Here is a 56,275-nt window from a genome sequence, read left to right as displayed (position 1 = left end):
TCATCACCAGTGACGGCCTCCTCGGCGAGGCCTTCGATCTCTTCGCCGCCGATCCCGACGCGATGCGCGCCGTCACCGATGCTATGGTCGAACTCGGCATCGGTGAGGCAACCGAACTCTCCGCCCAGCCCGCCTCCGAAGCGGAGTACATGACGCTCGCGAGACGAAAGACCGGCGCGCTCTTCCGAGCCGCGGCTGAACTCGGGGCGATCGCCGCCGACTCGGACTCGGAGACGGTTGAGGCGCTTGGCGAGTACGCCGAACGAGTCGGCGTCGCCTTCCAGATCAGAGACGACGTGCTGGACGCAGTTGCCGATGCCGAGGAATTAGGAAAGCCGACCGGCCACGATGCCGCCATGGAGCGCCCGTCGGTCATCCAGGTAACCGACCTCTCGCCCGAGGAGGCGAACGCCCGTGCGCAATCGGAAGCCGACCGAGCGTTAGCGGCCCTGGATCGAGTCGAGGCTGCCGATCCAGAGGCCAGCACGTATCTGCGACAGTTGGCAGAGTTCGTCGTCGAACGGGAGCGGTAGCGGTCGATATGGACCGCGGTGGGGGTGCAACTGTAACGTGTGCCAGGTGTGACGACGGTAGATTATCGAGGGTGTTGTGACGATGGTGGATTATCGAGGGTGTTGTGACGATGGTGGATTATCGAGGGATATCGGGACTATCGAGGGTTGTCTGTCGCATGTCGCTCCTCCGATTCCGCCTCAGTTTCCGACTCCGTATTCGTCACCGATCTTGCGTTCAGGTGTGAGTTTGCGTTTGAACTCGGCTCCGGTCCCGGGCCCGGGCCCGGCCCAAGATCCGAGTCCGACGGGGAGCCCGCACCAGTTTCGGTTCCCCTCTCCGATCCCGCGTTCGAGTCGGAGAATTTCGACTCGGCGACTGCAAAGAGGAGGGTGCTTCCGATACCGAGGAGCGTGCCGGCTGTCAGCGCCGTTGCGAGATACGTAATCGTAACGACACCGAGGAAAAAGGCGCTCACGGCGTGGAGGACGATCGCAATTGAGAGCACGTAGAACGGTGCGTTAAGGTAGCGCCACTCGAAGGTCCCCGCGATGTACTCGTCAGTGATTTGGCCGAGACTCGTCGTAATCCCGGCCGCTGCGAGCCACTGAATCGTCCCGTAGACGAGAGCGGCGACCATGACAGGCGCGCTCACGCGGCCACCGGCCTCACGCTGCACTCGTTCCAAGGTGTTCAGTCCGTTCATCCCGCCGAGAGTGAACAGCGCGGCGGCGACGACGTAAGCGAGCAGCGTCGTCCGACCGGCATACAACGACCGGCGGGCGCGCTCGACTGCCGCGTCGAGTCGTTCACCGAGACCCAACCCGCGCGAGATGAGATAGAGACCGAGGAGTGCCGAGGTCGTTCCAAGCACCAAGCCGGGCATCTCGAGAGCGCTCCCGACCAGTGCGAGCGGGTAGATGAGCAGGAGGATTCCGAGCGGGATCAACACCGTCCCCCGCGTTTCGGGGTCGTCGAGCACCTGCTTGATGGTGTAGTACATCGACTCCAGATTCTGGGCTTGCCTGACCACGACCCGACGGACGCCGTCGATCGGAACTCGCGAGCGGATGATCGGAATCACGGATTCGTCCTGTGCACCGTCGGTGACGACGAGCGTGGTGACATCTTCCGCGGTCGAGAGGCTCGCAAGCACGGTATCGACCTCGTCGCCGACCTCCCGGTTGGCCTTGACATCGCCCTCGTCGTTCCCGGTGACAACGGCGACCTCGACGCTCTCGTCGCGCTCGTCTAAGTCGTCGTAGATGTGCAACCCCTGGAAGATGACGTTGACATCCGAGTCCTCCGGGTCTGCGGTCGCGAGCGCGACGGCCGCCTCTTCGACGGGCTCACGGCCGATAACCGGCGTCGAAAAACCCGTCTTGCGACCGAGGTCATCGTCGAGGTCGACACACAGGACCAGCAGCATCGATCGGATGTTTGTCGGCGCGGTATATGCCTTTTCTGGGCTGACCGAGCGGAACAGAAACCGCCACGCTGTCCCAAACAGGTCACCCGGTCCGATCCGTGCAGTTTTTGAACGCGGCCCGACAAGCCGATATACTGAATGATATCGAAGGGCTGTGAGCAGTGCGCGAAGGGTGGCAAGATGGTGCTGTTCGTCTACGGCTACTGCGACCAGCGCGACTGCTTTTACTGCCCGCTCGGCGAGAACCGCAAGAACGTCACCGACGTCTACGCGAACGAGCGACTCGTCGAGAACGATGAAGACGTCCTCGAGCAAGCCCACCGAATGGACGCGCTCGGAACCTCGATTACGGGCGGAGAACCCCAGGAGGCTCTCGACCGCACCTGTCACTACCTCGAGTTGCTCACGGACGAGTTCGGCGAGGATCATCACACCCACCTCTATACGGGCATTCCCGGCGGCCGCGAGAACATGCGCCGCCTCTCCGAGGCCGGACTCGACGAGATCCGGTTCCATCCGCCGTACGAACAGTGGGGCGACCTCCACGGCACCGAGTGGGAGGACATCCTCTATATCGCCCGTGAAGAAGGACTCACTCCGGCCTTCGAGATCCCCGGTATCCGCGCCGAAACGGAGTTTCTCGACTTTCTCGACGAGGGCGCTGCCGACTTTTGCAACGTCAACGAGTTCGAGATGTCCCAGGGGAACTACCGCCGGATGCAAGAGCAAGGCTTCGAACTCAAGGAGGGCCACATGAGCGCCGTCGACGGCTCCCGGGACGACATCCTCGACGTGATGGGAGACCACGAGCGGGTCTACTTCTGTACCTCGGTGTTCAAAGACGCCGCCCAACACCGCCGCCGACTCAAGCGCATGGCCCGAAACGTCCGCCGCGAGTTCGACGACGTGACCGACGACGGGACGCTGGTCTACGGCAAGACCTACGCCGCACCGGAGCGCTTCGCTGAACTCGGGGTGCCGGAGGAGTTCTACACCGTCAAATCGGAGCACGTCGAGGTCGCCTGGTGGCTGTTAGAGGAGATGATCGAGGAGGGCGACTTAGAAGAGGGTGAAATCGTCGAGCAGTATCCGAGTTACGACGGACAGGTCGTCGAGCGGACGCCGCTGGCCTGACCGCGACCGAGACGACAGCAAGGCGTTGTGCCCTTTTGCGCGCTGTGGGTGATGAAACAGGGAACGGCGACCCAATCGAGCGCCGTCCACTGCAACGCTATGAGCGTATGCGAACAGGAACGGGACCCGGCGAGTAAACGACCACGGGTCGGGTGACCCGTTGCACTCTCGGTATTCTCTTTACTCTGTAGACCCAACAGACTGACCGTTCCACAACGACCAACACTGCAGACCGGTCGGTTCAAGCCGAAACAAGCCCGTCAGCCGACAACCGAGCCAGTCTCGCTTATCCACGTCGTAATAATGGCCCGTCGGCGTGATCGAACGGTTACGATGCAGTTCAGGAAACTCGCTGTCGTCGCGGTTGCACTACTCGTGGTCCTCTCCGGGTGTAGTGCCTTCGGTGGATCACAGCCGGACGCGTCGAACGAGTCGACGGCAGACGACACTGATACAGGCCCAAATGTAGATGGCGGTACAGGTGACAACGGAACCGAGAATCGCGACGACACGACTCACTCGAACGGGACGACGGGTTCGAACGAGACGACGAATACGGAGCCCGACAACAGTAGTGACGACACAACCAGTGATGGGGATGGAACCGCAGATGGCGGAGATGAAACGGCCAACGCGGACTGGTCGCCCCCTCAGGAACCGAACCGGCCACTGGAGGACAAAAGCGAGGATCGGATCGAGAGCGTCGAGTTCGTCGACACGGAGCCCGCAGCGAACGGCGAGGGTTACTCGAACTTCAACCTCGAAGTCGTCGCCAATACCAGCATGGAGAACGTGGACCCACCGGAACACGGCGACGTGATCGGTGAGCCGTACTTCTTCGTCAAGATCAACGAGGGGCCGGGTGAGCGAAAACTCATCGAACGAACCGGCCAGGTCCAGATGACGGACAACGGCACGTACCACATCGACGTTCGACCGGCCGGAATCGAGGAGTTCGCCGACAGGGACCTTTCCCTTGAGGTCTTCTTGATGGACGAGGACAAGGACTGGGACGATATCTACGACGCCGTCGGCACGAGCATTCAGTTCAGTCCGGAGACGGAGGCCGAAACCGGGACTGAGAACGAAACCGAAACCGAGACTGAGACGACAACTGACTCGACGTCGAACGACCAGTAATCCGCCGTAATTGGAGATCGATTCCCGTCCCGATCAGTCGATTTCGGTCGGGTCCACTTCCGGCAACGTAATCAGGTTCTCGCGCCCGATCCGCAACTTCTCGATCTGATCGTCCTCATCCATCTGTGAGAGCAACTGCGAAACCTTGGCGTTCGACCACCCCGTCTCCGAAACGATCGCAGCCTGTTTCATCCGCCCACCGTTCCTGGTGAGCATCCGTTGCACCCGCTCTTCGTCGCTCAACAGCTCCGGATCAATATCCTCGTTTACCCGCTCGCTGAACTCGAACTGCGCCCCCTGGCCTTCCAGCGGCGCATCTGCAGCCAGTTCCCGTTGGGGCTCGGTGTCGCCCCGAACAGCGTTTGAATCGGCTGCGACACCCGGTTCGCCATCAGGATCCTCACCCCGTTCAAACGAAAGTACCGCTTCGAGCGATGAACGAACCTCGTCCCACGTCTCCACGTTCCGGGATGCCACCCAACCCAGGACGGCAATTGCGAGAATACCCAACAACGCAATGACCGCCAGTACCGGTCCATCGGCAATCAGACCCCAAATACCGGTACCTGGCTGGGCACCACGGAGGAAGACAATTTCGAGTTCGTTCTCACTGAACTCGTGGGGACCGTTCCAGGTGAGCTGCGTTGGCGTGTCGAGGCCGTAGTTGTCCGGCGATTCGATGACGAGCCGCTGGCCGTTAGAGAGCGTCGAGATTACGTAATCGTTCGACTCAGTTTCTAGGGCCTCGCCGAAGTGTACTCGGTCACCGTCGACCGTCGCGAAGTTTGTCCACGTGAAGGTATAAGTAATAACACCGACTTCGTCAACGTCGCCGCTAGTACTCGCCGTGGATTCGACGACTTCATCGTATGGTTTCACATCGTGTCCGCCCCACCCGGTATCGGTAATCGACATCTCCCGGTTGGCATTTTCGCCGGCCGCAGATGCCTGTTGGCGTAATTGCTGGATCAGAATCCCGAGGTCGGAATCGGAGTCGGGTTCGGTCGCGGTAATAGACTGTGCGTACTCGGTGAACGCTTCGGTGGTGACCCCGTCGTCGTTTTCCAGCGCGAGTCGGTATTCGATAGTCCAGTGTGCATCACCGTCGTCCGTGACGTTGATGCGGATCACCTGATTCGTCCCCAACTGATCGTCAGCGAATTGCAGTTGCGTCGGCGATTGACGCGCGTATACTGCTTCTCCGCTACTATCGGCCGGCCTAGTAGAGTCGACCGCGGTGGGAGATGACGACTGGTCAAGTATCGGCGTCTGGCTAGTTTCGTGACCGGCTGAACCAGCGCGCGCCGATGGCACCACAACCACCGAACCGAGCGTGGCTGTAGTAAGGAGGGCGATGAGGGCAAGTGTACCGGCGGTGGACAACCGCATATCTATCACCTGGTGGTTTCCCGGGGGAAAAAACGCTTTCCATCGACAAATACACCGTTCTCACGACGTAAAACTGATCTCTTCGTCTGACAGCGGTTCGTAATCTGATGATTTCACGTTGCGAAACGCTTGTCTGAAACGTCTCACCCCGGACTATTGTCCGGCTAAACTGACGTAAAACGTTACGGTCACTGCACGTCCTTCGACTGTTCGGTATGCACTGATACTGCCGTCTGTGCCGGGTGAGGGCCCCTGCCGAACGAATCAGTCGGATTGTTGTGTTGTGTTGAAAACCGGTGATTTCTCGAGTGCGACTCGTTTTTATATCAGGAATTCATAGGGCCACACAATGAACAACGCGGCTCCCGCCCTCCTCGCGTTGCTTCTCGTCTGCTCGTTGCCTGCAATGACGGTCGTCGCAGCATCGCCCGAACGAGATGTGAGTACCGACACCGATAGCAGTGCAACCGACAACTATCTGCTGCAAGAGCAAACGCAAACGACGCCGGTAGAGATCGAGAACACGACGAACCAACTGCCACTCACGGGGGATATCCGAGGATCGTACGCTGAAACCGGAGCAGACCTCGGTGCTGCGCTCGCGAGCAGTAGTATCCAAATGCAGGTCGACTACGAACGATACGCGCTCTTCGAACGCGAGTTCGATCAGGCAACTCCCGAAGAGCGAGCAACGATAATCGAGGACACACACAGTCGGCTTAAAGAACGGATCGATGCGCTCGAACCGCGCGAGCAAGAGATGGTAAAACGTTACGCGGCGGGTGAGATGACCAAAACGGTGTTTTTGCAGCAGCTATCCCGAAACCACCACGAAGCCGTCGCTCTGCAGAACGCGTTAGACGAACTCGAAAATCACCTCGTTCGATACTCGGTGCCCGGTGAACCGCTGTCCCGCCAGCAGTTGCGTGCTGACCGATCAATTCTCGATGCCTATACGACCCCGATCCGTACGGAGATCGACGCGATAAACAAAATGCAGAGTCCGAATGAGCGATACGAGTACCGGATTCAGGCTTCTCAGGACGGCTATCGCCTCTCGGCAATCGACGGGGATTCGTACGTTACCGAGACGATCAGATTTGACAACCGGGATATAGATGGAGTAAACCAATACCAGGCTCTTAATGGAACCAACGGAGTAATTACTGATGTATCCTCTCTGTATCCATGGCCGAACGTTCCCGGCGCTGCGGACTATCACGATCGTAGTCGTGAGAACCTCTACGTGATGGATGCTGCACACGATGGCGTCAGTATCGATGTCTATTTCGATGGCGCAACCGGTGCGGTATACCGTGAGATACAAAGTGTGCCGATTAATTACCTTCCCGCAGTAGAGGTGGAAACCAAATCGTATCCCAACCTCAAGGTTGTCATCAATAAGACTCCCGCAAATGGGCCGATCGAACTGACTGCTATCGATACCGAAACTGGCGACCCGGCGCAAGAGACGATTCTCGTAAACGGTGTTGAGATCGGCACTACCGACGAGAGTGGCACCTTGCAGTATCTCCCTCCGACGGAACAACATTCGATTACGATCAACCGGACCACACGCCAGATTTCATCCGAGTAGCGGTATTTTCAACCGCGGTTACTAGTCGATCGGTGTCACACTTTATATCAGAAACCGAACCCACTACGGGTCGTGTTCACCGCGTTACCGACCGGAGAACGAGCTACCAGAACGCGTCTCAAGAGACACGACATTCGCGCTGTTAGTCCAGTCGTCGGTATCGTCGCACTTCTCGCTGTCACGGTCTGTCTCGTTGCGGTCCTCACTGCCGGCATCGCAACGTGGTCGATCGACTCGCCGGTTCCGACCGCAGCATTCGAGTTACAGGCCGATAGTGATGAGGGAACGATCGCACTCGAACACGAAGCCGGCGAAGATATCGACATCGAGCAACTCTCGCTGACCGTCGCGATCGAGGGCACCGAACTCGCGAACCAGCCGCCGGTTCCGTTCGTCGGAGCCGACGGATTTCGCGGGACGCCGGACGGCCCGTTCAATGCACGATCCGATCCGGTTTGGCAAGTAGGTGAGCAGGCCGGTCTCACCGTCGCTGGAACGAACGCGCCGGCGCTGGACAGCGGTGACACCGTGACCGTAACGCTCGCGTTCGACGGAAAACTTCTAGCAGAACTGGAAACAACGGCGACCTAGGGTCGGTTCGGGTGCGGCGAACACTTCGTCGACATCGAAGTCGAGGTGCGGCTACTTCGGCGCGCGTCCAATCGTCGTAATCGCAGCGTCCGTGTTGTACGACGGTCCGAGGAACGCGTGTTTCACCTCTTCGAAACCGGCTCGTTTGAACATCCGGTCGGCCTCGTACTCGTCGTAAAACAGCATGATCGAATCGGCCAGTCGCTGTGCCAGTACGTTATCAGGATAGTTTGGCCCGACAACCAGCACCTGGCCGCCGGGTTTGAGCACGCGGCGGATTTCTCTGAGCGCGAGGATCGGATTCGGCCAGTACTCGATCGATCCGGAGGACCAGACGACGTCGAACGTGTCGCTCGCGAACGGGAGGCGTTCGGCGTCGCCACGGTGGAAGTGGATCGGGGGTGCGCGTTTCCCAAACTTCGCGTAGGCCTGTTCGAGCTGATGGCTGCTTTGATCGAGCGCATACACTTCCTCGACGTGGTCGAGGAGGCCTTCGGTCGCGAAACCGGTTCCACAGCCGAGGTCGAGTACCGTCATCTCCGAGTCGAACTCGAGTAAGGAAAGCGCGTCCTCACGCATCTCCTCGTTCCAGATGAACGGGTTCACCCGATCGTAGACCGTCGAGAGGTACTTATAGAACAGCCGTGCCCTGGCTTTGTTCTCGAGGATTCCCATTGAGAGTTCGGTTTTCGTCCGACCGGGATATGTCTGCTGTTCCGTCTCGCGGTGTCTGACCAGTGGACCGGCTGGCGTTCGACTAAAGATGATCGTACGTGACACAGAGATCGAATTTCGAGGCCAGTAATCCGAGACGCTTTCGCAACTACCATATACGCGCTGTCGCAAACGTTCCCTTGCTTAGAGTATGCCGAGGCCACAGGTTCTCGAACGAATTACGTCGGCGGAGGAAGAGGCCGACGAGATCGTCGCATTGGCAGAAAACGACCGCGACGAGCGAATCGCCGAGGCCCGGGAACGTGCCGAGGAGATTCGCACGGAAGCGGAACAAGAGGCGCAAGATCTCAAAGAACGCCGCCTGGAGGAGGCGCGCGCCGAGATCGACGCGGAGTGCGAACGCGTCCTCGAAGAGGGCGAACAGGAGCGCGAGGCGCTCGCCGAGCGTGCCCAAGACCGGGTCGACGAAGTAACAGACCACGTCGTCTCCCTGTTCCAGGAGGACGTCCATGCTCAGACCTGAGCGGATGAGCAAGGTCTCGGTGACCGGTGCAAAGGGCATCATGCCCACGGTCATCGAGACGATTCACGAACTGAATCTGGTCCATCTCTCGGACTACGACGGGTCCTGGGAAGGCTTCGACAACGGCAACCCGATCGAGGGTGCCGAGGGAGCCTCCGAGAAACTCGTTACCGTCCGAGCACTCGAGAGCACGCTGGATCTTGCGGACGCAGATACCCCCGCTCCCCAGGGCGCACTCGAGGAAAACTGGGAACAGCGACTCGAGGAAGTGCGCACCCGAGTCAACGAACTCGACGACCAGCGCACTGACGTTCGGGAGGAACTACGCCAGGTCGACGACCGAATCGACCGCGTGGCTCCCTTCGCCGAACTCGGAATCGATCTCGACTTGCTCTCGGGATACGAAGCGGTCGACGTACTCGTCGGCGAGGGTTCCCACGGCGAAATCGAAGCCGAACTCGATGCCGCCGAGGACATCCGCGCCTACGAAACGTTCACCAGCGGCGATGTCATCGCGATCGTCGCTGCACCGACCGACGCTGTCGAGGCAGCCGTCGATGAAGCCAAAACCGAAACTGAAAGCGAAGACGACGGCAACGTTATCGACGATGCCCTCGTCGGTATCGAGTTCACCCGCTACGGCGTTCCAGACACCGACCAGAGTCCGTCGGGCTACGTCGCCGACCTCGAAGAGCGAAAAACCGACCTCGAGTCGCGTCTCACCGAAATCGACGATGAACTCGAGCGTATCGAACACGAGGACGGTCGGTTCCTGCTTCGACTCGAGGAGGAACTCACGATCGAGGTCCAGCGCGCGGAAGCGCCGCTGCAGTTTGCGACCAGCGATCGGGCGTTCATCGCGGAAGGATGGGTGCCATCGGACGAGTTCGATCGGCTCACCACGGCGCTGCGAAACGCCGTCGGCGATAGTCTCGAGATCGAAGAACTTGAGCGTGCGAGCTACGACCGTCACGGTGCACACTCGCACACGGAGGAGATCCAGAAGGGAACGCCGGAGAGCGCCTCGGAGGCGGACGCGCAGGCTGGCGCAGACGCCACCGCCGACGACGAGGCCGCCGACGGCGAGAAACAGACGGCCGTCACGGACGGCGGGTCGGCGGTTACGATGGGCGATGAGCCCCCGACGATCCAGGAGAATCCCTCCGCGGCCAAACCGTTCGAGGTGCTGGTTCAGGCGGTCAACCGCCCGAAGTACAGTGAACTCGATCCGACGATATTCCTGTTCCTGACGTTTCCGGCGTTCTTCGGGTTCATGATCGGGGACGTGGGATACGGGCTCCTGTACGTGGCCATCGGTGCGTACATGGCCACCCAGTTCGACAGCAAGGGAATTACGAGTCTCGGCGGTGTTGCCATCTGGGCGGGGCTGTTCACGATCCTGTTCGGGTTCATCTACGGCGAGATATTCGGATTACACGTGCTCGGCGAGGTAGTCTGGCACGACACGCTGCACGTCGACTTGCTCCCGCTGAACAAGGGACTCGAGCCGGCGGCCGCCGACTTCGCGCTCGGCTGGATGGTCGTGAGCGTGATCGCCGGCATCGTACACCTGAACATCGGGTACATCCTCGACTTCTACGAGAACCTGAACCACGGCTTCAAAGACGCCGTCATGCACAGCGGCTCGTGGATCCTGATGCTTAACGGCATCTGGATCTGGATCTTCTCGGCACAGGGCAGGGGATCGAAACCGGACTTCCTGTTCAACACGTTCGCCAGTGATGGCCCGTTCCCGATCGGGTTCACCGGGTTCCCGGAGTGGGGGCTCGTGACGATTCCGCTGGGAATCATCGACTTCCTGCTTACGGCGCCGCTGCTCGTCTTCCTGATCGGCTTCGTTATGCTCCTCGTCACTGACACCGTCGAGGCGGTCGAGGCGCTCGACGTCATCGTCAACGTGTTCTCGTACACCCGGATGGGCGCAGTGTTGCTCGCGAAGGCCGGTATGGCGTTCGTGGTCAACCTGCTGTTCTTCGGTGCGTACCGGGACCCGGATGGCGCGTTCCACTTCCTGCGGACCCACGAACCAAGTTACGTCGCCGAACACTACGGCGACGGTGCCGAGGTCATCTTCAACGGCCTCATGCACTCGGGGACCGCAGCGCTTGTGGGCGGACTCGTCATTCTCGTCGTCGGGCACCTCGTCGTGCTAGCGCTTGGCGTGACAAGCGCCGGCTTACAGGCTGTACGCCTCGAGTACGTCGAGTTCTTTAACAAGTTTTATGAAGGCGGTGGAGCGAACTACGAACCGTTCGGACACGATCGAAACGACACTGAGGACCACTACTAATAATGATTGAAAACGCAGCAGACTTCGCAAATATCGTCCTGCAGAATGGTACCGTCGAAGAAAGTCCGTTCCTGACCGACGCCGGGGCCGCAGCGCTTGCCGTCGGTCTCGCCGCGCTCGCATCGGGATACGCAGAGCGCGGGATCGGTGCAGCTGCAGTTGGCGCACTCGCGGAAGACGATGACCTGTTCGTGCCGGGACTGATTATGACAGTCCTGCCGGAGACGCTCGTGATCCTTGCGCTGGTCGTCGTCTTCATCGTCGGCGCGTAACCACACCCCTTCTCTCACCAATGAGTTTGGACACAGTTGTCGAAGACATTCGAGAAGAGGCTCACGCGCGTGCGGAGGACATCCGTGAAACTGGCGAGACACGCGCTGAGGAGATCGAATCGGCAGCCGAGGCCGACGCCGAGGAGATCGTTGCCGAGGCCGACGCCGAGGCCGATCGAGAGATCGAGCAGTTGCGCGAACAGCGACTCTCCAGTGCGAAGCTGGAGGCGAAACAAAAGCGCCTGGAGGCCCGCCGTGACGTTCTTGGCAACGTCCGCGAGGATGTCGAAGCTGAACTCGCGTCCCTCGAGGGCGACACCCGCGAAGAACTCACCCGCGATCTCCTCGACGCCGCAAGTTCGGAGTTCGACGAGAACGACGATGTCAGCGTCTACGGTCGGAGCGACGACCGGGAACTGATCGAGTCGATCCTCGCGGACTACGACGGCTACGAGTTCGCCGGCGAGTACGACTGTCTCGGTGGCGTCGTCGTCGAGAGCGAGCAGTCCCGCGTTCGAGTCAACAACACGTTCGACTCGGTGCTCGAAGACGTCTGGGAAGACAACCTCCGGGAGATCAGCACCCAACTCTTCGATCAATGAGTGTAGGTGCCTCGAATCCGGAATACGTGAACGCTCGCGTTCGGTCCCGCCGAGCCTCGCTGTTCGCAGACGAAGACTATCGGAAGCTGATCCGGATGGGGCCGAGCGAAATCGCGCGGTTCATGGAGGAAACGGAGTACGAACGCGAGATCAACGCACTCGGAACGCGTTTTTCGGGGGTCGATCTGATCGAATACGCCCTCAACCAAAATCTCGCCAAGCACTTCGACGATCTGCTGGAGTGGTCGGACGGACGACTGTACGACCTCATCTCCCGGTACCTCCGAAAATTCGACGTCTGGAACATCAAGACGATTATCCGCGGTATCTACACCGACACCGATTCCGAGGAGATCGAGACGGACCTCATCCGTGCCGGTGAACTCGACGATCGAACGCTCGACCGCCTTCTCGAAGTCGATACGATCGAGGACGCGATCGAAATTCTGTCGGGAACGCTCTTCTACGAGCCGCTTTCGGGAGCGTACGCGGAGTTCGAGGAGACCGAAGCCCTCGTCGCACTCGAGAACGCGCTGGATCGCGAGTTCTACGAGCACTTGCTCGAGGACGTTGGACGATCGCCGGGACAGCTCCAACCCCAGACGCTGCCCCAGGAGGGGCCGATGGCACGCTACGTCGAGTTCTTGCAGGCCGAAATCGACTTCCGAAACGCGCGGAACGCGTTGCGACTCGCCCGCAGCGGTGCGGATCTCGATCCGGCGGCCTACTACATCGACGGCGGCGTCCTGTTCGACGAGTCCGATTTGAACCGGCTCGTCGCAGACTACGATGAACTCGTCGACCATCTCGCGGAGAACAAGCGGTATGGCGACCGGTTGTCGGGCGCGCTGGGTCGATTGCGCGATGCTGACAGCCTTATCCAGTTCGAGCACGCACTAGACGCTGCGTTGCTCGAGTACGCCGATACGCTCTCGAGCATCTACCCGGTCTCGATTTCGGCCGTGCTGTCGTACATCCTCGCGAAAGAACGCGAGGTCGAGAATATCCGTGCGATTGCGCGGGGTCGGGAGGTCGGGCTGACGGAGAGCGAGATCGAAGAGGAACTGGTGATTCTATGAGTCAGGAAATCGCAGTCGTCGGCAGTCCGGAGTTTACGACCGGATTCCGACTCGCAGGCGTCCGTCGATTCGAGAACGTCCCGGACGACGAGAAGGACGCTGCACTCGATGATGCCGCCACGACGGTGCTCAACGACGACGAGGTCGGGATTGTCGTGATGCACGATGACGATCTCGAGTTCCTCTCGCGCAACGTCCGTCAGAACGTCGAGACGAGCGTCGAACCGGTCGTCGTCACGATCGGCAGCGGAACCGGTGGTGGCGGGCTACGCGAGCAGATCAAGCGAGCGATCGGGATCGACCTGATGGACGAGAGCGAGGGCGAAACCGAGGAGTCAGCACAGGCGAACGCAGACAGTGAGTAAACTATGAGCCAGGCAACAGACACCGAAGCCGTCGATCAAGACGGTGTAATCGAAAGCGTGAGCGGTCCGGTCGTGACCGCCACGGACCTCGACGCCCGGATGAACGACGTCGTCTACGTCGGCGACGAAGGGCTGATGGGCGAGGTCATCGAGATTGAAGGGAACCTGACCACGATTCAGGTCTACGAGGAAACCTCCGGCGTCGGCCCGGGCGAACCCGTCGAAAACACGGGCGAACCCCTGAGTGTCGACCTCGGTCCGGGCATGATGGACTCCATCTACGACGGCGTCCAGCGCCCGCTCGACGTCCTCGAAGACAAGATGGGGACCGCGTTCTTGGACCGCGGGGTCGACGCGCCCGGCATCGACTTAGAGAAAGAGTGGGAGTTCACTCCGGAAGTCGAAGAGGGTGATGCGGTCGAACCCGGCGACGTCGTCGGAACCGTTCCGGAAACCGTCACCATCGAGCACAAGGTGATGGTGCCGCCGGACTACGAGGGCGGCGAAATCACGACGATCAAGAGCGGCGAGTTCAACGTCGAAGAGACGGTCGCTGAACTCGATAGCGGCGAGGAGATTCAGATGCACCAGGAGTGGCCGGTCCGGCAGGCCCGACCCGCCGGTGACAAGGAAACGCCGACCGAGCCGCTCGTGACTGGACAGCGCGTTCAGGACGGTCTGTTCCCGCTTGCGAAGGGTGGGACGGCGGCGATTCCCGGTCCGTTCGGCTCCGGAAAGACCGTCACCCAGCAGCAACTCGCCAAGTGGTCCGACGCGGACATCGTCGTCTACATCGGCTGTGGCGAGCGCGGCAACGAGATGACCGAAGTTATCGAGGACTTCCCGGAGCTGCCGGACCCACAGACTGGGAACCCGCTGATGGCCCGGACCTGCCTCATCGCGAATACGTCGAACATGCCCGTCGCGGCGCGTGAGTCCTGTATCTACACGGGAATCACGATCGCGGAGTACTACCGCGACATGGGCTACGACGTGGCGCTGATGGCCGATTCCACCTCGCGGTGGGCAGAGGCCATGCGTGAAATCTCGAGCCGACTCGAGGAGATGCCCGGCGAAGAAGGGTATCCTGCATACCTGGCCGCGTCGCTGTCGGAGTTCTACGAGCGCGCCGGCAAGTTCGAACTCATCAACGGCGGCGAAGGGTCGATTTCGGTCGTCGGGGCCGTCTCGCCACCAGGTGGGGACTTCTCCGAACCGGTCACCCAGAACACGCTGCGTATCGTCAAGACCTTCTGGGCGCTCGACGCAGACCTCGCGGAACGGCGACACTTCCCATCGATCAACTGGAACGAATCCTACTCGCTGTACAAGGACCAACTCGACCCCTGGTGGGAGTCGAACGTCGCCGGCGACTGGTCCGACGTTCGTCAGTGGGCCGTCGACGTGTTAGACGAGGAGGACGAACTCCAGGAGATCGTTCAACTCGTCGGGAAAGACGCACTGCCGGAGGACCAGCAGCTCACCATGGAAGTCGCACGCTACATCCGTGAGGCCTGGCTCCAGCAGAACGCGCTCCACGACGTCGACACGTACTGCGAACCCGAGAAGACCTACCGGATGCTCGGTGCGATCAAGACGTTCAACGACGAGGCCTTCGAGGCGCTCGAGGCGGGCGTTCCGGTCGAGGAGATTCAGGACGTCGACGCTACCCCGCGGCTCAATCGGATGGGTACCGCGGAGGAGTGGAACGAGTTCATCGACGAGATCGAGAGCGACCTCAAGGAACAACTGCGAGCACTGTACTAACGATGAAAGAATACCAGACTATCACGGAGATCAGCGGTCCGCTGGTGTTCGCCGAGGTCGACGAGCCCGTCGGGTACGACGAGATCGTCGAGATCGAGACACCACAGGGGGAGACCCTGCGCGGACAGGTACTGGAATCGAGCGAGGGAATCGTCTCGATCCAGGTGTTCGAGGGGACTGGCGGCATCGACCGCAATGCCTCCGTTCGCTTCCTGGGGGAGACGATGAAGATGCCCGTCACCGAGGATCTGCTCGGGCGGGTTCTAGACGGTTCCGGGAACCCCATCGACGGGGGGCCGGAGATCATTCCCGACCAACGCCAGGACATCGTCGGCGAGGCAATCAATCCCTTCTCTCGGGAGTACCCAGAAGAGTTCATCCAGACCGGCGTGTCCGCCATCGACGGCATGAACACGCTGGTTCGCGGACAGAAGCTGCCGATCTTCTCCGGTTCCGGGCTGCCGCACAACGAACTCGCGCTGCAGATTGCTCGACAGGCGACCGTGCCGGAGGAGAGTGACGGTGACAGTGAGGGCGACGAGGACGGCTCCGAGTTCGCCGTCATCTTCGGTGCGATGGGTATCACCGCCGAGGAGGCGAACGAGTTCATGGACGACTTCGAGCGCACGGGTGCACTCGAGCGGTCGGTCGTCTTCATGAACCTCGCGGACGACCCGGCCGTCGAGCGGCAGGTCACGCCGCGACTCGCACTGACGACGGCGGAGTATCTCGCCTTCGAGAAGGGCTATCACGTGCTGGTCATCCTAACGGACATGACCAACTACTGTGAGGCGCTGCGCGAGATCGGTGCCGCACGCGAGGAGGTTCCGGGTCGCCGTGGCTACCCCGGATACATGTACACCGACCTGGCACAGCTCTACGAGCGTGCGGGTCGGATCGAGGGCAAGGACGGATCGGTCACGCAGATTCCGATCCTGACGATGCCCGGCGACGACGACACGCACCCGATTCCGGACCTGACCGGCTACATTACGGAGGGCCAGATCGTGATGGACCGGAACCTGAACAGTCAGGGTATCGAGCCGCCGGTCAACGTCCTGCCGTCGCTGTCCCGACTGATGGACGACGGGATCGGCGAGGGGCTCACTCGCGAGGACCACGGCGACGTTTCCGACCAGATGTACGCCGCCTACGCGGAAGGTGAGGACCTGCGCGACCTCGTGAACATCGTCGGTCGCGAAGCGCTGTCCGAGCGGGACAACAAGTTCCTCGACTTCGCCGACCGCTTCGAGACGGAGTTCGTTCAGCAGGGGTACGATACCAACCGATCCATCGAGGAGACGCTCGAACTCGGCTGGGATCTGCTCTCTGACCTGCCGAAAGCGGAGCTCAACCGGATCGACGAAGAACTCATCGAAGAGCACTATCGCGAAGACGAGCAGGAAGCCGCCGAAGTCGAGGCCTAAGCGCCTTCAGCCGCTGTTTGCGTTCATTCGTTCGGGTTGCTATTGGTATCTGGCTCGATGACACACCGGTCCCGCGAGCCACAGTGGTAGCGAAGTACCACTGGAACGGTTTACCCGCTCGCACGACAGTTGTGCGATCAGGTGTACACTGACTTGCAGTAGCTACTATCGGGCACCAGTCCGTGAGCCCAGTACTGCCCCAACCAAAACAACCATAATCATTGTTGATACTGGTTGGGGTGTATGCACAAACCACTGCTCGTGACGGATTTTCTCGACCGGGCACGGCGTCACTACGGGGACGAGGAGGCCGTCGTCGCGACAACTGGGGAACGGTTCACCTACGCTGAACTCGGAGCGCGCGCGGACCGGTTCGCGTCGATGCTCCAGGATCGCGGCGTCGAGAAGGGTGATCGCGTTGCAGTGCTCGATCCGAACACGCACTACCAACTCGAGGCGGCCTACGGAACGATGCAACTCGGGGCGGTCCATACGCCACTCAACTATCGGTTGACGTCCGAGGACTACGCGTACATTCTCGAAGACGCGGGCGTGGACGTAATCTACGCCGACTACGAGTTCGCCGAGAAGGTCGAGGCCGTTCGCGATGAGGTGCCGACGGAGACGTTCATCACGAACGACGTCGATGCTATCGGGACTGAGGCCGGCGATGCCGAGACCTCCGCATCGGACGGATCAGACGCAACTGACGAGGCGTGGGAGTCGTTCGACGATCTACTCGCGAACGCGACCGCCGAGTACGACCGCCCGACGATGGCCGAGGACGACATCATCACGATCAATTACACCTCGGGGACGACCGGCGACCCGAAGGGCGTCTGTCGAACCCACCGCACCGAGACGCTCCACGCGTACCTGATCTCGATCCATCAGGACGTTACGGACGACGACACGTACCTCTGGACGCTGCCGATGTTCCACGTCAACGGCTGGGGCCACATCTATGCCGTGACGGGAATGGGCGCGAAACACGTCTGTACGCGCGGGGTCGATGCCGAGTGGATTCTCGAGACGATCCGCGAGGAGGACGTTTCGTACCTGTGTGGCGCGCCGACGGTGCTGAACATGCTGATCGACCATTACGAGGACGCGTCCTCGCCCCCGGAGACGAGCGGGGCGAGCGACGTGCGAATTGCGACGGCCGGGAGCGCGCCGCCGGAGGCGACCATCCGTACCGTTGAAGACGAGTTCGGCTGGCAACTGAAACACGTCTACGGTGCGACAGAGACCGGGCCACTGATCACGACCTCGGATGCCCGGCGACACTTCGATGCCGATAGCGACGGTCGGTTTGCCATCAAAAAGCGCCAGGGGCTCGGCTTTCTCGGGACCGAGGTCCGCGTCGTCGACGAAGACGGCAACGACGTCCCCCGCGACAAAACGACTATCGGCGAGGTCGTCGTCCGCGGTAATCAGGTCATGGAGGAGTACTGGAACAAGCCCGAGGTGACCGCGGAGGCCTTTTCCGACCGTCTCGACGGGTACTTCCACACGGGCGATCTCGCAACTATCGACGAACACGGCATGATCGCGATTCAGGACCGCAAGAAAGACATCATCATCTCCGGCGGCGAGAACATTTCGAGTATCGAACTCGAGGACGCGCTGTTCGACCATCCCGCGGTCGCTGCTGTCGCAGTGATTCCGTCACCGAGCGAGCAGTGGGGTGAAACGCCGAAGGCGTTCGTCGTGCCTGCCAGCGGAGACGTAAACGACCCCGGCGTATCGACGGACGAACTGGTCGAGTTCACCCGCGAGAATCTCGCGGGGTACAAGGCGGTCCAGCGGGTCGAGTTCGTCACGCAGTTGCCGACGACGGCGACGGGGAAGGTACAGAAGTACGAACTGCGCGAACGGGAGTGGGAGGACGAAGAGGGGATGATCGGGCAGGGATAGCGACCAAGCGTGCCGTCGGCCGGATGTTACTCTCGGTCGAATTCCCAGCCGTTTCGTGATTCGGCCGACGGCTCCGTTTTCGTTTTGGAACCGTGCGTTGTCTCGCCGCCGGTAGCAGTGGTCTCCCGCGTCGCACGATTGTCGTCAGTCTCGTGGTCCCGATCGAGTCCGCCCTGTTTCTTTGCTGCCTGTTCGGCCTGTTCTCGGTCCACGACGGTCGGATTCGACGTTTCGCTCTCGACCAGGAGATACATGCCGGCCATGAACGCGAATCCAATACAGAGGACGATAATGATGGTGACAGCCATGGGCGCGCTTCCGTTCTCCGTTCTCACGTAGAGCACAAAACATTTGCTGACGCTCTTCGTCGGATGTCGTATGATCGATTCCAGTGACGGACCCGAACACGGCGACGGGAGCGAGACTGACAGCGGCTGTCCGAAGTGCGGCCACACGGAAACCGAAGTCGACGATATCTCGACAACGGGAACCGGGTTCTCGAAGTTCTTCGACATTCAGAACCGCCGCTTTCGCGTGGTTTCCTGTACGAACTGCGGCTACGCTGAACTCTACAAAGGCGGAAAGACGAGCGACCTGGCCGACCTCTTTCTTGGATAAGCAGGCCGGAGAACAGAACCGTTCGCGAGTGCTACTGTCCGGACGACCGAACCAACTGTAAACAGTTATCCGACTGGGGGCGCAATCTCGCCACAAGATGGCCAACGATGTCAAGCCCACCCGCAAGAACTTGATGGCGATCGAGGATCGCATCGAGCTTTCCGAACGCGGGCACGGGACACTCGAGAAGAAACGGGACGGGCTGATCATGGAGTTCATGGACATCCTGGACAAGGCCCAGGACGTCCGCGGGGACCTGGCCAACGACTACGAGGAAGCCCAGCGGAAGATCAACATGGCGCGGGCGATGGACGGCGACGTTGCCGTTCGCGGTGCCGCTGCGGCACTCCAGGAGCACCCCGAGATTACGACCGAATCGAAGAACATCATGGGCGTCGTCGTCCCGCAGATCGAGTCCTCGCGCGTCTCGAAGGACCTTGGCGAGCGTGGCTACGGGATCATGGGGACTTCGGCCCGCATCGACGAGGCCGCCGAAGCCTACGAAGACTTACTCGAGAGCATCATCCTCGCCGCGGAAGTCGAGACGGCAATGAAGAAGATGCTCCGCGAAATCGAGACGACCAAGCGCCGCGTCAACGCACTCGAGTTCAAACTCCTCCCCGACCTCTACGAAAATCAGGAGTACATCGAACAGAAACTCGAAGAGCAAGAGCGCGAGGAAACCTTCCGACTGAAGAAGATCAAGGAAAAGAAAGAACAGGAAGAAAAGGAAGCGGCGGCCGAGGAGGAATCCGACGACGCAGAAGCCGAGGGCGTCGAGAAAGAGGATATGGAACCGCCGGCGACGGGTGGCGTTCCCGGGAACGACGACTAACTCGGCATGGCCTGTCCGGTGTGTGGCTCGCCGACTGTCGCGTTTGCGGTTCCGGCTGACTACCGATTTGCTTGCTCGTCAGCCGACTCTTCTGCGACGGCTCAGTCGACGGGTGGTGGCGCTGCTGATGTTGATACTGATACTGGCACCGGCACCGACGCCGCTACTGAACTCGTGGCCGAGTTCTGTACGCACTGTCTGACGCTCGAGTGTCCCGCTGACGGTACTGATACGGGCGACGCCGACGCCGACACTAACACTGACACCGGTACCGAATCCGAGTTCGCCGCCATCAGTGAGGCGTTCCCCACGCGTCGATCGCAGGCGATTCCGCTCGCGCTCGCGATCGGACTCGCGAGTTCACTGGCGACGAACCGATCGGCGATCGAGACGCTTCTCAGGGATGTCGAACGTTCCGGGACGGACCCCTTGCTGGTACTGGATCGATTACAGCGTGATCCGTCGGTGGAGCCGGCGATCGATCTCGAGCGTCGACAGCACCAACTCGAACAGTTGCTGTACTGAGAAGAAATCGAGACTCCAGATTCTACTGGGGAATGACGGTTACTTCGCCGTCGGCGTCACTGCATCGCTGACCGCCCGTTTCACCTGCAGTGCCGCGCTTGCAGCCAGTCCACGGGCAACCTCGTCGCGCTCGTCCGCCGTGATGATTTCCTCGGAGATCTCCTCCATCTCCGGCGTAAACCCGGCGCTAACGGCGTGACCGACGGGCGGCCGAACGGCAACCGTCACCTGTGGGCCGGTCGCACTCGTCGAGACATCGGCGTCGACGATGTACTCGTTCGGAAGGAACTCACGAGTTCGGGCGGCGATCCGCGAGACGTCGCGGTGAAGGAGCCGCTTTTGTGAACTCGAGAGGTCGGGGATGTCCGCCGCAGCGCGCTGACCAGCAGCTGTTTCCCCCGGAAGCCCTGCATACGGCGTATTTCCGTTCATGAGAAGCCTGTCTGCTATCAGGGGACGGCGGGTCAAAAGGGTTCGCCTTCGGACACTCTTTGATTTGGTGGGCGTGGTGCCGTAGTGGGATGGCGATAGTGAGACGGACTGCTACCGGCGGGAGACTGGTGTAGTAGTGGTAGTGGTAGTGATAGTGACAAGTAGTAGCTCCGATGACAGTGTCGGGAGTCGCAGCGCCAGGAGTGGTTCTCAACAGATCGGCTCACTCTCACCGTAGACGGCGAGGACGAGTGACGTGGTGTAAACGCCGGACTCGGCCTGGCTGTGTTCGACGGCGACGCGCGGCTCGCCGAACGACCACTCACGGAGGTCCTGACCGGCAGCTAATCCCTTTCGAACGCGGTGCTCGACGTCCTCTGGATCGGTTTCGTCGGCGACCTCGTAGAACAGACCGGGTCCGGAGTCGTCGGCACGGGACCAGGCGAGTGCGGCGCTGACCTGACCGGGACCGGCGGTGGTTGCACAGGCCTCGACGACGGTGAGCCGTTCTCCGGCGGGGCCGAGTTCCGGAGCAGTTCCGACATCTTCGACGGGAACGTCGGCGGGAATCACGGAGGAGACGGAGACGAGGTTATAGTTTTCGACGCCGGCATCCGCGAGTGCGGCGTCGTAGGAGGCCATCGCTGTCGGGGCTTCCCCGGTGCCCTGAACGATTCGAATCGTACTCATTGCTATCGTGGAATCAGCGACGAGCGGCGTAAGGACTTGCGATCCGGCGTCGATACCGATGTTACTGGTAGAAGTAGCCCGCAGAGGAGATAACGTCGCTCGAATCGCCCGTCTCGATCTTATCGAAGGCGTCGACGAAGTCTTCGTGGTGGACCTCGTCGCGGTCGTGTCGGATGGCGAACATCCCTGCCTCGGTAGCGAGGCTTTCGATTTCGGCACCGGAGTAGCCCCCGGTCTCGTCGGCCAGATCGGCGAAGTCGACCCCGTCAGCGATGTTCATGCCGCGCGTGTGAATCTTGAGAATTTGCTCGCGGCCGTCCCGATCCGGTTCCGGCACTTCGATCAGGCGGTCGAAGCGACCGGGACGAAGGATCGCACGATCGAGCATGTCGAAGCGGTTGGTCGCGGCGATGATGCGGATTTCCCCGCGGGCCTCGAAGCCGTCCATCTCGGAGAGAAGTTGCATCATGGTCCGCTGGACTTCCGCGTCACCGGAGGTCTTGGATTCGGTTCGCGTGGTCGCGACCGCGTCGATTTCGTCGATGAAGATAATTGCCGGTTCGCGCTCGCGGGCGAGTTCGAAGAGGTCGCGGACGAGCCGCGAGCCCTCGCCGATGAACTTCCGCACGAGTTCGGAGCCGGCCATCTTGATGAAGGTGGCGTCGGTCTGGTTGGCGACGGCCTTGGCGAGCATGGTCTTCCCGGTGCCGGGCGGGCCGTGGAGCAGGACGCCGCTCGGCGGGTCGATACCGACTTCCTCGAAGCGTTCGGGTTGGGTCAGCGGCTGTTCGACGGCTTCCCGGACTTCCCGAATCTGGTCGTCGATGCCGCCGATGTCCTCGTAGCTGACCGCGGGGCGGTCGGTGATCTCCATCGCCTGTGCGCGCGCGTCGGTCTCGGTATCGAGGATCGACTGGATGGAAAAGGAATCGTTGACGGCGACGCGGTCGCCGGCTTCGACGCGCTCTGCGATGCGCGGGGAGACCTCGGTGAGCACTTCCTGGTTGTTGCCGTGTTGCTTGACGACGACCTCGCCGTCGCCGACGACGTCCTCGACGCTCGCGATGTACAGCGACGAACTCTTGAGCGTCTCGTTTTCGCGTTCGACGGGGTCGACGCGCTCGCGAAGGTCCTCGCGGCGCTCGTCGGTGTCTTCGAGTTGCTCTTCGAGTTGTGCGTTGACATCAACGAGTTCCGTGTAGTGTCCACGAAGCGCCTCGAACCGCTCGTCGTCGGGGAGATCGGGGTCGATATCGCGGTGAGGTCGTTCGGGGAGAGACGGGCTTCGAGACATCTTGACGTGCACGGATAAGTCCCCGACGATAAATGTGCCTTTGGGTCGCGGACGGTTTTCGGACGTCGCGAGTGGTCGGCTGGTCGACCGTTTGCTGGTCGGCTAGCGGGAAGGGGCGCCCAATAGCGGTGAGCGCTCGGAAAGAGACGAGACGGGTGACTCGAGATGAATACGATCGAATGGGGAAACGGCTCCCGTCGGATCGGTCGTCTCGATCGTTTCATTCGTTACGCCGGAGTTCTCTAAGCGTCAGAAGCAGTTCGATCGGCAGCATGTTGCCTGAATAGCGTCCTCGAACGGCTCCGCGGCGTTCGGTCCGTGTGATCGGTCTCTCGATCGGTAACGCCGGCCCAGCGTTCACTCGATCGCGACTGGCGAGCGCAGTCACGAGTGGCCGACGAAGGATCGTTACTCGAGCAGCGCTTCGAGTTCGTCGAGTCGGTCGCCGTAGGTCGAGAGCGCGCGATCGATCGGGTCGGCACTGCTCATATCGACGCCGGCGACCCGCAGGAGGTCGAGCGGATACTCGCGCGAGCCCTGCCGGAGGAACTCGCGGTAGGACGCGGCGGCGTCGCGGTCCGGTTCGCCGCCGGCTCCATCGGGAAGAATTCCGTCGACGATGGCCAGCGCGGCCGAGATGCCGGTCGCGTACTGGTAGACGTAGAACGCGCGGTAGAAGTGCGGAATGCGCATCCACTCTCGGGCGATGCGGTCGTCGACGACCGCGGGCTCGTAGTACTCTGCTTTGAGTCCGCCGTAGAGTTCGTCCAGTCGGTCCGGGGTGAGCGGTTCGCCCGCCTCCTCGAGTCGGTGGGTTTCGTGTTCGAACTCCGCAAAGAGGGTCTGCCGGTAGAGCGTCGAGCGGACGCGCTCTAAGAACTCGTTCAGGACGTGCGTTCTGAACTCGGGGTCGTCGACGGTCTCGAGGAGGTGGTTCGTGAGCAGGGCCTCGTTGACGGTGCTTGCGACCTCGGCGACGAAGATCTCGTAGCCCGAGTAGACGAACGGCTGTTCGTCCTTCGTGAGCTGGGAGTGCATCGAGTGGCCGAGTTCGTGGGCCAGCGTGTACATCGAGGAGATGTCGTCCTGGTAGTTCATCAGGATAAACGGCTGCGTGTCGTAGGTGCCGCTGGAGTAGGCTCCGGACTGTTTGCCCTCGTTTTCGTAGACATCAACCCAGCGCGAGTCGAGTCCCTCATCGACCCGGGACTGGTACGGCTCGCCGAGCGGTTCGAGCGCGTCGACGACGTACTCGGCGGCCTGATCGTACTCGACAGTTGGCCCCTCGTCGCCGGTCAACGGCATGTAGAGGTCCCACATCTGAAGATCGTCGACGTCGAGGGCTCGGCGCTTGAGTTCGGTGTGGCGGTGGAGTTTGTCGAGGTTGTCGTTGACGCTCTCGACGAGCGTATCGTAGACCTCGACGGGGACGTTCGGGCCGTCGAGTGCGGCCTCGCGCGCCGTCTCGTAGTTGCGCGCTCGTGCGGTCTTGACGTCCGCCTTGACGCTGTTCTTATAGGTCGTGGCCACGGTGTTTCGCATCGACTGCCACTCGTCGAAGTACGACTCGTACACGCGCCGGCGGAACTCGCGGTCGGGTCGCTTGAGCAGGTTCGTGAAGTTGCTCTGGGTGATCTCGACGGGCTGACCCGCGGCGTCTTCGACCGTCGGAAACGTCATATCCGCGTTCGAGAGCATATTGTAGACGTCGCTGGTCGCGCCCGTGACCTCGCTCAGGTCCGCGAGCAGTTCCTCGACTTCCGCCGAGCGGGTGTGGGGCTTCATCCGAAGCACGTCGTCGACGTAGTGGTCGTAGGTCGCCAGCTCCGGTTCCGCTTCGACCAACTCGTCGAACGCTTCGCGGGTCAGCTCCTGGAGTTCGGGATCGATAAAGGAGGCCGCGGACTGGGCGTCGGCCGCAAGCGACTGCGCGCGGGCCGCGAGCGCCTGGTACTGCTGATCGGTCGTATCCTCGTCGCGGCGCATGCGGGCGTAGGCCGCGACCGTCGACACCTCTCGCATGATCGAATCGCGCAGCTCGAGGACGGACAGCAGCGTCTCGGCGTCGTCGGTCACCTGCCCCTCGTAGTGCTGTAATTCCTCGACGCGTTCGGCGACCGTTTCGTAGGACTCCTCCCAGTCGTCGTCGCTCGCGTACACGCTCTCTAGGTCCCAGGTGTACTCCTGATCGATCTCTGACCGCTCCGGAACGGAACTCATAGCCGCGGTTTCGGAACGAAGGTGGTAAAGGGTATCGAACCCCGTATCCGGGACCCTCGATTCGATCGGTCCCGTACGCTCACGTGCGCTTTTGTGAGTTCGAACGGATGTCCCGGTATGGACGAACGCGACCCCGGACCGGCCGAATCGACGCCGGTCGAACGCGCGATCGGCCGCGCCTGGATCGACGACCGGCCCTGGAACCTGCTGACGAACCTGACCGAACTCCCGACCCGGATGGGCGGCTCGCCCGGCGAACGCCGCGCCGCCGAGTTCGTCCGCGACGCGCTCGCCGCCGCCGGACTCGAAAACACGCGGCTCGACGAGTTCGGGATGCGATACTGGAAGCGGGGGACCTCGTCGCTCGCGGTCGACGCCGAGGGGCCGTCGGGCGAGCGAGCGTTCGAGACGGTCGCACTCCCGTACTCGCCGGCGGGTGAACTCGCGGGACCGCTGGTCGACGTCGGCTACGGCACGCCGGCCGAAATCGAGGCGGCGGACCTGGAGGACGCGATCGCGGTCGCGAGTACGACGACGCCCGGTTCGCAGCGGTTCGTCCACCGGATGGAGAAGTACGGGCACGCGGTTGCGGCGGGGGCGGCGGGGTTCGTCTTCGCGAATCACGTCCCCGGACAACTGCCGCCGACGGGAGCCCTCCGATTCGACGGGGAAGCGGAGATTCCCGCCGTCGGCGTCAGCGCCGAGACCGGCGACTGGCTTCGCGAGTACGCGGATCGGGGTCGGGACGCTCGCCTTCGCGTCGACGCCGAGACGACCGCCGGCACGAGTCAGAACGTCCGCGGGACCCTCGGTCCCGCCACCGACGAGACGGTGCTCGTCCTCGCTCACTACGACGCCCACGACGTCGGCGAGGGGGCGCTCGATAACGGCTGCGGCATCGCTACCGTCGTCGGCGCAACGGCGATGCTCGCCGCCATCGCGGACGAACTCGACTGTCGGGTCCGAATCGCCGGCGTCGGCTGCGAGGAGATCGGACTTCTCGGCGCGGAAGCGCTCGCGGACGACCTGCATCCGTCGCCGGCGTCGATCCGCGCCGTCATCAACGTCGACGGTGCCGGTCGGTTCCGCGACCTACAGGCATTTTCCCACGGCTCGGGTGAACTCGAGGCGCTCGCGGACGCGGTCGCGAGCGACGCCGGCCAGCCGATCGTCCACGAACCGGACCCGCACCCGTTCAGCGACCACTGGCCGTTCCTACGGGCCGGCGTACCCGCGCTTCAACTCCACAGCGAACCGCCCGCGGGTGGCGAGCGGGGCCGCGGCTGGGGACACACGGCGGCCGACACTCGCGACAAGGTCGACCCGCGAACGCTGCGCGAACACGCCATCCTGACGGCGTTGCTGGTGCGCGAGTTGACGACGACGGAGATCGCGCGGATCGACGAGACTGACCTCCGCGACCGCCTCGAGGGACAGGCGTACGAGCCGGGGATGCGTGCGGCCTCGATCTGGCCGACTGGGTGGAAGTAAGCGGCCGCCGGTCACCGCTGACGACGGACGAATCGTTACCCGCGGAGTTCGACATCGACGGCGGTCCGGACGGCGCGCGCAACGCCTAACATCGCGAGAAAACAGCCGATGAAGACGATCCCGATGAACAGGAGAACGCCGAGCGCAACCGCCGGCGGGTTCGGGTAGGAAAGCAGCGGCGCGACCACGGCCTGCGATCCGAGGGCGACGATCACGATCCCGGCCGCAACGCGAATCGACGCCCGCCAGTACGCACCGTACTCCTCCGGAGAGAGTTCCATAATCCGACGTGTGAACCGCGGCGTAAAAAGGATGCGTCGTCCGCCGGTCTCGTCGGCCTCGGCGACGCGAAAATTCCGGATTACTGGAGTCCGTTCGCGACGGTTCGCGCCACCCGCGAGCCGGTGCGTCGCTCGATCCGTCTCGTCTCGAACACTGCCCGCGCACTCTCGGCCGCCTGCGAATCCACCTCGAATTCGAGTTCGGGATAGCGCACGTCGGTCAGGACGAGCGGCTCCGGCGGTGCTGGGGCGATGCCCTTGTGACCGGGCAGCGGCTCGGGACCGAGCGCGCGCTCGACCTTCTCGAGCGAGGCGTCGCCGGTGCCGACCGCCCGCGCCAGCGAGACGAGTCGACGGACGAGTTCGCGAGCGAATCCGCCGGCGGTGACGGTGACGACGATGAACTCGGCGTCCCGCGTTGCGGTGAGCGTCGGGGACCGCTCCGTGTTGCGGTCGTCCGGCGTGAGGTTGTGGAAGTCGTGATCGCCGGAGAGGACGTGACAGGCGCGCCGGAATCGGTCATCGTCGACGGCGCGGTCGCGGTTGGCGGTGCTGTCGGCGGTGCCCGGCCGCCGTGGTGCGTCGTCCGCGGGCGGCGCGTACAACTGGTAGGTGTACTCGCGGCGGCGCGCGTGGTGGGTCGCGTGGAACTCGTCGGGGGCGTCGGCGGCCGCCCAGGCGCGGATGTCCGCGGGGAGATCGCTGTTCAACGCCCGCGGGGTGAGCCAGTCGGGAGCGTCGAACGCGACCGTCTGGGCGAGCGCGGAGACGCCCGCGTCGGTGCGGCCGGCGGCGGCGTAGCCGGCCGGTTTGTCGGCGTCGGTGGCGAGGACGGAGAGCGATTCCAGTGCGGCAAAGAGTTCGTCCTCGACGGTGGCCACGTCGGGCTGGCGCTGGAAGCCGTGATAGGCGGTGCCGTCGTAGGCGAGTCGAAACGCGCGCATCGCTGGTAGGTCGAGTGAACCGCTCGAGCGGGTTAGCGTCGTCGACTACGAGGCGATCGACGACCGGAATACATTTCAACCAATCTGATTTTTGAACGCGTATGCGCCGCCCATCATCGTCCTCTCGGAGAGCGTTTCTCACCGGAGCCGCGGCGGCCGGAACGGTCGCGCTGGCGGGCTGTTCGACCGTCTTCAGCGTACTTCCGGCTCGAGCCGCGTACGGTCGCACTCGACGACGGGAGATTCCCGACGTTCCCCCGGCCGTCGAAACCACGACCGCGTCTCTCGAGGAAACCGCCGACGAAATCGCCGATCACGCCGCGTCCGGTCTCGCGGCCTGGGACCGGATGGAACAACCTGCTGAGCGGACTACGATTACCGAACGGCAACTCGAGACCGCCGCCGAGTTCGCCGACGCACTCCCGTCGAAGCCGCCGGTCGTCAGTACGGTCGAGTCGGCGGGGTATCACCTCTCCCAGGCGGCGACCGCGGAGGCGTACGCGCGGTCGCGCCTCGACGAGTTCGACGCCGATCCGACCGCGGGCGTCGCGGACGGGCTCGAAGAGGCGGCAGCGGTCACAGAGCAGTTCACCTACGAGACGGCCGATATCGAGACGTTCCTCGCCTACGGTCGGTCCGTCGAGTACAGTCTGTCACAGGCTGAGCAGGGACTCTCGCGCCGGCAAGAGACGGATATCGAGTCTCACGGCCGAACGAGCCGCGCCGAACGGGTCGCGACGGTGTACGGCGACGTCCAGCGGAGTCGGTTGCGCGTTCGCGATGCGAAGGCCTACCGCGACGCGCTTCGCGAACGAGATACCGGCGGCTCCGACGTTCGTGACTCGCTGGCCGAAAGCCGTGCCGAACTGAACGAACGAATTCGCGACCTCCGGGACGACTATCAGGAGTGGGAGACGCGCATCGAAACCGACGAGTTCGCCGACGATCGACGCGACGTTCACTCGGCGCTGTACTCGCGTTCGTCTGCCGGACGATCGGCCACCAGTACCGCCGGCAGACACGTCGAGAACGGATACGAAGTCCACGGTACCGTCACGCTCGCGCTGTCCTGGCTCCGGCTCGCAGCCGCGCGCGACGAACGCGAGCGCATCGAAACCGACGGGACGGACGAACTCGATCCCGCCGCGATCGACGAGGCCAAACGGGAGGCGCTGGACCGACTCGAAAACCGGCTCGAAACCGACCCGAAGCCGCTCGCACGGCTGTTCCTCTCGAAGAGCCGAGACCTGCTCGCCGCCGGGGATCGGGATCTTGAACGCCGTTCGGCGGCCACCGACGAGGAACGGCGCTGGGAACTCGCGAACGGGTACGCCCGGTATCTGCTCGCGAGAGGGATGCTCGACCGGATTCCAGAGACGGCCGCCCTTCTCGCCGACGGAAGCGTGACCGAGTGAGCATCCTGAACTCGCCTCCGGACGGCGGGCGACCGGCGTTTTATCCCTTCCCAGTGCCGACCTCTCCAGTATGTCCCGACCAGTGTTGCTCGATACCGACCCCGGCTGTGACGACGCCGTCGCTATTTTGGCCGCACTCGCCCGCGACGACCTCGACGTCGTCGGCCTCTCGACCGCCCACGGGAACGCCGCCGTCGACGACACGACGGCCAACGCCCGCGCGATTCTCGAACTCGTCGACCGAACCGACATCCCCGTCGCGAAGGGCGCAACGCGTCCGCTGACCGTCGACCTCCGGACTTCGACGGACATTCACGGCCCCGGCGGCATCCTCGGCGATCTGCCCGAACCGACGGCCGCGACCGCCCCCATCGACACGCACGCCGCGCAGTTCATCGTCGAGCAAGCGCGCGAGCACGCGGGCGAGCTCGCCCTCGCCGCGATCGCGCCGCTGACGAACGTCGCCCTCGCGCTCGCGCTCGAACCCGACCTCCCCGACCTGCTCGACGAACTCGTCGTCATGGGCGGCGCTGCGTTCAGCCAGGGGAACGTGACTCCGCTCGCCGAGGCCAACTTCCACACCGACCCCCACGCCGCGGCCCGCGTCGTGCAAGACCTCTCGCCGACGATCGTCGGTCTCGACGTGACCAGAACCGCCACGCTCCCGCCGAACCTGCTCGACTCGCTCCCGCAGGACGACCCGATCGGCCGCTCGATCCGGGAGTGGCTCACCTACTACGACGAGGACCGGTTAGCGAAATACGGCATCGAATCGGCCGCCATCCACGACGCGCTCGTTATCGCCGCCATCGCCGACCCCGCCGTGCTCGAGACGAACGCCTACCACCTCGAGGTCGCCACCGACGGCGACCTCGCCCGCGGCGCGCTGGTCTGTGACGGGCAGGGCCTCACCGACGCGCCGCCGAACGGGTCGGTTGCAACCGACGCCGACTACGACCGCTTTCGCGACCTCGTCGTGAACTCGCTCGAGCAGTACCTCCACCCTGCACCGACGGCCGAGTAGAGAACCGGTTCGCGGACCGTGACGGAACGAGTTCAAACTGTCGGCGGTGCGTGGAGATTCCGGCGCTGCCGTATTATTGTGACCGGTCATCGGCGGCAGCGTCACTGGCATATCCGCGGCGTCGAAATGCTGGAACCGGTCGAACGACGCCGAAGTAGAGCCGATTGACGGCGGTTCCCGCGGCAAGACCGAGGAGCAGCCACGGGATGGCTTCGAGTACGAGCGCGTCGGTGGTCGTCAGCCAGACGAGGACGGCGATGGCCAGGATGCCGACGGCGTTCAGCAGCCACTGTCCCGCCCGCCCTCGGTCTGCGGCGGCGCTAAGCACGCCCGTGATGAGGGCGACANATGCCGACGGCGTTCAGCAGCCACTGTCCCGCCCGCCCTCGGTCTGCGGCGGCGCTAAGCACGCCCGTGATGAGGGCGACGGCGACGCCGACGGGCCACCAGTCGAACGCGAACGCGACCATGCTGCCTAGCAGCAGACAGACAACGAGATTCGAGAGGGCGAGCATCAGATCGAAGGAGACCACGCGTTTTGCGGGCTCAGGATCCGTCTCCATACGCCATCAGTGCGTTACTCGTAGTTAAAATACAGCAAAGAGACATGATGGTTCTCGTTAGCACCGAAACGGCCGTTCCAACCGCCGAACGATGCGTTTTCCATGCGAGCGGACGAACGCAATCCCGTCTATCTTGGACTCGTCGAGTTCGTACCGGGGGCATCGGCCGAGCCGCGGTCCACCCGATAGACCGTCCCGTCGTCGGTCATCGCATCGAGCGCTTCGCGAACTCGAGCGTCGGTGAGATCGCACGTGTCGGCGAGTTCAGTGACGGTCTTCGGTTCGAGCTGGGGTTTAACGCTTCGGCGACGAGGTTGGCGCGGTTCAGCACGAGAGCGGTGGTCACCGAAACGAGGGTATCGACGCTGCGGGTAGTGGTGTAGAGTAGGACGAGAACCGCGGTCATCAGGAGGACGTGTCGAACCGTCCGCGAGCGGGCCGTTCGTCCGTCCGGCCTGCTTCGCCTTCTCTCTCAACCACGTCCTCAAAAGCGGACGCTGAACGTAGCGTACTTCGTGCACTACCGGAGGGAACTGAAGTCCGACAGCGCTACCGTGGAAGACTTAGAGGGAGGGGAATTTAAACGGAGAGTTCAGCACGGCGGTAACGATTTTGGCATGGATGGTAAAAAAGGGCTTTTCAACCCTGAATGTGTACTAGTACCATGGATTTGGATGGCACGACGACACCAATCGACGATATAGCGTACCTCGCACGATCCGAACACCGTGCGCCAACGCTTATCGCGCTCACGGTTCGTCCCCGAAGTCGGTCCGAACTCTGGGAGATGACCGGCGTTTCGGAGTCCACGATCAGACGGACTCTCAGCGAGTTCGAAGATCGCGATTGGGTTTACAGGGATGGATATCAGTATGCGGTGACACAACTGGGTGCCTTCGTTGCGTCAGCGATGGCGGACGTGATCGACCGAGTCGAAACCGAACAGAAGCTACGTAACGTTTGGCGATTGCTTCCGGGTGAAGAAAGCGGTTTCACCATCGACATGTGCTCGGATGCAACCGTAACAGTCGCCGATCCCGAGGGCCCATCCCGGCCGATTACCCGTTTCTGTTCACTAATCCAGGAGACGGATCGGCTGTGGTTTACCGGCCTCGACGTTGCCATGCTCGATTCGTGTAAGAACGAACTCTGTCAGAGAATTATCGATGGGATGGAAACAGAACTCATCAATCCACCGAGAGTGGCCGACTACATTCGCTCGGACTGCCCGGATCTGTTCTCGGAGGCATTAGAGAGCGGCAATCTCGATGTCCGATTACACGATAGTTTACCGCCGTTCGGGGTCAGCATATGCGACGACCGAATCGCAATAACCGGGTACGACACCGAAGGGGTTACGGTTCGAGTCCTGGTCGACACCGACGCAACAGACGCGCGTGAATGGGCGAAATCAACTTTCGCTTCCCACCGACGAAAGACTCCAACGCTCCCCCTCGAAAACGATCTTTGAGGCGGTGGTCGGACCGGTTAGTGTTCTTCGTTCCCCTGATCCGGGGAATCCTCCAGCTAGATGCTAGGCGAGACCATCGGGACCGCTGGAGGACAGTCGGAAGCCGTTCGTAGCGGAACCAAGAGATAGCTGTGACGGGTGATATCCCGCCGTGTTTCCGGTCACCTCGTTTCCAATGACGACGTGGTTTTTCAACACCTGACCGATCGTCAACGGCTGCAGAACTCGCAGACTTCACATGGGATGGTACCTGCTACGCAAATGGCATCAGTTACCTATCTAACCTTGTGGCACGTTACCACATATGCCGCAAGGCAACTGATACCACAATGGCAGACGCGTACAAACTCGACTGTGAATCGGAAGCGGTCGATTGCCGGTTCATCATCCAGTCGGAGGACGAAACCGAAGCGATCGAACTGGCCAGGACCCACATGCGGGAGGACCACGGCCACGACTACTCGGACGACGAACTCCGAGAGAAGCACCTCCAGGTGGTCTAATCCATGACGTCCGGACGAGAGGCCACCCACGGCGTCGACACCGAGGAGTTCGCTGCGTTCGCGGAACACGCCGCCGAGAATCCCGAGGAAGTCCGACTCGGGCTAAGCGCCCGGTCAACTTACGAGGGAACCTGTGCCCACAGTCTGGCGACGATAGACTCGTACGATCTCGGCGGCGAGACGATCGAGCGCGACACCCGCGCGTACACGATCCCGTACGGGGGATGGAAGGAAGTGCTAGAGGCCGGCGGCTGGGCCGGGGCGACGGATCGAATGGAGCCGATCGAGGTTGCGCTCTCCGCGCTTGCCTCGTGCATCAACGTCGGCATCACCATCAACGCCGTCGCAACCGGCGTCGACATCGCTCACCTCGAGACGCGCGTTCGCACCGACTTTGACCCCGGTGTTCTCTTCAGCGTGGAGGATCTCGGGAATGCCGACACGGTGTTCGAAAACTTGGTCGCCGAGATCGAGGTCGAAAGCCCTGACCTCGACAAGGACGAGGTCGACGAGTGGGCTCGGCGGGCGCCAGTCTACACGCTCGTCTCACTCGAACAGGATATCAACCTCACGGTGAATACGCCTGCTGAGGTGGGTGCCGACGACTGAGGTGGGGACGAATGACGAACTCACTCGATGTCGACAAACTGGAACAAGCGGTGAAATCAGTCTACGAGGACGTCGCGGAGGACCCCGACAAAGAGTACCACTTCGAGATGGGGCGAGGGCTGGCGGAACGTCTCGGTTATCCGCCGGAGCACCTCGATCGAATCCCCGTGGAGGGAATGGAATCGTTCGCCGGCGTTGGATACTACTTCGATCTCGCTGCTATCGAGGACGGAGACGACGTCCTCGATCTCGGCAGTGGATCGGGCACGGACGCGTTCGTCGCAGCGCTTCACACGGGGAACGCCGGAAGCGTGACCGGCTTAGACATGACGGACCAGCAACTCGAGAAAGCTCGCACGTTGCGCGACGATGCGGGAATGGAGCACGTCTCGTTCGAGCATGGCTACATTGAGGACGTTCCCTTCGACGATGGGAACTTCGATGTCGTCATCTCGAACGGGGTCATCAACCTCTCACCGGACAAGCCGCAGGTGTTCGAGGAAGCCCATCGGGTGCTCGCCCCCGGCGGTCGGCTTGCCATCTCTGATATCATCAGCGAGGAGCTAATGCCGGAGAGCATCAAAAACGACGAAGACCTCTGGGCGGCCTGCATCGGCGGGGCCGAGCAAATCGACCGGTATACGACGTCCATCGAAGCGGCTGGCTTCTCGGTGACGGACGTCCGAGAAAACACGCAGTACGAATTCGTCTCGGAGCGGGCGGCGAACGCGTGCCAGAAGTACGGCGTTAAGAGCATCTCGCTCGGGGCGACCAAACGATCACCATGACGATGAATCACACCGTCGCGGACGAACGGGAAGAACAGGCCCAGATTGAGCCGCAACTTCGGAACGGAGCGCTGTTGATGGCACTCGCCGGGATCGCGTTCGTCGTTTACGGAGTCGTGTTTCTCGCGATGAATTTCGTGGGGGATGGCTTCGAACTCGGCGTCAGTACGCTGGGTGGGATGACGAGCGCCGAACTCGATCCGACGGTAGCGTACTACATCAGTCACCTCCACGTCGCCACCGCCGCGTTCATAATCTCGACGGGCATCGCCATCACGGGCCTCTCGTGGTACGGCGTGCGCCAGCGGCTCACCTGGGCGTGGGCAACTGCGATCGTCACAGCCGTCGTCGGCCTGGCGCTCGCGTTACCGATGCATTGGACGGGAAATGCGTTCTCCCACGATTGGGTAACGCATCTCGGACCGATCTACCTCGCGACGATCGTGTTCATCGTCGGGGTTGTGCTGTCGTACCGAGGAGTTCGCACCGCGTAGCTGATTCGACCGATCCATGTTTTCGCTTATCGGTTCACCAGCGTTCGTCGTACTGCATACGGGACATAGCGTGACCCTCGTAGAGTTCCTGTTCCGGGTCTTCGTGTCCCTGCTGGCCTTCGGTGGTATCGGCGTCACCATTTTCTGTGCTGTCCGAGTGATCGGCGTCGTTCATTCGACGGTCAGCAGGCGCGGAAAAACCAACGAGAATGAACCGTAAATCGCAGTTCAGTGGACCGACACGGTCGACTCACCGCCGACAAGTCCTGCTCCCGACGACCCGGTAGACGGCCCTGCTGGCCTGCACGTTGGTCTTCGTGTTCGTGCCATCCCGTACGCACTCGCCCCCGCGCCTTCGTCTGGGTGGGGCCCGACGCTACTACTGGCGGTCGAAGTTCGACGTGGAAATCATCGAGTAACGCAGAGTGGGGCACCCTGTTACACTGGCCGATACAGAATGGACCGGCTCGTGCTGAACACGCGGGTGTATCTTGCACGGCGTCAGGGGAACAAATCATAGTTGATGTGTAGATCGCGGCGTTTCACCTCCCCTCACGGCTGAAACTCTCCACCCTTCTGACGACCCGTATAACACCAACCGAGACGCGGGAAATCTCGCGAGAGTTCGGACCGGGAAGGTGTACAGCGGCCCATCACGATATCGTGAAACACCTGCAAGTTCCGGGCTGGTGACCTTCCCCATGTGAAGCGGAGATACGCTATCCATGGCGGAGCAAACCCAGCGTGAGTCGAATTCGGGTGAATCGGAGTCACATTCTACGGTTCGGAACGTCGTTCTCGTCGTTCTCGATACGGCACGGGCGCGGCGAGTCGCCGGAGACTGGGATCAGACCAGTGAGAACGAACGGGACGAGAATAACGGGGCTGCAGCCACCCACGATCGAACGACCCCGGAGCTGCACCGGCTCGCCGAAACGGGAACGACGTTCGAGAACGCGTTCGCGACGGCACCGTGGACGCTCCCCTCCCACGCCTCGATGTTTACCGGGCTCTACGCCTCCGAGCACGGCACCCACGGCGACCATACGTATCTCGATTCCGACCTGCGGACGCTCCCCGAGGCGTTCGACGACGCCGGCTTCGAAACGATCGGCGTCTCGAATAATACGTGGATCACCGAAGAGTTCGGCTTCGACCGCGGCTTTGACGACCTGCGCAAAGGCTGGCAGTACATCCAGTCCGAAACCGACATGGGGACCGTCGTCCGCGGCGAGGACCTCCACGAAAAGCTTCGGGCGACCCGTGATCGTCTCTTCGACGGAAACCCGGTCGTCAATGCGGCGAACATCCTCTACAGTGAACTCTTCCAGCCGGCGGGCGACGACGGGGCGTCCCGCTCGGCGGACTGGGTCGAAAAGTGGCTCGCCACCCGCGACGACGACCGGCCGTTCTTCCTGTTCTGTAACTTCATCGAACCCCACGTCGAGTACGACCCGCCGCGCGAGTTCGCGGAGCGGTTTCTCCCCGCGGATGCGACCTACGAAGAGGCGACCGCGATCAGACAGGACCCGCGCGCCTACGACTGCGAGGACTACGAGATCACCGACCGCGAGTTCACGCTGCTCCGCGGCCTGTATCGCGCGTCGCTCGCGTACGCCGACGCGCAGGTCGGCCGGCTTCGGGAGGCGCTCGAGACGAACGACGAGTGGGAGGACACGCTCTTCGTCGTCTGCGGCGACCACGGCGAACACGTCGGGGATCACGGATTCTTCGGTCACCAGTACAACCTCTACGACAGCCTGCTCAACGTCCCGCTCGTCTGTCACGGCGGCCCGTTCACCGACGGCAACCGCCGCACCGAACTCGTGCAATTGCTCGACGTGCCGCTGACGATGCTCGAGACCACCGGCGTTGACGACCCCGAACTACGCGAGCAAGCGGCCGGCTACTCGCTGTATCCCGGCTCGACGACGGACGCGCCCTCGCCCGGAGCGACATCGGCAGCGGCGACCGTCACGACTGGGACGCCGAAACCGGAAGCGACGGCATCCACGACAGCGCCGAACTCGCGAGACGCCGTCTTCGCCGAGTACGTCGCTCCGCAGCCCTCGATCGAGCGGCTCGAAGCGCGGTTCGGCGACGTTCCGGACCGCGTCCGCGAGTTCGACCGGCGGCTCCGGGCGATTCGGACGACCGAGTACAAGTACGTCCGCGGCGACGACGGCTTCGAGCGGCTCCACCACGTCGAGACCGATCCGCACGAACGGACGGACATTTCGGACGCGGAACCGGAGACGGTTCGGCGACTCCGGCAGCGCCTCGAAGACGAGTTCGAGCCGCTCGGAGAGTCGGTTTCGACGGGCGAGGTGGCGATGCGAGAGGGAACGAAGGAACGACTCGCGGATCTCGGCTACCTGTAGCGTCGCCCCGCGAATCGAGCGCGAGTCGGCCACGAACACCGAGCGATCGAACCAGCAGACGGCGAACGACATGTCAGCTACTGAGCCACACTCCGGGTCGGAGCCCGGTGCCGACGGATTCGTCGACTTCGTTCGTGCCTACACCAAGACGTGGGTCCACGCGCTCGCCGCTGCGGCGCTGACCGCCTTCGGGACGCTGACGGTCGTCAACCGCTGGTTCGCCGCGCTTGCACTTGCCTCCTATCTCGTCCCGCTCGTCGTTCTCTACGCCCGTTGGCGAAGGACCAGCGGTGAACTCGGAATGGGACCGGGTGCTGCTGATCAGTCCGCAAGCCGTCCCTCGAATGCGTCTCGGGACGATCAGCCCCGGACCCAGGAGGACGAACCGCCCGCTGCGTCAGCGTCGGTGAGCGAGGATGGGAGTGATGCTGCGACTGCTTCGGATACCGATGAAACCGCGAGCGACAGTTCGCATCACGAGCCGGCGGTAGACGCCGGTACCGCGCCGGACGAAGAGCAATCGACGGCGGACGTGCCCCATTCCCGTCCGGACCGAGACGGCGAATGGACCACCACCGACGCGCCCACCGGGGCACCGCTCTCCGACGTAACCATCACTGACGACGGGCACAGCTATGCCGTCGGCGATGGTGGCGTCGTCCTTGCCAGTTCGGACGCCGGCGACTGGCACACCGTCCTCGAAGACGGCCCCGCCGCCGCCGGCAACGATCTTACCGGTGTCGCCGCAACCGACGACGGCGGTGCCGTCTGGATCGACGGCGACAGCGGGACCGTCGCCCGGATCGATACCGCCACCGACCGCCACACCGATTACACGGCCCCGACCGGAATCACCGACAACTGGCTCGGAATCGCCGTCGGCGGCGACGCCGGAACCGAGACGATCCTGCTCAGCAACGGCTCCGGGGAAATTCTCCGCGGGCGCTACCGACGCGATCCGACCGGCGCGGACGACACCGCGGCGAGCGGGTCCGGTGAACTCGCGTGGGACGAGCCGCTCACCCCCGGCAGCGGTTCCAGCCTGAGCGGCGTCGACCTCGCCGACGACGCGGTGGGCTACTGCTGCGACACCAACAACGGCGTCTTCGAGACGACCGACGGCGGCACGTCGTTCTCCCGAATCGGCCTCGACGATGCGGCGGGGACGTTCACGAACATCGTCGCGGCTACCCCGGCTAGTCCGTCACCGGTACTGGTCAGCGCCGACGACGGCGTCGTCCACCGATACGACGGCACGACCTGGACCCCCGAGCGCATCACGGACACCGCAGTGACCGGCCTCTCGGTCGGCGGCGAGCGACTGCTCGCCTGTACCGACGACGGAGCGGTGTTCGAACGGCAACTGAACTCGACCGAGTTCAGTTCTGCGACTGGGATAGCTGACTCGCTGCAGGCGGTTGCGGTCGGGCCGCCGCGAGCGATCGCCGTCGGTAGCGACGGCACGATTGTGGAGCGCCAGCGCTGAACGGGGTCTCGGGATCTTGGAAGGCTCGGCGTACGCCCGAGTACGGGTTGCTTTCTCCCGGTGGTTGACGGCGCTGTACCGGTTCGGCGGTGGTTCTCGCTGTATCGTCCCGTGTCTCCGTACGGGAGCGGCGACTCCCCGCGAGTGAAGTAGCGACGACATAACATTTCCACCCGAGGTCGACGGCCCACTATGAGATCGAACGCCCCGGGTGAGTGCCAGTCGGTCGTCGTACCAGGGATTACCGCGCCGAGTTCAGTTGCGTGTGTTCGATCGCTCACTCGGCGCGATATTCGGACGATCGTCGTCTCGAGCGACGAGCGAACGCCAGCCGCGAAATCGCGGTACTGCGACGAGGCGGTCGTCGTGCCGTCTCCCTACGAGGATCTGCTCGCCTATCGGGACGCGCTGCAGGCGCTTGCGATGCGGCCGGACGTGCGGACGATAATTCCGGTCAGAGAGCCCGACGTGTACGTTCTCTCGAAGTATCGCGACGAGTTCAGCGAGCATATCGGAACGCCCTGGCCCGAGATGGATACGCTCGCCAGGGTACAGGATCGAGTCGAACTCTTCGAGGCGGCGGCGAACGCGGGTGTTGGCGCGCCGGAGACGGAGTCGTGTACGGAGATTCCGGAATCGGGCGAGTGGATCGTCAAGCCGCGGTACTCGGTATTGGGTGATGAGTACCTCGATCGGTACGGCCCGGAGACGTGTATCGCGCCGCCCTCGACGCGGTATCTGGAAACGGAGGGTGACGGGACAGCATCCGGTACGGTGGCGGCTGCGACTGCCGGCACGACGGCGACGACGAGTACGACCGGGTCGACGACCCGGACGGCTATCGACGTGAACGAAAGCATCGAGGACGGTGGATCGAACGTCGATGTGGCCGTCGAATCGACCGACGAGCGCGTTTCGAAGACGAGCAGTACCGTTACGGCGTCGTCCACGGCGACCGAGCGCGCGACCGGTTCCAGTACGGCCAAGACGGGCACAAGCACGAACACGAGTACGAGTACGAACACGGCTCCGAACGGCAGGACCCCCGACGCGCCCTCCCTTGAAACCCTGCGAACCGAGATGGGACACACGCCGATTCGCCAGGAATACGTCCCGACGACGGACGAATACGGCTTCTTCGCCCTCTACGACCACGGCGAGCCGGTCGCCACGTTCCAGCACCGCCAACGCCGGGGTTACAGCTACGCCGGCGGTCCGAGTTCCTACCGCGAATCGGTTTGGATTCCCGAACTCGAACGCGCGGGACGTGCGCTGCTCGATCACCTCGAGTGGCACGGCCTCGCGATGGTCGAGTTCCTTCGCGACGAGGAGACGGGCGAGTTCAAGCTGATGGAGGTGAACCCGCGGTTCTGGTCGTCGTTGCCGTTTTCGGTCCAGACGGGGGCCGACTTCCCGTACTACTACTGGCTGCTCGCGGGAGACGAGCGCGAGCGGATCGACCACGATTACGAGGTCGGGATGGGCGGCCACCTCGTCCGCGGCGAGCTGTTGCATCTCTACTCGATCCTGACGGCCGACGTGCCGCTGGTCGAGAAACCGCCGTTTCGGACCGCGCTCTGGGACATCTGCCGGTCGATGGTGACCGAGCGACGGTGTGACTATCTCAGCCGTGACGACCCGCGGCCGTTCGTGCGGGATCTCGCGAACGCGGCCGCCGAGTTCGATCCGCGGTAGCGAGCGCGCGGCCGTTTTCCGGGCCGATCGGACGCCGAGGACGAACCCATCGAGAGCGGAGAGACACCGTTATTTGGCTCGCCCCGCGAGATCCGTTGTGGACGACGATGCCGAGCGGTCGACGGCCGGCCCCACCCCCGGATCGAGCCGCTGTCGACTCTGCGGGACGGCGCTGACGCCCGCCGAGAGCGACGGCGACGAGCAACCGCGGAACGACACCACAGCCGCGAACGCCTTCTGTTCGACCGGCTGTCGGCAGATCACCGAGACGCTCGCTCCTCCGGAACCGGACGAACGGAACGCCGCCGGATCAACCCCCACCGTCGATACTGCAGACGAGTCCGCGGCCACGTCCGCTGACGCCACGGCACCCGACCGAACCTTCCTCCGCGTCGACGGCATGTACGCCGCCACGTGCGAACGCCACCTCGAATCGGTCGCGAAATCCCAGGACGGCGTCACCGACGCCGCCGCGAGCTACGTCACCGAAACCATCCGCATCGATCACGACCCCGCCCGCATCTCCGCCGCCGAACTCGAGGCGGCATTGACGACGACCGGCTACACCGCCTACCGCCGCGAAGAAGCCTCGAGCGACGCCGAAACCGGCGGCACGCGACGCTCGCGCGAGATGTCCGGCCTCCGAAAGCGACGGACGGACGATATGCTCGAAGTTCGGTACGTCATCGGCATCGTCTTCGGATCGTTCCTGCTCATCCCCTACGCCGCACTCCTGTATCCGACGTATCTCGCCTCGGTCTTCGACTGGCGGTTCCTCTCCCTCTACGACGAGGCGTTTACCGGATTCGGCGGCCTGCTCTTTTTGCCGCTGTTTTTCACCGTCACCGGTGCCGTCCTCTATCTCACCGGCATGCCGCTCTTACGGGGTGCCTACGTCAGCCTCAGACACCGCCAGCCGAGCACCCAACTGCTCGCGTCGCTCACCGTCGTGAGCGCCTTCTGCTACGGCACCATCGCCTTCGTCTCCGGTCGCAGCGACCTCTACTACGACCTGACGATCATCGTCGCCGCCATCGTCATGGCCGCGCTCTTCTACGAAGCGATGGTCAAGCGCCAGGCCATGGACCGCCTCACCGAACTCACGATTTCGCAGGTCGACACGGCCCGCGTGTTCGACAGCGCCGGTTCGGAGGCCGGCGACGCCGAACGCACCTCCGACCGGGATTCCGAACGAGCCTCCACTCTCGACGACTCCGACGACCCCGGTAACCCCGACGATCTCGACGACTCCGACGGCCCGGACAACTCCGGCGACTCTGACGACGCTGACACGCCGACAGCGGCCACCTCCGAACCGTCGGCACCGAGCCAGCACACTCGAACCATCCCCGTCACCGACCTCTCCGCCGGCGACCGACTCCTCGTCCGGGCCGGCGAACGCATCCCCGTCGACGGCGAACTCGTCGCGAGTTCGTGTACGGTCGACGAAGCGGTCGTCACCGGCGAGTCGCTCCCGATCTCGAAAACCCCCGGCGACGCGGTCGTCGGCGGGTCCGTCGTCACCGGCGACGCCGCGATCGTCGCCGTCGGCGACCGAACCGACAGCAGCATCGACAGGCTCACTCGAACCGTCTGGAACCTCCAGAGCGCAGCCCACGGCATCCAGCGGCGCGCCGATGAACTCGCGGCGATCTTCCTCCCGGTCGTGCTCGGCGCTGGGGCACTCGTAGGCGCCTGGAACGTCTTTCAGGGGAACGGACTCGCGTCGACGACGACGGTACTGGCCGTGCTCTTGACGATCATGGTAGCGAGTCCGTGGGCGCTCGGCCTCGCAACGCCGTACTCGGTCGCGTCGAGCATCCGCGAGGCCATGGATCGCGGCATCGTCGTCTTCGACGAGACCGTCTTCGAGCGGTTGCGAGAGATCGATACCGTCGTCTTCGACAAGACCGGGACACTGACGACGGGCGAGATGACGGTACTCGAGGCCGACGGCTCGCCCGCTCTGCTTCGAGCGACCGGCCGACTCGAACGACACGCATCCCACCCGGCCGCCGCGGCGATTACGGCGGCGTTTGCGTCGAACGGAGGCCCCGGTTCCTCGGGTGCCTCGGACGCGGTCGACGACCCGACACCCGACGCCGGCACGGTCGACGATTCGACGCGTTCACGAGACGAGACGGACCCCTCCGACTCGGCCGGCGACGAGTTCGTCCGCGAGTTCACCGACCACGGCAACGGCGTCTCGGGCGTCGTCGACGGCGACCGACTCCTCGTCGGCCACCCCGACCTGTTCGATGACCGCGACTGGGACCTCGATCCTGAACTCGGGGGGCGCGCGAGCGACGCACGCGAGGCGGGGAATCTCCCGGTCGTGATCGGCCGGAACGGCCGCGCCGAGGGCCTCGTCGTCGTGGGTGATGAGCCCCGGGACGACTGGGAGGAAACCGTCACGGCCCTCTCCGAAAGCGATGTCTCGGTCGTCGTGCTCACCGGCGACGAGGGTCGAGCGACCGAGACGTTCGCGCAACAGCCGGGCGTCGACCACGTCTTTACCGGCGTCCCGCCGGACGGCAAAACCGAGGCCGTTCGCCGACTCCGCGCCGACGGCCCCGTTGCGATGGTCGGCGACGGAACGAACGACGCCCCGGCGCTCGCCGCGGCGGATCTGGGGCTCTCGCTCGGCGGCGGCACGGCGCTGGCCTCCGACGCGGCCGACCTCGCCATCGTCGACGACGACCTCTCCGGCGTCGAGCGAGCGTTCGCGCTGGCACGGACCGCCCGTCGCCGCGTCGTCCAGAACCTGGCGCTCGCACTCAGCTACAACGCCATCGTCGTCCCGCTCGCCCTGACCGGCCTCCTGAATCCGCTGTTTACCGCCGTCGCCGTCGGGATTTCTAGCGGCCTGATCGTCCTGAACTCGTCGCGGTCGCTGCGTCCGGCGTGAAGCGTCTACCAGACTCGGTGGAGCCGGACACGAGAGATGGACGAACGGGCTGCAGAACCGGGTCCTGGAACCGGCCCTCACTCGAGTTCAACCGGCGCGCCGCAGGCGGGACAGACGAGTTCGGCCTCGTCATCGTCGCCGATTCGCAGGTGGTCGTGGTCGCAGTCGGGACAGGTGACGTTCCGATCCTCGAGTACCGGAATGCGCGTAACCCGCACGTCCTCGCTGTCCCGGGGTGCGCCGAGCGCGATCGCGACGACGCGGTCGTCCGAGTCGTTCCGGCCGGACTGGAACTCGCCGGGGGCGAACCGGACGGCCTCGAACTCGCCCACGACGAGTTCGTGTTCGTCGCCGGCCGCGTTCTCGGCTGCCGCGTCGGCGGCGCGGTCGCGTTCGATCTCGAACGTCGCTTCGCCGGCGAGCACGACGAAGACTTCCTCCTGATCCGCGTGCGCGTGTATCGACCCGCTGAATCGTTCGCCGGGATCGAGAACGTAGCGCGTGATCGCGAGGTGCTCGGTCTCGAGCGGGGCCGCGAGTTCGCGTCGATCCGAGTGATAGTCGGTCGAACGCGGATCGATATCGTCGATCGAGACGTGCTCCATACCGGGCTGTTCACGAGCGCTCGCCATGAACTCGGGGGCCGTCCGACGAGTTAGTAGCGGCGTCGGATCCGACCCCGGTTTTCGTCGGGTCCCGTAGGAGCGCCCCGCCACCTCTTTGCTCGTCGGCGGATTCAGGTCCCCACATGTTCCACGGCGAGGAGTTCTGGCTCGTCCGGCTGCTGTTCCAGCGAGGCCTCGCGCTGTTGTACCTGCTCGCCTTTCTCGTGGCCGCCTTCCAGTTTCGCCCGCTGGTCGGCGAGGACGGCCTCCTGCCGATCGAGTGGTACGCCGAGGGCGCGTCGTTCCGCGAACGGCCGAGTCTCTTCTATTTCGTCCCGAGCGATCGGGCGATCGGCCTCGCGGCCTGGAGCGGCGTCGCCGTCTCGGGCCTGGTGCTGCTCGGCGTCCCCTACTGGCTCCCCGCCGGCTATGCCACGCCCGCATCGATGCTCCTCTGGACGGTGTTGTGGCTGCTGTATCTCTCCTTCGTCAACGCCGGACAGACGTTCTACGGCTACGGTTGGGAGTCGATGCTGCTCGAAACCGGCTTTCTCGCGATCTTCCTCGGTGCTGGCTCCGTCGCGCCGCCGTTTCTCATCATCCTGTTGCTCCAGTGGGTGCTCTTCCGAAACATGTTCGGCGCGGGGCTGATCAAACTCCGCGGCGACGACTGCTGGCGGGACCTCTCCTGTATGGACTATCACTACGAGACCCAGCCGATTCCAAACCCCGTCAGCTGGTTCGCCCACCACCTCTCGAAACGAGTTCACCGCGTGGAAACCTTCGGTAACCACGTCGTCGAACTCGCGGTGCCGTTTCTCTACTTCGCACCGCAGCCCGCCTCGGCGCTGGCCGGGATCGCCACGATCGGCTTTCAGGGGTGGCTGATGATCACCGGGAACTTCGCCTGGCTGAACGCGATCACGATCGTCCTGGCGATTCCGACGTTCAGTGACGGCGTGCTCACGGCCGTACTCCCGATCTCCGCGCCGACGGCTGCCGCGACGCCGCTGTATCTCCAGACGCTCGCCGTCCTCGTCACGCTCGTCGTGGTCGCGATGAGCATCCGTCCCGTCGAGAACATACTCTCTGCGAGCCAGACGATGAACACCGCGTTCGACCCGCTGCACCTGGTCAACACCTACGGGGCGTTCGGCTCCATCACGAAAACGCGCTACGAGATCGTCATCGAGGGGACGACCGACGAGACGGTTACCGACGAGACGACGTGGCGCGAGTACCGGTTCAAGGGAAAGCCGACCGATCCAGAGCGCCGCCCGCCTCAGATCGCCCCGTACCACCTGCGCCTGGACTGGCAGCTCTGGTTCGCCGCGATGGCTCCGACGCCGCGCCGCCACCCCTGGTTCCTGCGATTTCTCGGGAAACTCCTCGAGGGCGACGCGGAGGCGCTGGCGCTGCTCGCCGAAGACCCGTTTGCCGACTCCGAAGGGCCGGCCCACGTCCGTGCAGTCCGGTATCGCTATCGGTACACGACACCCGAGGAACGCGCCGAAACCGGTCGGTGGTGGCACCGCGAGCGCGTCGGCTCCTACGTCCGCCCCGTCTCGTTGACCGACGTGCGGCGGCGAGCGCCCGGCTGGTCGGCGGACTAACGGCGTCCCGACCGGACTCACGCGTCGCTGCACCCGGCGTCAGGACTCCCGTCTGGCCGGCGGGGTCTTCGAGACGATCTTTCCGAAGAGGTCGCGGTTGTTCGCCACCAGTTGGTAGCCGTGTTCGCGCAGCCGGTCGTACTCCTCGAAGTGGCGGAGGAACTGGACGAACTCGCGCGCCGGACCGTCGATGTCAGAGCGCAGGAAGGCCTGCTCGATCGAGACCCCGCAGGAGTAGACGTCCTCCTCGGTAAGCAAGTGCGAGCAGTCCTCGTAGCTCTCGGGGAGTTCAGCCCGCAGTTCCGGCGTCAGGTCGCTGAACCCGACGAGCCGGATCGATGATCGTTCCGAGAGGTGGTCCGCCCACCAGGTACAAAACCCGCAGTCGTCGTCGTAGACGAGCGTCGGTCGTTCCATACCCGGACACACGTCCCGTATCCACTAACGTTTACTGCGGCGTCGGTCCGAAGCCGGCCGTCTCCGGCACGCCGGCGACGCACCGAACCGTCGAGTTCACTTCGCGTCGACCCCAACATCCATTCCCCTTACCCGCGAATACCGGCCCGAGAGAGCGATGGAACGGTTCGTCACCCTCATCGTCGCCGGCGGGCTCTGTCTCCTCGCCGGCCTCTGGCTCGCCGAACTCGTCGCGCTGGGCTCTCCGCCCTGGCTCGCCGGCGCGGCGCTCGCGCTCTGTGGCACCGGTGCCATCCTGGCCGGAATTCGGCGCGAACTCGCCGTCTCGCCGTTCGCGTGAGTCCGACCCGTCGGCGAGCGCGGCGTGACGGTGACAGTGCACCACCCCATCGTAGCGGTCGCCAACGCTCGGCGGGATCCGCGACGCGGACCGCCAGAACACTCTTTGCGGCCCCCTCCGATGCAGCCTCATGAGCAGCGCGGCTCGCCCGCTCTCGGAACCGCAGGTCCTCGCCCACGCCAAGCAACGGCTCTTTCCCGCGGCGAGCGACCGTTCCTACGTCGTGGCCGACACCCAGTTCGCGCGCGAGGAGTGGCTCCCCGGCCAGCCCATCGATCCCGCCGTCCGCGACCGACTCGCCCCGTTCAACCACGTCGAAATCGGCGGCGGCTTCCCGGACCTCGTCGGCGTGCACGAACCCGATGAACTCGATCCGGAACTGCTCGCCGTGGACCGCCTCGGTGACGACCCGCCGCTGCTCGCCATCGAAGCCAAGGGGTACGCGAGCGGCGGCGTCGATACCCGGCGCGGCATCGTTCAGGCCTACGATCGCCTCCACGAGGCCAACGCGGCGTACCTCGCCGCCCCGGTAGAGGCGGTCACGGACACCGACCGAACGCTCGCGCGGGAGTTGAACGTCGGCGTCCTTGGCGTCGACACCACGGGAGCGGTCGACGTGCTCGAATCCCCGCGCCTCGTCGGGAACCGAACCACGACCGAGGCCTCGGCGCTGCGGTTCCAGGCCAGCGCTCAGGGCGTCGCGGAGAACTCCTTCGGATTGAACCACCCGAAAAACTATCTCGGCTACCCGCTCGCTCACTACGCCGACGGCGACACCGCGTGCCTCCTCTCCGAGTTCAACGTCGTCGGAGCGGTCCGAGACGCCAGGCGCGGGGCCGCGTTCCTCGGGCTGATCGAGGACCGCGAACGGGTCGCGCTGACCGCCCTCGGCGAGGAGGTGATCCGCTTCGGGAAAGCCCGCTGTGGCTCGGTCGAAGCGGCGCTCGAAACGTTCGCCGACTGGTATCGCTCGCGAAAGCGGTTCATTGAACTCGCGCCGGCGTGGGGGCAGTTGGCCCGCCGCGTTCTCTTCGAATACCCCGCAACGGAACTGCTCGTCAACGAACTCCAGACGATGCACGACGACTGGATTCCCGAGCCGTCGCTGGTCGACCTCGTCACCCACCTCCACGAGCTCCATCCGACGTTCGCCGTCGAATTGTTCGTTCGCGGCGACGAGGCGGTTCGCCGTCGAGTGCTGACCGCCGAGGGCGACCTCCGGCGCGCTGAACTCGAGGACGGCGACATCTACCACTCGCCGACGGTGTTTCAGTTGAAGACGATGCTCTACCACGTCGGCATTCTCACGGCGAACGGGACGGAACCGCACCGGCTCGACCCGACCGCGGATATCTGGGCGCTTCGCGAGCCCGTTTGAGCGCTCGCTACGAGTATACGAGTTTCCGGGAGACGCACCGTTATGCCGCGCGCCCCACATCCGTTACGTATGAGCGAACCGACGGGCGAAGCGGCCGACGCGAACGTCTCGGTCCACGAGGGCATCACCTACGCCGACCGCGAGGCCGGCGAAATGGAACTCGACCTGTACCTCCCTGACGAAGAGCGTCCGCCGCTGGTCGTCTACGTTCACGGGGGCGGCTGGATTGCCGAAACCCGCGATAACGTCCCCGATCCGGAGCGCTACGCGGCCGAGTGGGGCTGTGCAATCGCCAGTGTGAGTTATCGTCTGGCCGAGGTTCCCGACGACGCCGGGCCGGAGATACAGGGGATGTACGATCCGACCAACCCGACTCCACGGGGGGCGTTCCCCGCACACTTCGTCGACGTGAAGGCTGCGATTCGATGGCTTCGAGCCACTGCTGCGGAATACGGCTACGACGCGGAGCGCATTGCGGCGTGGGGGTCCTCGGCGGGCGGTCATCTAGCCCTGCTCGCGGGCGTCGTCAAGGACGTGATGGATCTGGGAGAGACGTTCGACGGAGAACTGACAAAGTCCGTCGCACCCGACACTTCAGGGGCGGTGCAGGCGGTCGTCAGCTGGTACGGTCTCACCGACTTCACGTTCGCGGCGGACCACGCACCCGGCATTCCCTCACTGCTACTGGGCGGTCCCGCGTCCGACCACCCGAAGCGGTTCGAGCAGGCGAGCCCCCTCACCCACGTCTCCGCGGACAGTCCACCGACGCTCCTGATGCACGGGCGAGCGGACGAGGTCGTGGCCGTCGAACACAGCCGGCGGTTCTTCGATTCGTTGGACGAAGCGGGTGTGAACGCCGTCTTCTACGAGTTACACGATCGCAACCACGTCTGGGCAGAGCGCATCGAGGACATCGAATCCGAACGGGTGGCGATGGACCTCCTCGCGACCGAGCCGACGCCCAGCCAATCGGTGTACAGCGCAACTCACGTCGACGAGGGCGAGACGCCGGAACCGCTCCTCGATACCGCGTTACCGGCTGGCCCGGCAGCGATCGAGCAGTTCCTCGCCCGCACTATCGAATGACGAGCGGACACGCGCCCGCACCTACCGGTTAGCTGTAGCGACTGCAAGCCGGGTCGGCCACGGTTCAAACATCTCCGCCGTCGCTGCCGCTCACGGGGAGATTTCGCAGCAAAACGACGGGCGCGGAGGGATTTGAACCCCCGACATCTTGGTCCGGAACCAAGAACTCTGTCCACTGAGCTACGCGCCCTCACTCCGCCCTACTGCAACCGCCGGCAAAACGGTTCCCTTTTCGATTCTTCCATCGCTGTCACCGGGCGTGGCTGACCGTCACACGCCGCCTGCAGAATTAAATCGTGGATTCCGTGTTGAAAACGTCGCCCGCCCCCTCGGCGACCGTTCCGGGTTCCGCCAGCGAGATCTCGACCGTATCTTCGGGCTGAGAATCGGCTCGTACAGTTACGTTCCGACCGTGATAGCTGAACTCGAGGCTCGTAAATCCGCTACTCGATTCACAGAGCGAATCGAGCATATCCGGGTCGATAACGTCATAAAGCGGCTCGAGTTCAATCGGATCTGTCCCGGATTCGCGGGCGACGAGGTCGACGATAGCCATGCTTGGTCGTTGATCCGTTACCGTGACTTCCATCGAACGTGCGCACTGCGAGTTCATAACTGATGCTGTGGGTTCCGGTGATAAAGAAGGTGACCCAATATTTCAGGAGGCGGAGTCAGGAGAGAACGATTGTTCAGAATACGCGACCGAATATCGCCAGATAAGCGGCTAAAACCGCCGATAGTCGAACACGGATGGCGGGAACTGATGCCGTACAGATAAGAGAGAAGACAGATATTGCTTCAGAAGCGGCTATTACGGAGTGATTTTGAACGGTGGTTCTGAATAGTGAGTAGTAATGGGGCACGGCAGTCAGTGGCTGAACTCGGTGCGGACTATGGCACCAACTGCAACGTGTTACACGCCGGTCGCAGAGCCGTCGTGCGATCGGGTGTGAAGCGACTTGCAGTGGCTACTAGAGTCAGTCGCGTCGGGGGACTTCGTGTCGGCCGAAGCCGTACCGGAGGCGGTTGGCGAGTCGTCGCGAGAAGCGGCCGTCGTCCGCGCGTGAGCCGAACCGTTCGGAGAGTGCGGTGTAGATGAGCGGTAGTGGGACCTCCTGTTCGAGAGCTTCCTGAACGGTCCAGGTACCGGTGGAGCCGCCTTCGATGCGGTCTGCGACGGTGCCGAGGTCGGTTCCTTCCTCGCGGAACGCTTCCTCGCAGAGTTCGAGGAGCCACGAGCGGATCACCGCGCCGTTGTTCCAGACCGAGGCGACGGACTCGAGATCGAGGTCGTATCGGCCCTCGTGGAGGAGTTCGAAGCCTTCGCCGTAGGCTTGCATGAGTGCATACTCGACGCCGTTGTGGATCATCTTGACGTAGTGGCCGGAGCCTGCGGGGCCCATTCGCCCGTGGCCGTCGGGACCGGTTGCGACGGCGTCGAAGACGGGGCCGAGTTCGTCGTAGGCCCAGGCCGGGCCGCCGATCATGAGCGAGAAGCCGAGTTCAGCGCTGGCGGGGCCGCCGGAGGTGCCACAGTCGAGGTAGGCGGCGGGGCAGGCGTCGGCTCGTCGAACTGAGTCTTCGAAGTATGAGTTGCCGCCGTCGACGACGATGTCCGTCTCGTCGAGGTGCGGGTCGAGTTCGTCGAGCGTTGCGTCGACCGGCTCGCCGGCGGGGACCATGAGCCAGATGCGCTTGTCGGTACCGAGGCGGTCCGTGAGATCCGAGATAGAGTCGGCGGGTTCGGCCCCGGCGTCGGCGGCCGTTGCGACGGCTTCGGGATCGAGGTCGAAGGCGACGATGTCGTGGCCCGCTGCGAGGGCACGTTCGACGACGATCTGTCCCATACGTCCGAGTCCGATAACGCCCAGTTGCATAGCGGACCGTCCGCGATGGAGTGAGGTAGGGGTTGTGGTTTTCGTGGCTTCGGGTTGGGTTATGAGTGCTGAGAGTGAGTGTCCTCTCGTGGGAGCAGACTCACGACCGGGGTCCACACTGTGCCGAGAATTATGCGCTCGCGATTGCGCCGTGCCCCCTCAGGTCGTCCTGACCAGTGACCCTTCGGACCGTACCGCTACTGCAGTGGCTCCTTGAGATGCGCCCAGCCGATGGCGTCCAAGACGATGAATCGATCGTCGTAGTGGACGTAGACGCCGTTGTATTCGTGTTCCGTTCCCTCGTGGTACGGCAGTGAACCGCGAATCGTATCGACGACGGACCAGGCACCGTCGCGTTCCAGCGTGACGTGTTCCCACTCCTCGCGTGCACGGCGCCGGATCGCACGATTGATCGCCCGCCGTGCACCGGGAATCTCGTCGAGTTGGCGCGAAGAGGCGTCGACGATGGTCGCGTTAGCAGGAACCTCGTCCGGGTCGATGATTCGCGCGCCGAGATTGGCCTTCGATCGGGACGTCGAGTTCTTCGAGCGGTTCGAACTGAGCACGTAGCCGGCGAGGGCTGCCGTGCCAACGGCGAGCAACGAGAGTGCAATTCCTTTCGTGCCGCTCCTCGCGACGGTCGTGTTCGCGTTCGCCCCCCCGTTTCCGGTTCTGTTCCCAGTCCCCCTGAGCATGGGAGTATCTTACAGTAACCGACTAAGTATCTTTCGCAAGAATGGTAGTTCCACGATCGGTTCCCAAACCGACGAGTTCGAAAGCGCCTACAAAGAGAGGCTCGCTGCAACGTTCGTCGTGATCGCCCCGCCAACGACGAGCAACGCGATTCCGACGAGTGCGGCCGCCCGATACAGTCCCAATGCATCGGCCGCGGGTTCGCGAAGCTTCTTCCCGTTGAGACCGCTCTCGAGTCGTTTCGAGCCAATTTCGACGAGGGTGGCAAGCAACAGCCAGAGAGCGACCATTAGCAGCACCAAGTGTCCCCTGGTCGAGCCGAACAGGCTCGCGGACGTGTACCGCGCCTGTGCGAGATGACCGCCCGTAAGCAACAGGACGAGCGCGCTGACGCGCGAAATCGTCGTCAACTTGCCGGCGATTGCCTCGAGCGGCTTCGTCGTATTGAACTCGCCGTCGCGAGCGAGCGGCAGTACGACGAACGCGACGTAGAAGACGCTGCCGGCCCAGAGTGCCCCAAAGACGAGATGGAGGGTCTGCGTAACGAACGTCTCGACCATAGTACTCTCTTGGAGACTGGAGGTATCAGGGTTCCGACTTGCGGCGGGCCGGCTGCTTGCTACCGTCACCAGCTTACTCGAGCCACTCCCAGTCAGCGGTCCACCGGATCAATCGTCGTCGAAGAAGCGCGTAGGCTATCGAGACGCCGAGACCGCCGAGCACGACGATCCTGACCCAGCCGTCGAAGACCACGAGGGCCGGCAGTGCGAGGACGAACGCGAGAACGGCATCCTCCGGTGCACCGTCGTATCGGATCCATCGCTTCGGACGGAGCCATCGACCGTGGACGTGGTCGTAGACGGCGCGTTCGGTGCGGTTTCGCCAGGGGTCCATCTCCGGCCCGCCGCCGAAAACGTCGGTCGCGGCGTGGAGCCAGGCTGCGACGACGAACGCGGCGATAGCCAGCGTTGGCGCTGTCGGCGCGGAAAACGCGAGTCCGACCGCCAGAACGACCCCGACGAGTCCGACAATCGGGAAGTGAAACGTCCGGCGGTGGGTGAGCGGCAGGTCGAAGTCGGGAGCGAGGCCGCCCACGAGCGCGCCGAGCGCGAGCGGCGCAGAGAACTCGGGCACGAGGTATGCGATCGGAGACACAACGGTGAGACCGGCGAACGCGTGCGTCGTCGCCATCATCGGGTGCGATCACCGGCCATACCGACGGTTCGACGGACGGTACCAAAAGTGGACCGTCCGGTGGTCAGCAACTGCTCCCGTCGATGTTCTCGCCCTGATAGCTGCCGTCGTAGGTGTCCTCGTGATTCGACTCGGCGAACACGAGCTGGGCGATCCGCGCGTCGCGTTCGATCTCGACGTCGTGGTGGACCTGCAAGAGCCCCTCTCCGCGGCCCTCGTAGCCGGCGTCCCAGACCGCCGTATTGAGCATGCAGGAGTTTCGCATCAGCGACGAGCGGGGATAGACGAACCCGATGTGCCCGTCCGGAATCGCGATTTGTTCGTTGTAGCGCGCGACGTACGCTCCCTCGGGCAGATAGTACGTGTCGGGCGCTTTCTGCTCGAGTTCTTCGAGCGGGCGGGCGGCTCGGTCGCCANCTCCCTCGGGCAGATAGTACGTGTCGGGCGCTTTCTGCTCGAGTTCTTCGAGCGGGCGGGCGGCTCGGTCGCCGATCTGCTTGCCGTCCCGGCCGATCCGGCCGGGTTCGAGCTGATCGAAGACGATGTCGAGGGTGAGGTCGACGCCGTTGGGTTGGACCTGTTCGGAGGTCGTCGGCGAGACGTGGTCTGCAACGAAGGTACCGGAACGGAACATAGTCGGCGTTGGTTGTCCTGCTACCAAACGCTTTTCGAGTCGGCCCGAAGGTTTCGCGAATGCACCTATAGACGAAGAAATAGAAGCGCTCCTCGACAGTGGTTATCCTATCCCTCAAGAGCGGCTTGACCATCGCATCACTCCGACAAATCGCTGATTGAATGTGGTAAAGTAACAAATGTTTATATATAAAATGATGCTACTACAGAAAGCAATGTCAAACCAAGACAGCTGTAATTCGAATAGCAGGCGAAGCGTTCTCAAGCAATTGGGTGTCGGTGCGGTAGGAACGAGTCTCTTGGCCGGAACGGTCGTCGCCGACTCGGGAACAAACGACCAAGAAGAAGGCTCCCAAAAGACGGCTGAGTCCCCGGTATCGGCGTCGATGGAGGTTGATCCGAGCACACGGGGGCTGACTGACGGCGAACGGACCGCGTTCGTCAACGACATGAGCGACAAGTACGGCCAGGAAATCGCCGAGAGAATAGTGCCTGATGGACACGAATCGGCGGACGGTGGAGATATCGGAACGCAGGGCCAGATGCCTGGTCTCGAGCCCGGATCGCTCGTTTGGGATGACGACGAGCATCTAGAAGTAGATAACCCGTACGGCCAGACGCTTGTGGAATCAGACAATTATGCCGCACTTTACGAGACAAATGTTTACAAAGACGGTGGGAACGACCGATACTACATCTATTGGCTCTGGTCGGCGGCGCAGTCTATCGACCATATCAACATCACGGGGAACATCAAGGAATTTTGGAACCACATCGATCTTACGAACTCTGCCGACGTCACGGTCTACGACCCCGGCGGAGACGTCACGAAAAATGGCATCCCGGTTACAGTCAGCGCCAGCGTTTCCGGGACGAACTCGAGCGGTTCGGTCGGAGCGTCAGCTGGTATAGAAGGAGAGTTCTATCTCTCCGAAGATACCGTTGGCCCTCATCCGGACAAGACGGGCCAAGATACCGACGAGTTCGCCGTTCGGTGGGACGGTAACTATGAGGGATCACAGGAGATCAACGGGACGCTTGTCGAGCGACGAGATACCTGGGACAACAGGAGTTTCACGTGGTCCGTCTATCTCGACGGTGCCGGCATATAACAGATATCGCGTTCTGAAGAACACATCCTCTCCGATAGTCTTCTTATTGTAGGAGAGATTATATGGCTTCAAATAGTGCTAGTGGGTAATGACGAAAACGACCGGTGAGACGCGCAGTAGACGGGTGTTTCTCTCGCTGATCGGAGGAACGGGAATTTCGGCGGTTGCGGGATGTAACAGCCACCTGATCGGACAGTCGGAGTCATCGGTGCGTACGGCAGATGAATCGATATCCGTGGGTCCTGACGCAACCGGGTTAACGGATGACAAACGCGAGCGATACACCGACCGGATGGCGGAGACGTACGGGTTGTCGGCCGCCGAGAAGATTATCCCCGATATCGCCGACCTGAATCGACGACTGCAACCGGGACTCGCGCTTTCGAATCTCGTCTGGGACGATACACAGTCACTCACCGTGACCAACTCGTCGGGCGCGACGCTCGTCGAATCGGACAACTACGCTGCGCTCTACGAGAACGAACAGTCCTCCTCGTCGACCGAAGGACACTACGTCTACTGGCTCTGGTCCTGTGCTCGTCCGCAAGAGGCGAACGAACTCCGCGAACTCTGGTCTCACATTGACGTGACCGGCGGCGGTGACGTGATGGTCTACGATCCGGGTGGGGACGTGTCGGACAACGGGACGGTCGGTCCCCACCCGGAAAAAACGGGTCAGGACACGGACGAATTCGCCGTCCGATGGACTGGCGAACACGACGGTCTACAGACCGTGACCGGAAGCCTCTCTGAGAGGCGCGTCGACGGCGATGAACGCGGCTTCGAGTGGACCGTCTCACTTGCGTGCGCTCCGAATCGCTAACCGATATTCTCGCCTGGGTGAATTCGCCCGCAACTCGAGTGGTTAGTCGTCGAATGTTCGCGCAAGAATTGCTCGAAAACTGCGCGCATGGGCGTATCTAACACGGTCGATCCTCAAGGAAACACGCTGGATTTATCAGGACGGACGGCCGAGATTCGGATGCTATGGGACAGACTCTCACCGAAAAGATTCTCGACGACCATCTCGTCGAGGGCGATCTCGAGACCGGCGAGGAAATCGGTATCGAGATCGATCAGGTACTTACCCAGGACACGACCGGAACGATGGTCTGGCTCCAGTTCGAAGCGATGGGACTGGACGAGGTCCAGACCGAAATCGCAGCCCAGTACTGCGACCACCAGACCTACCAGTTCGACTTCAAGAACACTGACGACCACCGTTTCCTGCGTTCTGCGGCCGGTAAATATGGCGCTTATTTCTCTCGCCCCGGCAACGGTATCTGTCACAACGTTCACCGCGAAAACTTCGCCGCACCCGGCAAGACGCTGCTCGGCTCCGACAGCCACACGCCGACCCCCGGCGGCCTCGGTGAACTCGCCATCGGTGCCGGCGGTATCGACGTGACCGTCGCGATGGGTGGCGCACCGTACTACATCGAAATGCCCGAGATCGTCAACGTCCGTCTCGAGGGCGAACTCCCCGAGTGGGCCACGGCAAAGGACGTCATCCTCGAGATGCTCCGTCGCCTCTCCGTGAAAGGCGGCGTCGGCAAGATCCTCGAATACACCGGACCCGGCGTCGAGACGCTCACCGCACCCGAGCGGATGACGATCACGAACATGGGCACCGAACTCGGCGCGACGACGTCGATCTTCCCGACCGACCACCAGACCGAGGACTACCTCGAACGCGTCGGTCGCGGCGACGAGTTCGCCGAGATCCAGCCCGACGAGGACGCCGAGTACGACGACGAGATCGTCGTCGACCTCTCGGACCTCGAACCGCTGATCGCCCAGCCGTCGATGCCGGATAAGGTCGTCCCGGTCCGCGAAGTCGCCGGCCAGGACGTCTCCCAGGTCATCGTCGGTTCCTGTACGAACGGCGGCTACGAGGACATCCTCCCCGTCGCCAAGATGCTCGAGGGT

The 56,275-nt window shown here is 63.1% G+C and carries 56 protein-coding genes and 1 tRNA gene (1 of these 57 cut by a window edge); 36 read left to right on the top strand and 21 right to left on the bottom strand.

What is annotated here, in order from left to right:
• Positions 1–533: the 3' portion of a polyprenyl synthetase family protein gene (locus C481_RS04370; protein WP_006107815.1), read on the top strand. 310 nt of this gene lie to the left of the window's left edge; only the last 533 of its 843 coding nucleotides appear in the window; the start codon falls outside the window, past its left edge; it ends in the stop codon at positions 531–533.
• Positions 534–670: 137 nt separating this feature from the next.
• Here C481_RS04370 and C481_RS04365 read toward each other — a convergent pair whose 3' ends face one another.
• On the bottom strand, positions 671–1,942 hold the full coding sequence (locus C481_RS04365; RefSeq protein ID WP_006107813.1) for a DUF373 family protein: 1,272 nt from the start codon (positions 1,940–1,942) through the stop codon (positions 671–673).
• Between the two features lie 138 nt (positions 1,943–2,080).
• Between C481_RS04365 and C481_RS04360 the strand changes: the two genes are divergently transcribed.
• Together C481_RS04360 and C481_RS04355 are read left to right on the top strand one after the other, a co-directional pair.
• Positions 2,081–3,076 carry a radical SAM protein gene (locus tag C481_RS04360; RefSeq protein WP_006107811.1) on the top strand — a complete coding sequence of 332 codons (996 nt, stop codon included), beginning with the start codon at positions 2,081–2,083 and terminating at the stop codon, positions 3,074–3,076.
• A 303-nt stretch (positions 3,077–3,379) separates the two neighbouring features.
• Entirely contained in the window at positions 3,380–4,216 is an 837-nt protein-coding gene (locus C481_RS04355; RefSeq protein WP_006107810.1) for a hypothetical protein, read from the top strand.
• 33 nt (positions 4,217–4,249) lie between these two features.
• On the opposite strand, the gene C481_RS04350 is transcribed toward C481_RS04355, so the two are convergent.
• Positions 4,250–5,347, bottom strand: coding sequence for a helix-turn-helix transcriptional regulator (locus C481_RS04350; RefSeq protein WP_241434651.1), 1,098 nt, complete (start codon positions 5,345–5,347; stop codon positions 4,250–4,252).
• A gap of 607 nt (positions 5,348–5,954) precedes the next feature.
• Here C481_RS04350 and C481_RS04345 point away from each other — a divergent pair.
• Both C481_RS04345 and C481_RS04340 read left to right on the top strand, forming a co-directional pair.
• Positions 5,955–7,202: a DUF7096 domain-containing protein gene (locus C481_RS04345; protein ID WP_006107807.1), complete on the top strand. Its 1,248-nt coding sequence runs from the start codon at positions 5,955–5,957 to the stop codon at positions 7,200–7,202.
• A 72-nt stretch (positions 7,203–7,274) separates the two neighbouring features.
• The gene (locus C481_RS04340) at positions 7,275–7,793 is read left to right on the top strand and encodes a type IV pilin (protein ID WP_006107806.1); all 519 of its coding nucleotides are present in this window, start codon (positions 7,275–7,277) and stop codon (positions 7,791–7,793) included.
• Positions 7,794–7,844: 51 nt separating this feature from the next.
• Here C481_RS04340 and C481_RS04335 read toward each other — a convergent pair whose 3' ends face one another.
• Entirely contained in the window at positions 7,845–8,468 is a 624-nt protein-coding gene (locus C481_RS04335) for a methyltransferase domain-containing protein (protein WP_006107805.1), read from the bottom strand.
• A gap of 190 nt (positions 8,469–8,658) precedes the next feature.
• On the opposite strand from C481_RS04335, the gene ahaH reads away from it, so the two are divergent.
• The 9 genes from ahaH (at position 8,659) to C481_RS04290 (ending at position 18,731) form a co-directional block, all read left to right on the top strand.
• A complete protein-coding gene (gene ahaH / locus C481_RS04330) occupies positions 8,659–8,991 on the top strand; it encodes an ATP synthase archaeal subunit H (protein WP_006107803.1) in 333 nt (110 codons plus the stop codon).
• A gap of 4 nt (positions 8,992–8,995) precedes the next feature.
• Positions 8,996–11,302 carry a V-type ATP synthase subunit I gene (locus tag C481_RS04325; RefSeq protein WP_006107802.1) on the top strand — a complete coding sequence of 769 codons (2,307 nt, stop codon included), beginning with the start codon at positions 8,996–8,998 and terminating at the stop codon, positions 11,300–11,302.
• 2 nt (positions 11,303–11,304) lie between these two features.
• A complete protein-coding gene (locus C481_RS04320) occupies positions 11,305–11,574 on the top strand; it encodes a hypothetical protein (RefSeq protein ID WP_006107801.1) in 270 nt (89 codons plus the stop codon).
• 20 nt (positions 11,575–11,594) lie between these two features.
• Positions 11,595–12,176: a V-type ATP synthase subunit E gene (locus C481_RS04315; RefSeq protein WP_006107800.1), complete on the top strand. Its 582-nt coding sequence runs from the start codon at positions 11,595–11,597 to the stop codon at positions 12,174–12,176.
• The gene (locus C481_RS04310; protein WP_006107799.1) at positions 12,173–13,255 is read left to right on the top strand and encodes a V-type ATP synthase subunit C; all 1,083 of its coding nucleotides are present in this window, start codon (positions 12,173–12,175) and stop codon (positions 13,253–13,255) included. The genes C481_RS04315 and C481_RS04310 overlap by 4 nt, the downstream gene beginning before the upstream one ends.
• Complete coding sequence (locus C481_RS04305; RefSeq protein WP_006107798.1) at positions 13,252–13,620, top strand: V-type ATP synthase subunit F; 369 nt, start codon at positions 13,252–13,254, stop codon at positions 13,618–13,620. Before C481_RS04310 ends, C481_RS04305 begins: the two co-directional genes overlap by 4 nt.
• A gap of 3 nt (positions 13,621–13,623) precedes the next feature.
• Positions 13,624–15,387 carry an ATP synthase subunit A gene (locus tag C481_RS04300; protein ID WP_006107796.1) on the top strand — a complete coding sequence of 588 codons (1,764 nt, stop codon included), beginning with the start codon at positions 13,624–13,626 and terminating at the stop codon, positions 15,385–15,387.
• A gap of 2 nt (positions 15,388–15,389) precedes the next feature.
• Complete coding sequence (locus C481_RS04295) at positions 15,390–16,814, top strand: ATP synthase subunit B (protein ID WP_006107795.1); 1,425 nt, start codon at positions 15,390–15,392, stop codon at positions 16,812–16,814.
• A 243-nt stretch (positions 16,815–17,057) separates the two neighbouring features.
• Positions 17,058–18,731, top strand: coding sequence for a long-chain-fatty-acid--CoA ligase (locus C481_RS04290; protein WP_006107793.1), 1,674 nt, complete (start codon positions 17,058–17,060; stop codon positions 18,729–18,731).
• Between the two features lie 26 nt (positions 18,732–18,757).
• On the opposite strand, the gene C481_RS04285 is transcribed toward C481_RS04290, so the two are convergent.
• Entirely contained in the window at positions 18,758–19,039 is a 282-nt protein-coding gene (locus C481_RS04285) for a hypothetical protein (RefSeq protein WP_049904427.1), read from the bottom strand.
• 70 nt (positions 19,040–19,109) lie between these two features.
• Between C481_RS04285 and C481_RS04280 the strand changes: the two genes are divergently transcribed.
• From C481_RS04280 to C481_RS04270, 3 genes are all read left to right on the top strand, one after another.
• Positions 19,110–19,349, top strand: coding sequence for a zinc ribbon domain-containing protein (locus tag C481_RS04280; RefSeq protein ID WP_006107790.1), 240 nt, complete (start codon positions 19,110–19,112; stop codon positions 19,347–19,349).
• A gap of 97 nt (positions 19,350–19,446) precedes the next feature.
• Positions 19,447–20,184, top strand: coding sequence for a V-type ATP synthase subunit D (locus tag C481_RS04275; RefSeq protein WP_049904426.1), 738 nt, complete (start codon positions 19,447–19,449; stop codon positions 20,182–20,184).
• Positions 20,185–20,190: 6 nt separating this feature from the next.
• A complete protein-coding gene (locus C481_RS04270) occupies positions 20,191–20,709 on the top strand; it encodes a DUF6276 family protein (RefSeq protein ID WP_006107787.1) in 519 nt (172 codons plus the stop codon).
• Between the two features lie 39 nt (positions 20,710–20,748).
• Here C481_RS04270 and C481_RS04265 read toward each other — a convergent pair whose 3' ends face one another.
• The 4 genes from C481_RS04265 to pepF form a co-directional block, all read right to left on the bottom strand.
• Positions 20,749–21,141, bottom strand: coding sequence for a DUF5811 family protein (locus C481_RS04265; RefSeq protein WP_006107784.1), 393 nt, complete (start codon positions 21,139–21,141; stop codon positions 20,749–20,751).
• A gap of 210 nt (positions 21,142–21,351) precedes the next feature.
• Complete coding sequence (locus C481_RS04260; protein WP_006107782.1) at positions 21,352–21,831, bottom strand: pyruvoyl-dependent arginine decarboxylase; 480 nt, start codon at positions 21,829–21,831, stop codon at positions 21,352–21,354.
• Positions 21,832–21,892: 61 nt separating this feature from the next.
• Entirely contained in the window at positions 21,893–23,125 is a 1,233-nt protein-coding gene (gene pan2 / locus C481_RS04255) for a proteasome-activating nucleotidase Pan2 (protein WP_006107780.1), read from the bottom strand.
• Between the two features lie 408 nt (positions 23,126–23,533).
• A complete protein-coding gene (pepF, locus tag C481_RS04250; protein ID WP_006107779.1) occupies positions 23,534–25,345 on the bottom strand; it encodes an oligoendopeptidase F in 1,812 nt (603 codons plus the stop codon).
• Positions 25,346–25,462: 117 nt separating this feature from the next.
• On the opposite strand from pepF, the gene C481_RS04245 reads away from it, so the two are divergent.
• Complete coding sequence (locus C481_RS04245) at positions 25,463–26,836, top strand: M28 family metallopeptidase (protein WP_006107777.1); 1,374 nt, start codon at positions 25,463–25,465, stop codon at positions 26,834–26,836.
• Between the two features lie 35 nt (positions 26,837–26,871).
• On the opposite strand, the gene C481_RS04240 is transcribed toward C481_RS04245, so the two are convergent.
• Both C481_RS04240 and truA read right to left on the bottom strand, forming a co-directional pair.
• Positions 26,872–27,117 carry a hypothetical protein gene (locus tag C481_RS04240; protein ID WP_006107775.1) on the bottom strand — a complete coding sequence of 82 codons (246 nt, stop codon included), beginning with the start codon at positions 27,115–27,117 and terminating at the stop codon, positions 26,872–26,874.
• Positions 27,118–27,197: 80 nt separating this feature from the next.
• A complete protein-coding gene (gene truA, locus C481_RS04235) occupies positions 27,198–28,061 on the bottom strand; it encodes a tRNA pseudouridine(38-40) synthase TruA (RefSeq protein ID WP_006107773.1) in 864 nt (287 codons plus the stop codon).
• A 101-nt stretch (positions 28,062–28,162) separates the two neighbouring features.
• Between truA and C481_RS04230 the strand changes: the two genes are divergently transcribed.
• Positions 28,163–29,476, top strand: a complete 1,314-nt coding sequence (locus C481_RS04230; RefSeq protein WP_006107772.1) for a hypothetical protein — start codon at positions 28,163–28,165, stop codon at positions 29,474–29,476.
• Between the two features lie 70 nt (positions 29,477–29,546).
• Entirely contained in the window at positions 29,547–30,500 is a 954-nt protein-coding gene (locus tag C481_RS04225; RefSeq protein WP_049904425.1) for a nucleoside hydrolase, read from the top strand.
• Positions 30,501–30,573: 73 nt separating this feature from the next.
• On the opposite strand, the gene C481_RS21640 is transcribed toward C481_RS04225, so the two are convergent.
• The gene (locus C481_RS21640; protein WP_006107769.1) at positions 30,574–30,828 is read right to left on the bottom strand and encodes a hypothetical protein; all 255 of its coding nucleotides are present in this window, start codon (positions 30,826–30,828) and stop codon (positions 30,574–30,576) included.
• Between the two features lie 899 nt (positions 30,829–31,727).
• Here C481_RS21640 and C481_RS22440 point away from each other — a divergent pair.
• The 5 genes from C481_RS22440 to C481_RS04195 all read left to right on the top strand — a co-directional run bounded on the left by C481_RS22440 (position 31,728) and on the right by C481_RS04195 (position 34,928).
• The gene (locus C481_RS22440; RefSeq protein WP_006107764.1) at positions 31,728–32,534 is read left to right on the top strand and encodes a helix-turn-helix transcriptional regulator; all 807 of its coding nucleotides are present in this window, start codon (positions 31,728–31,730) and stop codon (positions 32,532–32,534) included.
• A 329-nt stretch (positions 32,535–32,863) separates the two neighbouring features.
• Positions 32,864–33,037 carry a DUF1059 domain-containing protein gene (locus C481_RS21070; RefSeq protein WP_006107763.1) on the top strand — a complete coding sequence of 58 codons (174 nt, stop codon included), beginning with the start codon at positions 32,864–32,866 and terminating at the stop codon, positions 33,035–33,037.
• A 3-nt stretch (positions 33,038–33,040) separates the two neighbouring features.
• Positions 33,041–33,646, top strand: coding sequence for an OsmC family protein (locus C481_RS04205; RefSeq protein WP_006107762.1), 606 nt, complete (start codon positions 33,041–33,043; stop codon positions 33,644–33,646).
• 11 nt (positions 33,647–33,657) lie between these two features.
• Complete coding sequence (locus tag C481_RS04200; RefSeq protein WP_006107761.1) at positions 33,658–34,434, top strand: methyltransferase domain-containing protein; 777 nt, start codon at positions 33,658–33,660, stop codon at positions 34,432–34,434.
• Positions 34,431–34,928, top strand: a complete 498-nt coding sequence (locus tag C481_RS04195) for a hypothetical protein (RefSeq protein ID WP_006107760.1) — start codon at positions 34,431–34,433, stop codon at positions 34,926–34,928. The genes C481_RS04200 and C481_RS04195 overlap by 4 nt, the downstream gene beginning before the upstream one ends.
• A gap of 34 nt (positions 34,929–34,962) precedes the next feature.
• On the opposite strand, the gene C481_RS22385 is transcribed toward C481_RS04195, so the two are convergent.
• A complete protein-coding gene (locus C481_RS22385) occupies positions 34,963–35,103 on the bottom strand; it encodes a hypothetical protein (protein WP_193787832.1) in 141 nt (46 codons plus the stop codon).
• 550 nt (positions 35,104–35,653) lie between these two features.
• On the opposite strand from C481_RS22385, the gene C481_RS04190 reads away from it, so the two are divergent.
• The 4 genes from C481_RS04190 to C481_RS04175 all read left to right on the top strand — a co-directional run bounded on the left by C481_RS04190 (position 35,654) and on the right by C481_RS04175 (position 43,398).
• Positions 35,654–37,309, top strand: a complete 1,656-nt coding sequence (locus C481_RS04190; RefSeq protein WP_006107758.1) for a sulfatase — start codon at positions 35,654–35,656, stop codon at positions 37,307–37,309.
• A gap of 70 nt (positions 37,310–37,379) precedes the next feature.
• On the top strand, positions 37,380–38,795 hold the full coding sequence (locus C481_RS04185) for a hypothetical protein (RefSeq protein WP_006107757.1): 1,416 nt from the start codon (positions 37,380–37,382) through the stop codon (positions 38,793–38,795).
• 192 nt (positions 38,796–38,987) lie between these two features.
• Positions 38,988–40,490: a carboxylate--amine ligase gene (locus C481_RS04180; RefSeq protein WP_006107755.1), complete on the top strand. Its 1,503-nt coding sequence runs from the start codon at positions 38,988–38,990 to the stop codon at positions 40,488–40,490.
• Positions 40,491–40,587: 97 nt separating this feature from the next.
• Complete coding sequence (locus C481_RS04175; RefSeq protein WP_006107753.1) at positions 40,588–43,398, top strand: heavy metal translocating P-type ATPase; 2,811 nt, start codon at positions 40,588–40,590, stop codon at positions 43,396–43,398.
• 77 nt (positions 43,399–43,475) lie between these two features.
• Here C481_RS04175 and C481_RS04170 read toward each other — a convergent pair whose 3' ends face one another.
• Positions 43,476–44,003 (bottom strand): cupin domain-containing protein, encoded by a 528-nt coding sequence (locus C481_RS04170; RefSeq protein WP_006107751.1) that lies wholly within the window; start codon positions 44,001–44,003, stop codon positions 43,476–43,478.
• A 143-nt stretch (positions 44,004–44,146) separates the two neighbouring features.
• Here C481_RS04170 and C481_RS04165 point away from each other — a divergent pair, with 143 nt between their 5' ends.
• Positions 44,147–45,616, top strand: a complete 1,470-nt coding sequence (locus C481_RS04165) for a lipase maturation factor family protein (protein WP_006107749.1) — start codon at positions 44,147–44,149, stop codon at positions 45,614–45,616.
• Between the two features lie 39 nt (positions 45,617–45,655).
• Here C481_RS04165 and C481_RS04160 read toward each other — a convergent pair whose 3' ends face one another.
• Entirely contained in the window at positions 45,656–46,033 is a 378-nt protein-coding gene (locus tag C481_RS04160) for a DCC1-like thiol-disulfide oxidoreductase family protein (RefSeq protein ID WP_006107748.1), read from the bottom strand.
• A 157-nt stretch (positions 46,034–46,190) separates the two neighbouring features.
• Between C481_RS04160 and C481_RS04155 the strand changes: the two genes are divergently transcribed.
• The 3 genes from C481_RS04155 (at position 46,191) to C481_RS04145 (ending at position 48,837) form a co-directional block, all read left to right on the top strand.
• The gene (locus tag C481_RS04155) at positions 46,191–46,373 is read left to right on the top strand and encodes a hypothetical protein (RefSeq protein WP_006107747.1); all 183 of its coding nucleotides are present in this window, start codon (positions 46,191–46,193) and stop codon (positions 46,371–46,373) included.
• A 130-nt stretch (positions 46,374–46,503) separates the two neighbouring features.
• Entirely contained in the window at positions 46,504–47,751 is a 1,248-nt protein-coding gene (locus tag C481_RS04150; protein WP_006107745.1) for a hypothetical protein, read from the top strand.
• 69 nt (positions 47,752–47,820) lie between these two features.
• The gene (locus tag C481_RS04145) at positions 47,821–48,837 is read left to right on the top strand and encodes an alpha/beta hydrolase (RefSeq protein WP_006107744.1); all 1,017 of its coding nucleotides are present in this window, start codon (positions 47,821–47,823) and stop codon (positions 48,835–48,837) included.
• A 117-nt stretch (positions 48,838–48,954) separates the two neighbouring features.
• On the opposite strand, the gene C481_RS04140 is transcribed toward C481_RS04145, so the two are convergent.
• From C481_RS04140 to C481_RS04110, 7 genes are all read right to left on the bottom strand, one after another.
• Positions 48,955–49,027: transfer RNA gene (locus C481_RS04140), tRNA-Arg, on the bottom strand.
• Between the two features lie 99 nt (positions 49,028–49,126).
• Positions 49,127–49,393: a HalOD1 output domain-containing protein gene (locus tag C481_RS04135; RefSeq protein WP_006107743.1), complete on the bottom strand. Its 267-nt coding sequence runs from the start codon at positions 49,391–49,393 to the stop codon at positions 49,127–49,129.
• Between the two features lie 421 nt (positions 49,394–49,814).
• On the bottom strand, positions 49,815–50,714 hold the full coding sequence (gnd, locus tag C481_RS04130; RefSeq protein WP_006107742.1) for a phosphogluconate dehydrogenase (NAD(+)-dependent, decarboxylating): 900 nt from the start codon (positions 50,712–50,714) through the stop codon (positions 49,815–49,817).
• Positions 50,715–50,911: 197 nt separating this feature from the next.
• Complete coding sequence (locus C481_RS04125; protein WP_006107741.1) at positions 50,912–51,409, bottom strand: hypothetical protein; 498 nt, start codon at positions 51,407–51,409, stop codon at positions 50,912–50,914.
• Between the two features lie 87 nt (positions 51,410–51,496).
• Entirely contained in the window at positions 51,497–51,967 is a 471-nt protein-coding gene (locus C481_RS04120) for a hypothetical protein (protein ID WP_006107740.1), read from the bottom strand.
• Positions 51,968–52,040: 73 nt separating this feature from the next.
• Positions 52,041–52,601, bottom strand: a complete 561-nt coding sequence (locus C481_RS04115; RefSeq protein WP_006107739.1) for a hypothetical protein — start codon at positions 52,599–52,601, stop codon at positions 52,041–52,043.
• Positions 52,602–52,665: 64 nt separating this feature from the next.
• Positions 52,666–53,235 (bottom strand): deoxyuridine 5'-triphosphate nucleotidohydrolase, encoded by a 570-nt coding sequence (locus tag C481_RS04110; RefSeq protein ID WP_006107737.1) that lies wholly within the window; start codon positions 53,233–53,235, stop codon positions 52,666–52,668.
• Between the two features lie 298 nt (positions 53,236–53,533).
• On the opposite strand from C481_RS04110, the gene C481_RS04105 reads away from it, so the two are divergent.
• The 3 genes from C481_RS04105 to C481_RS04095 form a co-directional block, all read left to right on the top strand.
• Positions 53,534–54,346, top strand: a complete 813-nt coding sequence (locus C481_RS04105; RefSeq protein WP_006107735.1) for a hypothetical protein — start codon at positions 53,534–53,536, stop codon at positions 54,344–54,346.
• An 88-nt stretch (positions 54,347–54,434) separates the two neighbouring features.
• Positions 54,435–55,169, top strand: coding sequence for a hypothetical protein (locus C481_RS04100; RefSeq protein ID WP_006107734.1), 735 nt, complete (start codon positions 54,435–54,437; stop codon positions 55,167–55,169).
• A gap of 164 nt (positions 55,170–55,333) precedes the next feature.
• Positions 55,334–56,275, top strand: a 942-nt coding sequence (locus tag C481_RS04095) for an aconitase family protein (RefSeq protein ID WP_006107732.1), incomplete at its 3' end; no start/stop codon positions are given.

The sequence above is a fragment of the Natrialba asiatica DSM 12278 genome, assembly GCF_000337555.1.
Lineage (GTDB): Archaea > Halobacteriota > Halobacteria > Halobacteriales > Natrialbaceae > Natrialba > Natrialba asiatica.
This window is presented reverse-complemented; position numbering and strand designations above follow the sequence as displayed.

Excerpts from the sequence above, each read along its gene's own strand:
- C481_RS04365 (WP_006107813.1), bottom strand. The coding sequence starts at position 1,942 with ATGCTGCTGGTCCTGTGTGTCGACCTCGACGATGACCTCGGTCGCAAG.
- C481_RS04360 (WP_006107811.1), top strand. The coding sequence starts at position 2,081 with ATGATATCGAAGGGCTGTGAGCAGTGCGCGAAGGGTGGCAAGATGGTG.
- C481_RS04355 (WP_006107810.1), top strand. The coding sequence starts at position 3,380 with ATGGCCCGTCGGCGTGATCGAACGGTTACGATGCAGTTCAGGAAACTC.
- C481_RS04345 (WP_006107807.1), top strand. The coding sequence starts at position 5,955 with ATGAACAACGCGGCTCCCGCCCTCCTCGCGTTGCTTCTCGTCTGCTCG.
- C481_RS04335 (WP_006107805.1), bottom strand. The coding sequence starts at position 8,468 with ATGGGAATCCTCGAGAACAAAGCCAGGGCACGGCTGTTCTATAAGTAC.
- ahaH (WP_006107803.1), top strand. The coding sequence starts at position 8,659 with ATGCCGAGGCCACAGGTTCTCGAACGAATTACGTCGGCGGAGGAAGAG.
- C481_RS04325 (WP_006107802.1), top strand. The coding sequence starts at position 8,996 with ATGAGCAAGGTCTCGGTGACCGGTGCAAAGGGCATCATGCCCACGGTC.
- C481_RS04320 (WP_006107801.1), top strand. The coding sequence starts at position 11,305 with ATGATTGAAAACGCAGCAGACTTCGCAAATATCGTCCTGCAGAATGGT.
- C481_RS04315 (WP_006107800.1), top strand. The coding sequence starts at position 11,595 with ATGAGTTTGGACACAGTTGTCGAAGACATTCGAGAAGAGGCTCACGCG.
- C481_RS04310 (WP_006107799.1), top strand. The coding sequence starts at position 12,173 with ATGAGTGTAGGTGCCTCGAATCCGGAATACGTGAACGCTCGCGTTCGG.
- C481_RS04305 (WP_006107798.1), top strand. The coding sequence starts at position 13,252 with ATGAGTCAGGAAATCGCAGTCGTCGGCAGTCCGGAGTTTACGACCGGA.
- C481_RS04300 (WP_006107796.1), top strand. The coding sequence starts at position 13,624 with ATGAGCCAGGCAACAGACACCGAAGCCGTCGATCAAGACGGTGTAATC.
- C481_RS04295 (WP_006107795.1), top strand. The coding sequence starts at position 15,390 with ATGAAAGAATACCAGACTATCACGGAGATCAGCGGTCCGCTGGTGTTC.
- C481_RS04290 (WP_006107793.1), top strand. The coding sequence starts at position 17,058 with ATGCACAAACCACTGCTCGTGACGGATTTTCTCGACCGGGCACGGCGT.
- C481_RS04285 (WP_049904427.1), bottom strand. The coding sequence starts at position 19,039 with ATGGCTGTCACCATCATTATCGTCCTCTGTATTGGATTCGCGTTCATG.
- C481_RS04280 (WP_006107790.1), top strand. The coding sequence starts at position 19,110 with ATGATCGATTCCAGTGACGGACCCGAACACGGCGACGGGAGCGAGACT.
- C481_RS04275 (WP_049904426.1), top strand. The coding sequence starts at position 19,447 with ATGGCCAACGATGTCAAGCCCACCCGCAAGAACTTGATGGCGATCGAG.
- C481_RS04270 (WP_006107787.1), top strand. The coding sequence starts at position 20,191 with ATGGCCTGTCCGGTGTGTGGCTCGCCGACTGTCGCGTTTGCGGTTCCG.
- C481_RS04265 (WP_006107784.1), bottom strand. The coding sequence starts at position 21,141 with ATGAACGGAAATACGCCGTATGCAGGGCTTCCGGGGGAAACAGCTGCT.
- C481_RS04260 (WP_006107782.1), bottom strand. The coding sequence starts at position 21,831 with ATGAGTACGATTCGAATCGTTCAGGGCACCGGGGAAGCCCCGACAGCG.
- pan2 (WP_006107780.1), bottom strand. The coding sequence starts at position 23,125 with ATGTCTCGAAGCCCGTCTCTCCCCGAACGACCTCACCGCGATATCGAC.
- pepF (WP_006107779.1), bottom strand. The coding sequence starts at position 25,345 with ATGAGTTCCGTTCCGGAGCGGTCAGAGATCGATCAGGAGTACACCTGG.
- C481_RS04245 (WP_006107777.1), top strand. The coding sequence starts at position 25,463 with ATGGACGAACGCGACCCCGGACCGGCCGAATCGACGCCGGTCGAACGC.
- C481_RS04240 (WP_006107775.1), bottom strand. The coding sequence starts at position 27,117 with ATGGAACTCTCTCCGGAGGAGTACGGTGCGTACTGGCGGGCGTCGATT.
- truA (WP_006107773.1), bottom strand. The coding sequence starts at position 28,061 with ATGCGCGCGTTTCGACTCGCCTACGACGGCACCGCCTATCACGGCTTC.
- C481_RS04230 (WP_006107772.1), top strand. The coding sequence starts at position 28,163 with ATGCGCCGCCCATCATCGTCCTCTCGGAGAGCGTTTCTCACCGGAGCC.
- C481_RS04225 (WP_049904425.1), top strand. The coding sequence starts at position 29,547 with ATGTCCCGACCAGTGTTGCTCGATACCGACCCCGGCTGTGACGACGCC.
- C481_RS22440 (WP_006107764.1), top strand. The coding sequence starts at position 31,728 with ATGGATTTGGATGGCACGACGACACCAATCGACGATATAGCGTACCTC.
- C481_RS21070 (WP_006107763.1), top strand. The coding sequence starts at position 32,864 with ATGGCAGACGCGTACAAACTCGACTGTGAATCGGAAGCGGTCGATTGC.
- C481_RS04205 (WP_006107762.1), top strand. The coding sequence starts at position 33,041 with ATGACGTCCGGACGAGAGGCCACCCACGGCGTCGACACCGAGGAGTTC.
- C481_RS04200 (WP_006107761.1), top strand. The coding sequence starts at position 33,658 with ATGACGAACTCACTCGATGTCGACAAACTGGAACAAGCGGTGAAATCA.
- C481_RS04195 (WP_006107760.1), top strand. The coding sequence starts at position 34,431 with ATGACGATGAATCACACCGTCGCGGACGAACGGGAAGAACAGGCCCAG.
- C481_RS22385 (WP_193787832.1), bottom strand. The coding sequence starts at position 35,103 with ATGAACGACGCCGATCACTCGGACAGCACAGAAAATGGTGACGCCGAT.
- C481_RS04190 (WP_006107758.1), top strand. The coding sequence starts at position 35,654 with ATGGCGGAGCAAACCCAGCGTGAGTCGAATTCGGGTGAATCGGAGTCA.
- C481_RS04185 (WP_006107757.1), top strand. The coding sequence starts at position 37,380 with ATGTCAGCTACTGAGCCACACTCCGGGTCGGAGCCCGGTGCCGACGGA.
- C481_RS04180 (WP_006107755.1), top strand. The coding sequence starts at position 38,988 with ATGAGATCGAACGCCCCGGGTGAGTGCCAGTCGGTCGTCGTACCAGGG.
- C481_RS04170 (WP_006107751.1), bottom strand. The coding sequence starts at position 44,003 with ATGGAGCACGTCTCGATCGACGATATCGATCCGCGTTCGACCGACTAT.
- C481_RS04165 (WP_006107749.1), top strand. The coding sequence starts at position 44,147 with ATGTTCCACGGCGAGGAGTTCTGGCTCGTCCGGCTGCTGTTCCAGCGA.
- C481_RS04160 (WP_006107748.1), bottom strand. The coding sequence starts at position 46,033 with ATGGAACGACCGACGCTCGTCTACGACGACGACTGCGGGTTTTGTACC.
- C481_RS04155 (WP_006107747.1), top strand. The coding sequence starts at position 46,191 with ATGGAACGGTTCGTCACCCTCATCGTCGCCGGCGGGCTCTGTCTCCTC.
- C481_RS04150 (WP_006107745.1), top strand. The coding sequence starts at position 46,504 with ATGAGCAGCGCGGCTCGCCCGCTCTCGGAACCGCAGGTCCTCGCCCAC.
- C481_RS04145 (WP_006107744.1), top strand. The coding sequence starts at position 47,821 with ATGAGCGAACCGACGGGCGAAGCGGCCGACGCGAACGTCTCGGTCCAC.
- C481_RS04135 (WP_006107743.1), bottom strand. The coding sequence starts at position 49,393 with ATGGCTATCGTCGACCTCGTCGCCCGCGAATCCGGGACAGATCCGATT.
- gnd (WP_006107742.1), bottom strand. The coding sequence starts at position 50,714 with ATGCAACTGGGCGTTATCGGACTCGGACGTATGGGACAGATCGTCGTC.
- C481_RS04125 (WP_006107741.1), bottom strand. The coding sequence starts at position 51,409 with ATGCTCAGGGGGACTGGGAACAGAACCGGAAACGGGGGGGCGAACGCG.
- C481_RS04120 (WP_006107740.1), bottom strand. The coding sequence starts at position 51,967 with ATGGTCGAGACGTTCGTTACGCAGACCCTCCATCTCGTCTTTGGGGCA.
- C481_RS04115 (WP_006107739.1), bottom strand. The coding sequence starts at position 52,601 with ATGATGGCGACGACGCACGCGTTCGCCGGTCTCACCGTTGTGTCTCCG.
- C481_RS04100 (WP_006107734.1), top strand. The coding sequence starts at position 54,435 with ATGACGAAAACGACCGGTGAGACGCGCAGTAGACGGGTGTTTCTCTCG.